54 protein-coding genes (2 of these 54 cut by a window edge) are annotated in these 57671 nt (G+C 53.3%); 39 read left to right on the forward strand and 15 right to left on the reverse strand.

From position 1 onward, the window contains the following. The 24 genes from EL633_RS35755 to EL633_RS35855 form a co-directional block, all read left to right on the forward strand. On the forward strand, positions 1-327 hold the 3' portion of the coding sequence (locus EL633_RS35755) for a hypothetical protein (RefSeq protein WP_126632101.1). Its footprint begins 21 nt before the window's first position; 327 of the gene's 348 nt are visible here — the last part of the coding sequence; the start codon falls outside the window, past its left edge; it ends in the stop codon at positions 325-327. Further along, entirely contained in the window at positions 312-446 is a 135-nt protein-coding gene (locus tag EL633_RS38010) for a hypothetical protein (RefSeq protein WP_281275989.1), read from the forward strand. Before EL633_RS35755 ends, EL633_RS38010 begins: the two co-directional genes overlap by 16 nt. A 47-nt stretch (positions 447-493) precedes the next feature. After that, positions 494-730 (forward strand): hypothetical protein, encoded by a 237-nt coding sequence (locus EL633_RS35760; protein ID WP_126632102.1) that lies wholly within the window; start codon positions 494-496, stop codon positions 728-730. Between the two features lie 185 nt (positions 731-915). Continuing rightward, positions 916-1806 (forward strand): DUF5131 family protein, encoded by an 891-nt coding sequence (locus tag EL633_RS35765; protein WP_126632103.1) that lies wholly within the window; start codon positions 916-918, stop codon positions 1804-1806. Then, positions 1803-2687 (forward strand): DUF488 family protein, N3 subclade, encoded by an 885-nt coding sequence (locus tag EL633_RS36890; protein WP_161982722.1) that lies wholly within the window; start codon positions 1803-1805, stop codon positions 2685-2687. The genes EL633_RS35765 and EL633_RS36890 overlap by 4 nt, the downstream gene beginning before the upstream one ends. Beyond that, positions 2653-3183: a DUF1643 domain-containing protein gene (locus tag EL633_RS35770; RefSeq protein WP_161982723.1), complete on the forward strand. Its 531-nt coding sequence runs from the start codon at positions 2653-2655 to the stop codon at positions 3181-3183. Before EL633_RS36890 ends, EL633_RS35770 begins: the two co-directional genes overlap by 35 nt. 89 nt (positions 3184-3272) lie before the next feature. Further along, a complete protein-coding gene (dnaN, locus tag EL633_RS35775) occupies positions 3273-4445 on the forward strand; it encodes a DNA polymerase III subunit beta (protein ID WP_161982724.1) in 1173 nt (390 codons plus the stop codon). A gap of 53 nt (positions 4446-4498) precedes the next feature. After that, the gene (locus tag EL633_RS35780; protein WP_126632106.1) at positions 4499-5176 is read left to right on the forward strand and encodes a hypothetical protein; all 678 of its coding nucleotides are present in this window, start codon (positions 4499-4501) and stop codon (positions 5174-5176) included. Between the two features lie 156 nt (positions 5177-5332). Next, the gene (locus tag EL633_RS35785) at positions 5333-5767 is read left to right on the forward strand and encodes a hypothetical protein (RefSeq protein WP_126632107.1); all 435 of its coding nucleotides are present in this window, start codon (positions 5333-5335) and stop codon (positions 5765-5767) included. Positions 5768-5815: 48 nt separating this feature from the next. Further along, positions 5816-6625 (forward strand): hypothetical protein, encoded by an 810-nt coding sequence (locus EL633_RS35790; RefSeq protein WP_126632108.1) that lies wholly within the window; start codon positions 5816-5818, stop codon positions 6623-6625. After that, positions 6601-7344, forward strand: coding sequence for a hypothetical protein (locus tag EL633_RS35795; protein ID WP_126632109.1), 744 nt, complete (start codon positions 6601-6603; stop codon positions 7342-7344). The genes EL633_RS35790 and EL633_RS35795 overlap by 25 nt, the downstream gene beginning before the upstream one ends. A gap of 13 nt (positions 7345-7357) precedes the next feature. Next, complete coding sequence (locus EL633_RS35800) at positions 7358-8041, forward strand: Mov34/MPN/PAD-1 family protein (protein ID WP_126632110.1); 684 nt, start codon at positions 7358-7360, stop codon at positions 8039-8041. Then, entirely contained in the window at positions 8038-8943 is a 906-nt protein-coding gene (locus EL633_RS35805) for a ThiF family adenylyltransferase (RefSeq protein ID WP_126632111.1), read from the forward strand. The genes EL633_RS35800 and EL633_RS35805 overlap by 4 nt, the downstream gene beginning before the upstream one ends. Before the next feature lie 164 nt (positions 8944-9107). Next, complete coding sequence (locus EL633_RS35810; protein ID WP_126632112.1) at positions 9108-10394, forward strand: hypothetical protein; 1287 nt, start codon at positions 9108-9110, stop codon at positions 10392-10394. Positions 10395-11495: 1101 nt separating this feature from the next. Beyond that, positions 11496-13361, forward strand: a complete 1866-nt coding sequence (locus EL633_RS35815) for a hypothetical protein (RefSeq protein ID WP_126632113.1) — start codon at positions 11496-11498, stop codon at positions 13359-13361. Positions 13362-13722: 361 nt separating this feature from the next. Then, entirely contained in the window at positions 13723-14430 is a 708-nt protein-coding gene (locus EL633_RS36895; protein WP_218027669.1) for an ATP-binding protein, read from the forward strand. Position 14431: 1 nt separating this feature from the next. Next, positions 14432-14956 (forward strand): hypothetical protein, encoded by a 525-nt coding sequence (locus EL633_RS35825; RefSeq protein ID WP_126632115.1) that lies wholly within the window; start codon positions 14432-14434, stop codon positions 14954-14956. Between the two features lie 255 nt (positions 14957-15211). Next, positions 15212-15511 carry a hypothetical protein gene (locus tag EL633_RS35830; RefSeq protein ID WP_126632116.1) on the forward strand — a complete coding sequence of 100 codons (300 nt, stop codon included), beginning with the start codon at positions 15212-15214 and terminating at the stop codon, positions 15509-15511. Beyond that, entirely contained in the window at positions 15508-15840 is a 333-nt protein-coding gene (locus EL633_RS35835) for a hypothetical protein (RefSeq protein ID WP_126632117.1), read from the forward strand. Before EL633_RS35830 ends, EL633_RS35835 begins: the two co-directional genes overlap by 4 nt. 167 nt (positions 15841-16007) lie before the next feature. Then, entirely contained in the window at positions 16008-16313 is a 306-nt protein-coding gene (locus EL633_RS35840; protein ID WP_126632118.1) for a helix-turn-helix domain-containing protein, read from the forward strand. A 143-nt stretch (positions 16314-16456) separates the two neighbouring features. Next, the gene (locus EL633_RS36900; RefSeq protein ID WP_161982725.1) at positions 16457-16606 is read left to right on the forward strand and encodes a hypothetical protein; all 150 of its coding nucleotides are present in this window, start codon (positions 16457-16459) and stop codon (positions 16604-16606) included. A gap of 130 nt (positions 16607-16736) precedes the next feature. Then, positions 16737-18530: an asparagine synthase-related protein gene (locus EL633_RS35845; protein ID WP_126632119.1), complete on the forward strand. Its 1794-nt coding sequence runs from the start codon at positions 16737-16739 to the stop codon at positions 18528-18530. Beyond that, positions 18521-19291 carry a lasso peptide biosynthesis protein gene (locus EL633_RS35850; protein ID WP_126632120.1) on the forward strand — a complete coding sequence of 257 codons (771 nt, stop codon included), beginning with the start codon at positions 18521-18523 and terminating at the stop codon, positions 19289-19291. The genes EL633_RS35845 and EL633_RS35850 overlap by 10 nt, the downstream gene beginning before the upstream one ends. A 299-nt stretch (positions 19292-19590) precedes the next feature. Beyond that, positions 19591-21363 carry an ABC transporter ATP-binding protein gene (locus EL633_RS35855; protein WP_161982726.1) on the forward strand — a complete coding sequence of 591 codons (1773 nt, stop codon included), beginning with the start codon at positions 19591-19593 and terminating at the stop codon, positions 21361-21363. A gap of 119 nt (positions 21364-21482) precedes the next feature. On the opposite strand, the gene EL633_RS35860 is transcribed toward EL633_RS35855, so the two are convergent. Together EL633_RS35860 and EL633_RS35865 are read right to left on the reverse strand one after the other, a co-directional pair. Continuing rightward, a complete protein-coding gene (locus tag EL633_RS35860; protein WP_161982727.1) occupies positions 21483-22259 on the reverse strand; it encodes a GAF domain-containing protein in 777 nt (258 codons plus the stop codon). A 165-nt stretch (positions 22260-22424) separates the two neighbouring features. Further along, the gene (locus EL633_RS35865; protein ID WP_126632123.1) at positions 22425-23267 is read right to left on the reverse strand and encodes a class I SAM-dependent methyltransferase; all 843 of its coding nucleotides are present in this window, start codon (positions 23265-23267) and stop codon (positions 22425-22427) included. A 331-nt stretch (positions 23268-23598) separates the two neighbouring features. On the opposite strand from EL633_RS35865, the gene EL633_RS35870 reads away from it, so the two are divergent. After that, entirely contained in the window at positions 23599-24249 is a 651-nt protein-coding gene (locus tag EL633_RS35870; protein ID WP_126632124.1) for a hypothetical protein, read from the forward strand. Here the strand turns inward: EL633_RS35870 and EL633_RS35875 are convergent. Together EL633_RS35875 and EL633_RS35880 are read right to left on the reverse strand one after the other, a co-directional pair. Next, complete coding sequence (locus EL633_RS35875; protein ID WP_161982728.1) at positions 24246-26966, reverse strand: helix-turn-helix domain-containing protein; 2721 nt, start codon at positions 26964-26966, stop codon at positions 24246-24248. The two genes, EL633_RS35870 and EL633_RS35875, sit on opposite strands and share 4 nt — an antisense overlap. Before the next feature lie 169 nt (positions 26967-27135). Beyond that, complete coding sequence (locus tag EL633_RS35880) at positions 27136-28200, reverse strand: helix-turn-helix domain-containing protein (protein ID WP_161982729.1); 1065 nt, start codon at positions 28198-28200, stop codon at positions 27136-27138. A 403-nt stretch (positions 28201-28603) separates the two neighbouring features. Here EL633_RS35880 and EL633_RS35885 point away from each other — a divergent pair, with 403 nt between their 5' ends. The 10 genes from EL633_RS35885 (at position 28604) to EL633_RS35930 (ending at position 42377) form a co-directional block, all read left to right on the forward strand. After that, entirely contained in the window at positions 28604-29713 is a 1110-nt protein-coding gene (locus tag EL633_RS35885; RefSeq protein ID WP_126632127.1) for a hypothetical protein, read from the forward strand. A 126-nt stretch (positions 29714-29839) separates the two neighbouring features. Continuing rightward, entirely contained in the window at positions 29840-30043 is a 204-nt protein-coding gene (locus EL633_RS35890) for a hypothetical protein (protein ID WP_126632128.1), read from the forward strand. Continuing rightward, positions 30033-30935, forward strand: coding sequence for an AEC family transporter (locus EL633_RS35895; protein WP_126632129.1), 903 nt, complete (start codon positions 30033-30035; stop codon positions 30933-30935). Before EL633_RS35890 ends, EL633_RS35895 begins: the two co-directional genes overlap by 11 nt. Positions 30936-30963: 28 nt before the next feature. Beyond that, a complete protein-coding gene (locus EL633_RS35900) occupies positions 30964-35028 on the forward strand; it encodes an MMPL family transporter (RefSeq protein WP_126632130.1) in 4065 nt (1354 codons plus the stop codon). Between the two features lie 41 nt (positions 35029-35069). Further along, positions 35070-35951 carry a CHRD domain-containing protein gene (locus tag EL633_RS35905; protein WP_126632131.1) on the forward strand — a complete coding sequence of 294 codons (882 nt, stop codon included), beginning with the start codon at positions 35070-35072 and terminating at the stop codon, positions 35949-35951. 367 nt (positions 35952-36318) lie between these two features. Further along, entirely contained in the window at positions 36319-38199 is a 1881-nt protein-coding gene (locus tag EL633_RS35910; RefSeq protein ID WP_126632132.1) for a cytochrome P450, read from the forward strand. Continuing rightward, positions 38196-39098, forward strand: a complete 903-nt coding sequence (locus tag EL633_RS35915) for a thioesterase II family protein (RefSeq protein WP_126632133.1) — start codon at positions 38196-38198, stop codon at positions 39096-39098. The genes EL633_RS35910 and EL633_RS35915 overlap by 4 nt, the downstream gene beginning before the upstream one ends. After that, the gene (locus EL633_RS35920) at positions 39095-40891 is read left to right on the forward strand and encodes a hypothetical protein (RefSeq protein WP_126632134.1); all 1797 of its coding nucleotides are present in this window, start codon (positions 39095-39097) and stop codon (positions 40889-40891) included. The genes EL633_RS35915 and EL633_RS35920 overlap by 4 nt, the downstream gene beginning before the upstream one ends. A 163-nt stretch (positions 40892-41054) precedes the next feature. Further along, positions 41055-41777, forward strand: a complete 723-nt coding sequence (locus tag EL633_RS35925) for a queuosine precursor transporter (protein WP_126632135.1) — start codon at positions 41055-41057, stop codon at positions 41775-41777. A gap of 69 nt (positions 41778-41846) precedes the next feature. Then, positions 41847-42377, forward strand: coding sequence for a hypothetical protein (locus tag EL633_RS35930; protein WP_174845202.1), 531 nt, complete (start codon positions 41847-41849; stop codon positions 42375-42377). 74 nt (positions 42378-42451) lie between these two features. Here the strand turns inward: EL633_RS35930 and EL633_RS35935 are convergent, their stop codons facing one another. The 5 genes from EL633_RS35935 to EL633_RS35955 all read right to left on the reverse strand — a co-directional run bounded on the left by EL633_RS35935 (position 42452) and on the right by EL633_RS35955 (position 50695). Continuing rightward, entirely contained in the window at positions 42452-45325 is a 2874-nt protein-coding gene (locus EL633_RS35935) for an L-lactate permease (RefSeq protein ID WP_161982730.1), read from the reverse strand. Positions 45326-45482: 157 nt separating this feature from the next. Further along, positions 45483-46898: a WD40 repeat domain-containing protein gene (locus EL633_RS35940; RefSeq protein WP_126632137.1), complete on the reverse strand. Its 1416-nt coding sequence runs from the start codon at positions 46896-46898 to the stop codon at positions 45483-45485. 330 nt (positions 46899-47228) lie between these two features. After that, on the reverse strand, positions 47229-47807 hold the full coding sequence (locus tag EL633_RS35945; protein ID WP_126632138.1) for a DUF6245 family protein: 579 nt from the start codon (positions 47805-47807) through the stop codon (positions 47229-47231). A gap of 192 nt (positions 47808-47999) precedes the next feature. Next, complete coding sequence (locus EL633_RS35950; protein WP_126632139.1) at positions 48000-49205, reverse strand: coiled-coil domain-containing protein; 1206 nt, start codon at positions 49203-49205, stop codon at positions 48000-48002. A 1262-nt stretch (positions 49206-50467) separates the two neighbouring features. Beyond that, positions 50468-50695 carry a hypothetical protein gene (locus EL633_RS35955; protein ID WP_126632140.1) on the reverse strand — a complete coding sequence of 76 codons (228 nt, stop codon included), beginning with the start codon at positions 50693-50695 and terminating at the stop codon, positions 50468-50470. 564 nt (positions 50696-51259) lie between these two features. Here EL633_RS35955 and EL633_RS35960 point away from each other — a divergent pair. Beyond that, on the forward strand, positions 51260-52153 hold the full coding sequence (locus EL633_RS35960; RefSeq protein ID WP_126632141.1) for a hypothetical protein: 894 nt from the start codon (positions 51260-51262) through the stop codon (positions 52151-52153). Between the two features lie 62 nt (positions 52154-52215). Here EL633_RS35960 and EL633_RS35965 read toward each other — a convergent pair whose 3' ends face one another. After that, complete coding sequence (locus tag EL633_RS35965) at positions 52216-52476, reverse strand: hypothetical protein (RefSeq protein ID WP_126632142.1); 261 nt, start codon at positions 52474-52476, stop codon at positions 52216-52218. Between the two features lie 184 nt (positions 52477-52660). On the opposite strand from EL633_RS35965, the gene EL633_RS35970 reads away from it, so the two are divergent. Further along, on the forward strand, positions 52661-52933 hold the full coding sequence (locus EL633_RS35970) for a hypothetical protein (RefSeq protein ID WP_126632143.1): 273 nt from the start codon (positions 52661-52663) through the stop codon (positions 52931-52933). Between the two features lie 357 nt (positions 52934-53290). Beyond that, positions 53291-53515 (forward strand): hypothetical protein, encoded by a 225-nt coding sequence (locus EL633_RS35975; RefSeq protein ID WP_126632144.1) that lies wholly within the window; start codon positions 53291-53293, stop codon positions 53513-53515. 303 nt (positions 53516-53818) lie between these two features. On the opposite strand, the gene EL633_RS36905 is transcribed toward EL633_RS35975, so the two are convergent. Then, the gene (locus tag EL633_RS36905; RefSeq protein ID WP_161982731.1) at positions 53819-53977 is read right to left on the reverse strand and encodes a hypothetical protein; all 159 of its coding nucleotides are present in this window, start codon (positions 53975-53977) and stop codon (positions 53819-53821) included. Positions 53978-54086: 109 nt separating this feature from the next. Here EL633_RS36905 and EL633_RS35980 point away from each other — a divergent pair, with 109 nt between their 5' ends. Further along, entirely contained in the window at positions 54087-54377 is a 291-nt protein-coding gene (locus EL633_RS35980; protein WP_126632145.1) for a hypothetical protein, read from the forward strand. Positions 54378-54517: 140 nt separating this feature from the next. Here EL633_RS35980 and EL633_RS36910 read toward each other — a convergent pair whose 3' ends face one another. The 4 genes from EL633_RS36910 to EL633_RS35995 all read right to left on the reverse strand — a co-directional run. Further along, positions 54518-54661, reverse strand: a complete 144-nt coding sequence (locus EL633_RS36910) for a 3'-5' exonuclease (protein WP_161982732.1) — start codon at positions 54659-54661, stop codon at positions 54518-54520. Between the two features lie 174 nt (positions 54662-54835). Continuing rightward, entirely contained in the window at positions 54836-56203 is a 1368-nt protein-coding gene (locus EL633_RS35985) for a hypothetical protein (protein WP_126632146.1), read from the reverse strand. Between the two features lie 136 nt (positions 56204-56339). Beyond that, a complete protein-coding gene (locus EL633_RS35990; protein WP_126632147.1) occupies positions 56340-57590 on the reverse strand; it encodes a hypothetical protein in 1251 nt (416 codons plus the stop codon). Between the two features lie 24 nt (positions 57591-57614). Then, on the reverse strand, positions 57615-57671 hold the 3' end of the coding sequence (locus tag EL633_RS35995; RefSeq protein WP_126632148.1) for a hypothetical protein. It continues 612 nt past the right edge of the window; 57 of the gene's 669 nt are visible here — the last part of the coding sequence; the start codon falls outside the window, past its right edge; it ends in the stop codon at positions 57615-57617.

Consider the following 57671-nt stretch of genomic DNA (forward strand, 5'->3'; position numbering starts at 1 on the left):
TTGCCCACACCCTGGACCGCAGATACTGCGGTCCTTCATTTATATGGAGCCTGGAGCAATCGAGGGCTGGTCAGACTTCATGAGATGGAGCTTCCTAATCCGAGCATGGTTCAGGCCCTCCTGTCCTTGTGGGAGCATGAGCGCCAGCAGAGAGGGGACCCGGCACACGAAAAGGTGGTCAGTGGGGTAGTGACTGGTCTTGGTACCTGGCACCTTCATCAGAGGACGGATGGCACAGGGACGATTGTGATTGAACCTGAAACGAAAAATAAAAGAAGCGATCCCCTCGACCAAACAAAGGAGAAATGGCTATGGCAGGAGAAATGAGCCGTGAGGAGTTCCTGCACGTTGTCCTCCTCATTCCTAGGGTGTTGGCCGACCATCCGTCTTCCCTCGTCGGCCAGATTCATGCCTGTCCCTCGCCAACTGGTGAGAGCCAGGCATGAGTCTTTTGAAGACTCACCCATTTTCAACGAAAGGAGGAATTCCGCACATGCTAGGAGCTGGTGAGCAGCGAAGCGAGGTTGCTCGTCTTCTGAATCAGATCACTCAGGAATACGAGGCAGCACAGCGAGGACTCTCTGGCCTCAACCAAGGAACGGCCCAGCACGAGTTTATCACGGCTCGTATGGAGCATATGAGTGAGTTGCACTCGCAGTTAGGCGAAATCGTTGGGGCTGATGCAGCAACGGCAATGGTCGCACAGACACTTGATCAGTCTCCGCTGTAGCGGGGGTGCCAGGGAGGATGCGCGATGCCAGATGTTTGCCACACGGGGCAGCGCTGTCATCCTCTTACGGCAGAATATCGCCCCATTATAACACAAGGGAGGTAATATTCAACACTTGATTTTTGCATAGCAGTAGTACAAGATACCATAGCATGTGCGTGATACGCACACAGTGAGGACATCGAATGAGCGATGGTACAAATATTGAATGGTGCGATGTGACCTGGCCGCTTGTAGCTGGTTGTCGCAAACGCTCACCTGGTTGTGCGCATTGCTGGGCCATTCCTATGACCTGGAGATTGCAGCATAATCCCCTTACTCCGCAATACCATGATGCTGTTGAAAAAGTTATCCGTGACGCTCAAGGGAAGCGTGTACAGGTTCGCGCTGGTCAACCTGGCACACTCCAGTGGACAGGAGCCATCGTCCCCCTTGAGAGCTACCTCGAATGGCCCAGAACAAAGAAGTGGAAAACAGGCTCGAAGGTCTTCGTCTCCAACATGGCCGATCTCTTCGATCAGGATGTCCCCGATTCGTTCTTAGAACGGGCCTTCCGCGTCATGCTCGAAGAGAGCCAGTATACGTATCAGATTTTAACGAAAGAACCAGGGCGGCTCGTTGACTTTGCTCCCCGCCTCTCTGCACTCGTTGAAGAGTATGGCGGCTCAGGCACACAGTGGCCAGCACACCTCTGGTTCGGAGTATCCATCGAGAACCCGGCGATGTACTGGCGTATTCTCGAACTGATCAAGGTCCCAGCTGCGATCCACTTTATCAGCGGTGAACCTCTGTTAAAGCTGCTGGCAAACATCCCGCTTGAACATATTGAATGGGTGATTGCTGGCTGTGAGTCAGGACCAGGGGCACGTCCGATGGACGAAGCATGGGTGGAACAACTCCTGCAAGACACCAAGAGGGCAGAGGCCGCGTTCTTTTATAAGCAAAAGCTCAACGAGTATGGCCACAAGGTTTCGCTTCCGTTACTCCAGGGGCGCTCTTGGGCGGAATTCCCCCAACCGACCACCGTGTCTGCTGCCCACGTAACGCTCGTGCAGGCGAATGGTCAAACCCTATGAGTATACCTTCTCCTATCATTTACCCGGTTGGGTATTCAGCTCGCTACGCGCTCCAGCGGGTCGATACCCTGATGCAACAACCGCACGTGAGACTCGTTGACCTTCGCTGCAACCCGACCTCCCAGTTTTCCCAGTGGCGCAGGAAAACCTTAGAGCGAGTCTACGGAGCGGCCTATTACTGGGCGGGGGCGTCGCTGGGCAACCGGAACTATGACAATGATCTGCCCATCGAACTGCTCGATCCAGAACCGGGAATCGCGCGCCTATGTGAGTTCTTGCAGCAGGGGGATCGCCTCATCCTACTGTGCCAGTGTCCTGAATATCGAGTGTGCCATCGAGCTGTCGTCGTCAGATTGCTGCAGCAGGCAATGCCTTCTCTCCAGGTCGTTCAGCCCGAAACACTTCCAGAAGTCCAGGGGTACTGGGGGCTCTCAATACGCCCTCCCTATTCCTATTGGCTTGCCAACCCAACTCGCCTGATGGAGCTGGGCCTGCCGCCGAAAACACTGGAGAACCGGGGCTGGACAACGCGCTTTCGGGGAGAGATTCTGCTCCACTCTGGCACCACCGTTGAACCAGGTGCATTTGCTTACTGGAAGCGCATCATCCCTGGACTGGAGTGCTTGACACCTACGCAGGGATATCCAAGAGGAGCCTTCATAGGACGGGCGCGACTCGCCGATGTTGTCACCAGCAGTAGGGATGTCTGGTTCTGTGGGCCATACGGATTTGTCTTAGAGGATGCACAGCCCATCGAACCCATCCCATACCCAGGGGCACTCAAGATCTTCGAGGTGCCCCGATCTATTATTGATCAGTCGCACTCAACACAACGCAGAGAAGCACATGAAGCCAACACAGTTGTCGCTCATCCCTCCTGAAAGAGACGGTGACGCGCTTATCACTGGCCAGTATCGCTACTGGTTGCGGCGCTGGTGGGGATCAGGGCAGGAAACCTTGCTCTGGGTGCTGCTCAATCCCTCCTGGGCCAATGCGCAGGAAAACGATGCCACGCTGAATAGACTCATCGGGTATTCGGTGCGGGAAGGATATACACACTTAGAAGTCGTGAACCTGTTCGCGTTGCGCAATAGCGACCCAAGAGCCTTGCTGGTGGCCGAAGACCCAAAAGGCATGGACAACGATCTCCACATCGTCGAGGCGAGCCGCCGGGCACATAGGATCATTGTGGCCTGGGGCAATGCGCCATTTCGACCACGAGATCGCTTCAGCACACGGGACCGCGAGGTGCTCAACTTGCTGTATCCGCGCCCTTTATGGTGCTTTGGCACCACCCAGAAAGGGGGTCCACTACACCCGTTGTACCTGAGCCGCGACCGGCCACTCGTGCCCTTCCCTTATCCCCCACATCCGTAATACAAGCCGTTCTCATGAACTGTGCCGAATGCAGGCAACACGTTTGCGTTGCCTGCCATCTTTTCTTGTGTCTCGAAAGGAGCCATGACGTGAAAGTCTGTTGTAAAAAGGCAGATATCGCCAGCGGCCTGGCTATGGTTGGACGTGCGACCTCCAACCGAGCGCTGCCCATTCTCTCAACCATCAAGATCACTACAGAACAGAACCGTATCCTCTTGGAAGCGACCAATTTGGAGCTGGGAGTCCAATGCCGGGTCGATGCAACCGTCGAACAGCCCGGATGCTGTGCTCTTCCAGCCCGCCTTCTCACCGATTTTATTGCGGTGTTGCCACACGAAACCATTACTATCGAGGTATCAGAAACGCACGCTGGTACGATTACCAGTGAATTGAGTGAAGCGGAGATCATTGGTATGGATCCCAACGAATTCCCCCGCTGGCCTCAAGCTGACGAGAACGAGCTATCGCTCCACCTTGCGGCACAAACCATCAAAGAGATGGTAACAGATGTCGCCTTTTCGGCCTCAACTGATGACGACCGCCCTGCTTTTACCGGTATCTGCATCCAGGTTGGGCGCAACGGCGAGGGAAAGATCACCTGCGCCGCAGCAGATGCATACCGCCTGGCCGTCCGCAGCGAAGTCCTGGAAGGCGACGTGCCAGAGCCAGTAGAACTGGTCGTACCAGCCAAAACGCTCAAAGAAATCGCCACCCTGTTGCCCACTCAAGGCATGGTCTCTCTCACCGTCACAGCCGGAAAAAAACAGATTCTGTTCCAAACCGATGGTGTGAGTCTTACATCCAGGCTGATGGACGCAGCATATCCCAACTTCTGGCAGATGGTGCCAGACAATTACAGCACGCGATCCGTGGTAGAAACACGATTGTTCGCGCCCGTGATCAAAGCTGCGGCGCTCTTTGCCCAGGACGCGTCACACACACTGACACTCAAACTTCGACCTGCCACTGGCAAGATTACCGTTTCCGCCTCGGCAGAGGGGATCGGAGCAAACACAAGTACTCTTACCGCAACCTATTCGGATCCTGTTGAAGACTTCACCATGCTCTTTAATGTCCGCTACATCGCTGATGCGCTTGCAGCAATGAGTAGCGTGCCAGAAATTGCCCTGGAGCTGCACAACGCAAACCGGCCAGGCATTCTCCGACCAGTTGGAAAGAAAGATGTCCTCTACCTGGTCATGCCGATGCAGGTCAAGCGGGAAACAAAGTCGCGCCCAGCCACCACTACTGCCACATCCTGAGCATCCATACGCATTTCTCCACCTCTCATCTGTAATGTGAAAGGAACAGGTCTATGACTTTACCCGAAGAACCAGAAGAGCGCGACGCTTCAGATGACGCTGAACTGGAAGAGGAGGATACCGAGCAATCGACAGCACAAGATCCTACAAAAGAGGAAGCCGCTGAAACGCCGACATCTTCCGACGTACAGGAGTCTGCGCCAGCACCGCTCCCGCCAGTACAGGTCCCGGATCGCTACGAGATCCACCGCTGTAAACTGAGCTTCTCAATCACGATGCTCGAAGATGATGGTCATCCTGATGGTCGCCAGGTGCTCATCGGCGTGCGCAACGACGAGGATGTTCCGCTGACTGAACTGGTCCGCGCTTCTGGCCTACCGACGCTTCTGCCAGCACTTGTCACGTTGCAAGCGCGATTAGAAAGCGACCTGCCGCAGCGGCAAGAGACAATGCGTCTCACGTTAGAAGATGCGCGACGCAAGCAAGCAGCAAAGACTACACCCAAACGCGAAGCAAAGCCGCGCCAGACGACCACTCCCCCTGTAGCCACGATGCCAGCCGCGCCACAGCATGAGGAGGTTGTGGTAGCTGAACCGCCACAACCCGCTGTAGCCGAGGAGAAGGCGGCGGCGCAGGCAGCTCAAACGACAGCAAAAGCAACAAAAACGAAACATTCGACACGGCAACAAGAAGATGAGAGTCCATTTGAACAAATGACACTCTTTGGATAGTTTGTTTCAATCCCCAGCAGGTTTCCTACCAACCTGCTGCTCAGCCCTTTCTAAGGAACGAGCCAGAATGAGGATCACACAGAGTGTTGGAGGCAAGCGAGATCTGGCTCTTCCCTGAAATAGTCGTACCATGCTGCATGAGAAAGGATTTCCAGAATGGCAACCGTAAAATTTGAAGGTCGCGCGATCCCGATGGATGATGCTATCGCGGGTAACGACGAACTGCTGAAGCAGGCGTTGCTTCCCCACCTCGGCCCCGAGATCGCCAACGCGACGGTCAGCCGAGAGCAGAAAGAAGGCCAAGCGATGGTCGTTACGCTCGTGAAGAAAGCTGGCCCCAAGGGGTCCAAAGTGCTTGACGCTTTGATCAAAGCGCCCGAACAGGTTAACCCTGTCTTCGGGCTGGCCTGGATGATCCAGTGGAACGAAGCTCGTGGCACTATACACTTTCTTGATGTCATGGACCTTCAGCCAGCCATCGAAGCTGCACTTCAGGTTGGTGAACATGAAGAGAAACACACATCCAGAGCCGTCAACCGGCTTAAAAAGGCCGATCCCGCCATTTCGCATCAGATCATCGTAGGTTTCTGAACCAGGAAAGGGGAAGCATGGAGACCTCGTTGCCTCCATGCGTAGGCCATGATTGAACTTTCACCACAGACGACCGCGCGCCAGGCACTCCAACGCTACCAGCTCCCTCGCACCTTCGCCGAAGCGCATGACTACCTGTACCGAAAACTCCACTCGATCCAGTTGCTCAGTCTCTATAAACACTACTTCCCCGAAGAGTACAATCGCTCGGAGAAGCGTTCCCTCCCGACGGCTGAAGAAGCATATAGCCCGATGGAGACAGAATTCGTCGAGCTGGTAGACGAGCGGCTGTTTCCCCTCTATACCGAATTCATGCTGTACGGATCTGGCGCCGATGAGCGGAGCACCGTGATCCCAGTTCGCTCACTCGGAGAGGACTGGTACAACACCGAGTACGAGAACCTCTCACCAGGATGGCAGCTCGCGCTCTTCCTGATCGGAGAAGTGACATTTCACGAGATCACCGAGCATCAACCAGACATTACCATAGGCGAAAATTCTCCGCTACGAGAGATTGTTTGGGCAAACGTGCAGTGGGATGCGTTCAAGGAACGTTGGAAACACGTGGCAGAGGCACTCCACCCAGCCGTTGCTCACATTCCTCTCGTAATTTCACTGGCCTATCATGATACAGGAAATGCTTTTCTTGACAGCACCGACGAAGCACCCATCGAGGACTGTTCTTGGAACCGAGAAGATATGGATCTCCTCATCAAAGAGTACCAGGAAGCAGCCGCCATGATTACCCACATCAACGAGCTTCTCGAATGGGTCGGATCAGATCCAGGCCATCTGCAAACCGTTCTTACGCTACTGAAAGAGGATAAAAAGACGTGGACTACTGCGAAGAAGGATTAATACGAGCAGCGCTCCTCAAAGACTTACAGAGCCCAGCCCCACGTGTCCTAGGGAACATCGAGGCAGAACTTCTTATCGTGAGCGGACAATACATTCTGCACTACCGCGACGACCACCAACAGGATCAAATCAAGTTCCTTTCACAAGAGAGCGTTCGTCAAGCATTTGACGAGCAAGAGGTCATCAGCGGCTGGCTCCCGGCTGGCATCAGGCAATGGGGCATCAACACAAAAGGCACCTGGATGATCCAGTGGCTTCCGCCGGCGAAACATACACTGACGCTCCTTGGGAAAGGGATGCCCGAAGAAGCGATCTCGGTCGCACTCCCTGCACTCATCTTTGCAGGTATCGGGACGATGTACTACGTGTGGGCCTCAAAGGAGAGAGAGTTCTCGCCCAACCTGCCGCTCTATCAGGCACCACTACCCAATGTGTATGCGGATGGGAAAGTCTGCTTTGGGAATAATACGCCTGCACCAGTTTCTGCCGAGACATTTCAAAACGTCTGGCAGCTTTTCATAAACAGCCCCTTCAACGCAGATCTGGCCGGGGGCAAATCGACGCGTCATAAAACTGATGTCCGCCATCAGCTGTGCGCTTCACGAAAAAAGGCCACCTATCCTGTAGGCGACCTCGTACCTTTCAAACGATACAGTTATGAAAATCCGTTGACCCTTTCGGATGCCGTGGATCACTACTTCTTGCAGAAGAATTTTTAAGAAGGAGAGAAGCATGCCAGCTCTGGTAGAATATCACCTCATCACCCCACAATCAGGGATTCCGCCTTTCCAGGCTCACCTCTACGATTACCTGTTCGCCGGCAACGGCGTCTTGATTCGCAGCAAACGCCCTGGACTAGAGGTCATCTTACCTGTCACCACGCAAGAGATACGGGGACTGGCCCCCATTGAGCCACTCGTGCGCTTCACGTACCCACCGGTCCCACAACACCTAGTCGAGCAAATACTTTGGTGCGCCCAGGGTGCCATAGGTGAGGAAGGTAATCCAGTCGAGATCTTGTTTCACCTGGAATGGCGCGATGAGGAGTGGCAGCTCACCATCCCCGAACAAAAGCAGACAGCGACCAGCGTTGTGCCGACCGACGACAGTGCAGGCTCCTCGTATGCGACGGCATTGATCGACCTGCACTCGCACCATGGGATGCAGGCATTTTTCTCGGCGACCGATAACCGGGACGAGCAGGGATTCCGCATCTACGCCGTTCTTGGAAACATCTTTAAGCGACCAGAACTCCTCGTTCGTGTGGGCTGTGAGGGTGTCCACTGGATTATTCCGGCAACAACGGTGTTTGAACTACCAGAAGGTCTCATCGACGCGAGCATCCCTCTGTCCGAACAGGATGAGGATGGCGATCTAAATCCGGAGCATGACGACGAGGAGGCATCAGAGCTATGAACGAAGCGGAAATAGACCTGTCATTCATGCGGGCGAGGCCGGTCTTCACCTTCCAGTCGCAACACATCGCGCTCATCCTCGTTGGCACGGGCGGAACAGGGAGTTACCTGTCTCGCCACGTCGCACGATTGGCCTGGATCTTACAAGCGCAGTATGGGAAGAGAGTCTCTCTCATCTTCGTGGACCACGACGTAGTTGAACCAGCGAATGTAGCACGCCAGGATTTCTGCCAGCAGGAAATCGGCTTGCCGAAGGCCAGAGTGCTGGCGCTACGCTACACAGCAGCCTTCGGTGTCGAAATCACCACCTTCGTTGAGCCGTTCCAACCTGATATGATCAAACGCATCCACTCTCACTGGGGCGCACTGACCGTGGTGGTTGGTGCAGTAGACAACGCCAGGGCGCGCCAATCCATTTCTGAGGTGCTGCGCGAGAACACCCAGGAAGTGCCGAAAGTCTGGTGGTTAGACTGTGGCAATTCGTTGGATGCCGGCCAGATCCTGATGGGCAGCACGAATAACCGCGAGGACCTGGCTGACGCCTTCAAGCTCCCAGGGTACTGCCGCAAGTTGCCCTCGCCGAGCATTCAGCACCCCGAACTACTGGTTCCCCTCCCAGAGGAGATAAATACCCACCCGCTCTCGTGTGCCCAGCTCCTGGCAGCGAATGCCCAGAGTCTGATGGTCAACCAGCAGGTAGCGGGCTATGCCGCGCAAATGCTCTACGAGCTACTCATCACACAAAAATTGAAGCGAACTGCGACCTACTTCGATCAGCCATCGGGCACTGCCACCTCGAAATATACCACACCTGAAACAGTAGGCGCGATCATTGGCAAAAGAGCGGATTTCTTTTGCACTCCGCCCACCGAGAAAGCGCAACGAGTGCCGACAGCGAGTTAAAAGAAGGTGCGATTCCACAAGGCGACCAGGGCGGCCATTCCGGGGAGAAACGCTCCCTGGCCGCCTTCTATTTACCAACATGCCCTTTCCATCCGAAGGCAATCATGATAGAGTATACGTTAAGAGAGAACACATGTAGATCAAGACAGGGAGATCTGATATCGATGGATGAGCGTATATCCGCCGAGGATCTCGTTGAGGAGTCGAGAGAACAACTCCTTGATGGAAGGATTCATGACCAGCTCCTTGACGGGATTCTGCAAGGAGACGTGTCGGCAGAGGTTGAAACGGCTGTGATCGAAGCAACGCAAAACAGGCTCGTAGAGGCAGTACAGATGCCACTTCCAGGCCTGGCTGTGCAACAACCCGTAACCATTCTCGACCATCCGAGCGGACGGGCTGTGCGTCAGGCCTCCCTGGCTCCAAAGAATTCCTGGAGAACGGGGCAAAAGCCTGGGAGCCAGACCCAGCGACTGTACTACATCGCCGATAATGGCATTGAAATCAGCCTGGGAACGCTTGAGAATCCCCTGGACCTCGAAGAGGCCAGAAAACAAATCAAGAAGGCTGGCGAACTCACCGTCCTGGTGGATCGTCTGCTCCTATGGTTCTGGTTATCACGCAGCCGTCCAAGGCCGGGGGACGGCAAGACATTCATTGGGAGAAACGGGAGTGTGCCAGTTTCCATCGAGGAGATGCTTGACATGCTTGGATACACGAAGCATGTCAAGCGGGAATATCCCGGTGGAGAACAGAAATATACCGACGGATATCGGACCGAGGACAAGGATCGCTTGACCTGGAATATCGCACTCCTATCAGCGTTTCAGGTGTCAAGCGACAGCGAGAGCGGCTTCGGCATCCGGGGTGCCTATATGCGCTACTCCCTTGGTTTCTGGGGAGGTGTTCACGCTGGTTATCTTATTTCTCCAGGCGACTGGATTCACGCTGTTGATATGCTTGAGATGCCGATGCTCTTGCACATCGATGAACAGATCCTCCGGTTTGACCGTCAGGCCGAGCAACACGAGATACGGTTGAGCCTCTATCTTGCTGAGGCGTTCCGCGATCAGCTCAAACGGGGAATGCTCGGCCTGCCGCTGATGGTGACAGACCAATCGGGGCGAGAGCGTTACATTACGATGGAGGAACTGCTGGGCGAAGCGCGTATCAAAATCGATAAGAATAATCTCACACAGCGTTTCGCGCCACGCATAGAAGCGGCGCTGCACAATCTTGTCGAACGCAACATCCTGGCGAAAGCCGAACCGGTGAGTCCTCTGGACAAACAGAAGGGCTATTGGGGCAAGGCCTGGTGTAGCCAACCAATGATCATTGCCGCCCCGCCGCAGCTCATTGAGCAATACCGCCTCTTCCAGCCCCTTGCGCAACCAGCACGCATCAGTGGGCCAGCGAAAGGGCGGAAACGCACCAATAAGCCAAAGGCGTAATAGCACCCGATGCAGATGGAAGATACGTTTTGCAGTAAAGACCCTCGAAACGACCTGTTTTTGAGGGTCTTTACTGCAAAATTCTTCCATTTACACCCGATGGCATAGGTGCTTATGTATCAATACCCCCACCGGTTGCGGGTGACATTTCTTTCTCCGTCGAGGCCTTGACAGCATTTTCTGTTCATCAGGCAGGGGGAGGTGAAGGCAACAGGCCGCTTCAAACGCCCGTATTTCCCTACCATTTAAGCTCATTAGTACTTTTTTCTCCCCCACCGGTTGCGGGTGACTTCCCCCACCGGTTGCGGGTGAGATTTTAGCCCTGACCCCCACCGGTTGCGGGTGACATTTGTGCTCACAGACCTGCAAAAAGTACCCGATCCCTTTTTTTAGACGACCACTCATTGCTCATCCCCTGTAGTAATTGCCAATACCTTCCACTACAATAATCATAGATACAGGTAGAGGTTAGGGTTGTCCGTGTTTGACCGTGTTTTGCCGTCTCATTCCCATCTTCCTCCTGTATTCATCAGATATAGTAGGTACGCCAGGGAGATCGGCGAGGTCTGGTGTGGCACGTACTGGCACACACCCTCAAAGGTGGATGAGGAAGAAGGCCCCTATACAGGGATGTCTTTGGCAGGAATAGAACGCAAAGAAACGCCAAAACGTCCCGAAAGGAACGCTTGTATGCTATACTGTAGCTATGATTTTGCGGACAAAAAGAAAGGAACCCCTGCGCCACAGTGCGGTTCCTTCTCTTCTTGCTTGTCCGAGTCGGAGGATTTATGACGTAAAACGCACCTACTTTTTCAACTCAGGCTTATGGAGTAGCACTGTTGAATCACTCAAGGTGATTCAATGAGGAGGAGTTTTTACGCTTTCCGACAGGTCTCGTAACCTGTCGTTAGTATAGCACGCCCGAAAAACGGCGTCAATTTTGCCTCGGGTTTTTCTCCTTCTCTCCTACTGAAACCCATCACGTGGTTGCGCTACTCATGTCTACCAGGAGCGGATCTCCGTCTATAAGCTCTTCCATAGAGAGAGTTTGGTATTTCTTTGCCTTTTTTGATATGAACATATGTAGGAATGGAGCGACTTATGCAGGCAGTTTTTCCGGCTTCCCAGCTCAAGGACATCTCAAGCGCTCATCTCCCTAAAGGGTTTTGCCCAGAAGGGGTGGCCCAGACCTGTTTCGACAGCGACTTGCTGTACCTTATCGAGCACGCGATCCCGCCTTCTATCAACGGACTGAAGATTTTCGCTCATCTTCTTTACCACGCAACACTCGATCCGCGTACCTCTATGCAGCATAGTCTCTTCCAGGCAACAGGAGAGTGTGGCGACGAAGCCATTGTGCTCATTCACAGTATCGAGGCACTGGCCAGAACAGAGACGTCTCCCTGCGCCCCGGAAACCTACCATAAAGTTTTGCTCGCTTTCGAGGCAATGCAGATCATTCGCCGCAAGTTCCACCGGACATACACAGAAATCCGCATTCCGGTGGGAAAGCGTACCATTCATGTTCCCTCACTGCTTACAGGCTTGCAGAAAATGTACAAGAAACATGGCAACGAGAAGGGCACGAATAAGTTTCAAAAATTCGCCCTCCGGGTGGCTACACGCCTCCAATCGGGCGAGTTCTCCAGATATGCATCTTCAGGCGATGTCCCCCACGCTCATCAAGCAATTGCCCAGGTGCTTCTTAGCTTCCTGAAGGAACACCATGTGAAGGAAGTTCGCGTGCCCAGTTTGAACGAGGCCTGCGAGCTGATCGTCCAGGCAATACAAACTGGGCGAGTTGGCTCACAATCGGGCGAATCCGTCAGGCTGACAATCCAGGGGAGCAAAGCAAAAGTGGGCGAATCCTTCGCGCCCGTGGGCGAGTTCGTCGTGGAAACATCCGGAGGCCAGATGTCAACCACCCAAGAGGCGGGCGAGTTTGTGGGCATGGATTCGCCCACTTTGCCCACTTTCCGCATCGAGAAAGGGAAAAAAAGGAGAGAAACTCGCCGACTTTGCCTGAAAAAGGGCGAGCCAGAGGCCATTTTCGTGGCGAACTCGCCCGAATTTGCCAATTTGGAGAGTATTTCTGCTGATTTGGGCGAGTTCGCCGCCGCCGTATCGTTCAGCGATCATATCTCTTCAGAGATAATTACTTGTAATAAAGAAATTACGATAAACGATGATACTCCCACTAACTCGCCTGTCTACAAAGATCCTCGCCCCATCGAAGCAATTCGCCATGAGGCGGCAGACCTCGCTCAACGACTAGATGGGTCACGAGACAGTCGTTGGTTTGCCAGGTTCGTCAAAACTGTGCAGATCTATCCTCCTCGGGTACGGCGCCTGGCCGAGATTGATGTCTTGTATCACAGTGCGTTTCCCGACTATCGAGGGAAGCCTGACAGGCCCGGCGCGGTGTTTTTCAAACGGTGCGAGGAGTATGCCAACCCCCAGTGCAAGGTGATTGACCAGATCCGTCAATGGGACGAATCCGGCATGAGTTTCAAGGATATCCGCCAGGAGCTGCAACGGGGGCGTCCCGTTCCATCTGCAGCTATGTTGCCCTTTCTTGATGAACAACCCATTTTTCTACAGTCAGAGGGTCTTGAAGATGGGCCAGAGAGGCAGGATGATGGCGATGATAGGCAGCATCTTCAACCGAGCTGGCAGGAAAACCGTGAAATGGTACAGTCGTCTCTGCTCAATACGCGGATGAATCAGAAACAGGCCAATGTCCTCTGTCAGCAGATTCGCCAGGAGGTGCAGGTTTTCTGTGACCAGGCTCGCCAGCAAGGACAGGCGTTTGACATCCAAGCCGAGGTCTATCCAGGAGAACGTGACGGCGAGTTCGTGGTCGTCACGTTCTGGAAAGAAAATGGGGAAGAAACGGAAGAGGAGTGGGTAAACCCGGCGAGCTGGAGCCGCTATTTTGAGCAGGTAAAAAAGTGTTACCTGAAGTGAGAGGGAGATCTCTATGAGCGATTTTGAGAGCTTAGGCGACGTAATAAAAGATGGCACTGGCAGAAAGAGGCATGAGACGAGAAGAAGGTATGGCCACATTGTCGAGGGGAGTGTCTCCTCTGCCGCATCGCACGCGTATCAGCCTGATGTCTTAGGTGAGGGGCAGCTGGAGATACTGGGAAAAGCGGTACTCCCTTTTCAGCGACGTTCCCGTGTTCAGGCAGATGTACAAACAGACCTGCACCCTGCATCTTTGTCTCAGAATCATTCTGCAAATACGTGCCCGATCTGCAAAGGAGCCGGATGTCTCCGAAGAAATGTCCCTTATGGGCACCCTGACTTTGGTAAGGCTGTTGCCTGTGTGTGCAAGGAGCGAGAACTCCGTGAGAAACGGCAACGAAAGATGACTGCCCTCTCGGAGCAATTCGGCTTTCAGCGGGAACTGGTCCTCTCAAGTTTCCGACGGCAGGTGCGGGGGGTGCAGGAAGCCTATCAAGAGGCTGAGGCGATGATCAACCGACTTGTCGCGTGGGCGAAGCAGAGAGAGAGCGCGAAACAAACGAAAGATGCGCTTGTGCTTCCCCAGGAGTGGCTGCTGCTCCGAGGGCCGGTGGGAACTGGTAAGACGCACCTGGCGATGTCCATCGCCAATGCGTGTATTGATGTTGGCCTTGTCGCGCTTTTCGCGACTGTACCCGATCTCCTCGACTATCTGAGAGCGACATATGGGCCGGAATCGGATGTGACCTATGATGCGCTCTTCATGCAATTGAGGGATGCTGAGGTGCTGGTGCTCGATGACCTGGGAACTCAGCGCAGCTCTCCCTGGGCTGACGAAAAAGTCTTCCAGTTGATCAACTATCGGTATAACTTTGGCTGGCCGACGGTCATTACTATCAATAAGAAGGCGTGGACCTATCTTGATGAGCGTATCCGTTCTCGCCTCCAGGATGCAGGCCTCGTCCTTGCAGTAGATATGGATGATGCTCAAGATTATCGCCCGCGTCAGGGAAAAAATGTCAGGCGTCGTTCCTCCAGCGCGGAAAGCGCAGTGAGCAGCGAGCAGTAATATGGCAAAAGCATCTCTTGCTGCCGCCGAACAACAAGATCTTCCCTTGTGGGACGAGCAACTAACGACACCTGAAAACAAACAGGGAGCAGCAGATCAGGTTGATTTAGGCGACGACCGCATATTCTTTGACGGGCAGCGCTATCACTATCATGGCCTCACTTTTACCGTGGAGGAAGCAGGGGTCTTTCCTGATTGTCCGCTGGAGCGCATCAAAGTTATGGTGGATGCGACCTATGATGATCCCGCTCGCCAGCGCGAGATCGCGCGCTTTGGAAGGCGTGTGTGGCATTCCCGTGTCCGTCCAGAGCGTGCCGCGAGCCAGGCCCTTGATTATGCCCTGGGTCACAATGTGAGTCTGGTGGCGCGCTACCTCCCCTATGTGCTGCATGTATTCGATGAAGATCCTGCCAGAGCCGATGCCTGGACAGTTGATCTCCAGCGTGCCTACGGTCAGCATAAATCGGACCGCGAACCAGCTCGACGGCTTCTTGAGGAGGTCGGAGTTTCCTCTAAATTCTTATAGCCAAGAAATTACAGGCGTGACAAAACGACACCTATAATCCTTTCCCTTGGTGCGCTTTTTACCCCCTTCAAGCAAAGTACGTGGCCTCGTCACAACTTCTTTTTCCTTTATAGTTTCCTGCGCCAACGTAACGAGTGGGCAGTGCGGGACACCGCGATGAATACAAGGGCAACGGATCTCCCCCCTTTGTGTGATATGTGGTGTGAGTGCTGAGAATCTTTGGCTATACGAATGATTTTCTATGGAAAGGAAACAATGATGGTTACTGATAGAATGACGGGCGAGGGGATTTTACTTCCATCAGGTGCCCTGGCGGCGGCAATCACATACTGGGGTGGTGATGGCACCAACTACCAGGTCTATCCATTGGAGAGGTCTGATATGCGCGTTGTGGCTCTTGCACAACTTGTCTCAGAGGAGATGGCATTGGATGACGTATCGCGTTCCTGGATCGTTCGTATAGGAGACAGAAGTTGTACGGTAGTAGAGCGGATTGAATACGGTCGGCGCTTTACTCCCACCAAGCTATATGATATATGGGAAGAGTACGAATGAACAAGAAAGAGCCAAAAGTGAGGCATGCCAACGCGTACGCTGCTGAGGTTCTCGCGAAGATTGCTGCATACCAGAGTTACCACGTTCCCCTCCTCGATGAAATGACCGCAGAAGACTACACGCAGTTCCTGGCTTGGCTTAACCAAGCGAAACCACGCACGATAAAATACCTGACTCGTCGTGCGCACACTCAGATAAGTAACGAACTGGATGTAGAAATGGCCGAGGATATCCGGTGGTTCCGTTTTTTAGAAGTCAATTTTGCTCATCTCCAAAACATGCTTTGGCAGCAACAAGAGAAATCACAAGATCTAGACGTACAGGAATAAGTTCGTTTGCTTGGACGACCATCTCCTACCGTTTTCAAAACCACTTTCATCATCGCCCTGGGCAGACTCTGATACCATTTTTTTCAAAGCTGCCCAGGGCGAGTTGTGTCTTCTGTCCTCTGGAGTATACGTGTGCAGTTTTAGAATCGCAAGAAAAGGATGGCAGAATGGGTAATCATATCGATGGCGTGTATCTGAAAAAACAAATTAAGCAAGCAGGATACACGCTTGATGAGTTTTACAAGGAATTGGGCATCGCCAAGACGACGTTCTACTACTATAGAATTGGCGCGCGCCCTATCCCACATAAACTCCGGCAGCGTATTGAAGAATTGCTACAGTGTCCTTTTCAGAAATTTTTGAAACCCGAGCAGGAAAGTACCCTTATGCTGCTCCCCCTAGAACAACCGCAACCTGCTCATCAGTGCTTCATTCCAATGCCGGCTCCTGCTGAGCGCTCACACCTTCTTTGAAGAAATCCCCTCTCTTTGAGAACTCGTCTCAGACGTGACCCTTTTGTGAACGTTTTATGACCCTTCTGTGAACATATTTTCTCCTTTCGAGCAAGGTCAAAAGGTATACTTTGAGAGATAACAACCAGGAAGGAGGTGAGCCTATGATTTGGCGTTCTCTACAAGCACTTCTCTCGCTTGTCTTCGCAGCCCCGACACGTCTTGCCAGCCAGAGCATTGTATGTGGGACTGGCGAAGGCGGATGGGATGAAGAGGATGCAGATCATTTGCGAAAAGCAATACCCAAAAAATAGTCGTCATCATAGAAGCAAAAGCCATGGGAATCCAGCTGTTCTCATGGCTTTTGTCGTTCCATATGCTTTCCCCATGCTCAATAGTCCGGTAGTTGGAACCGTTTCACTACTATGAAAGGAGCACTTTATTTTGAAGCCAGAGTTTCTCTCCACCTATACGGGATTTTGTGGTCAGTTGCGAGAGGCATCTACTCAGCTTACTACAGCTTGTTGGAAGGTAGGTAGTCCTGGTCCCCCATTGTTGGGGAAGAATGGCGCCATCCAATGGGTTTCTTCACTGCAAGGTGAGGAGGACTATCTCCTCCCCAGCAATGGGGGACAGGTGTATCTTGCGGGATTGATTTGGAATGAGAAAGGATCAAAAAGTGCTTTCGCACAAACACTGTGTCAGATCCTACAAGGTTCTCACTTCCAGCAGCTCGCGACACTCGTCGAAACGTCTGCAGGGTGCTATATCGATACCACCAATACCGTCTATCTGTGGGTTGGTTTCGCAGCATCAAACGAGTCGGTCTTCTATCGGATTGATAACACCCAACTCCGTTGGTCCACCGATCCGCTTGATTTAGTCTATGAGGAGTCGGAGATCGATCTTTGGGCGCTCCGCCGGTGCTGTCATGGCGATGATGTCTTCATCTACCCTCAGCTCCGGCGAGTTGAGCAGGGCCACCTGGTAAAAATAACGCCTGACCGGCGCGTTACCACCTATCAATTCGACCGCTTTCTCCCCGATCCCCACCTCACGGCCAGGCGCGCAACGATAGAGCTGTTCGTCCAAGCAACACAGGTTGCACTCCAAAGGGCAATGCAACCGCTCGCTCGCACCACTCTTCCAATAGGCATCATGCTCAGTGGGGGAGTGGGATCTGCAGCGTTGCTTAGCGTCCTCAAACAAGAACAGGTTCCTGTCATCGCTTACCATCTAGAGTCCCCAGACCCAGCTGGATCTGAATATGCTTTTGCGAAAATGACGTGCGAGGCCCTCAAAGTTCCACTGCAGCGCATCGAAATGGATACTGGCCCACAGTATCTTTCCTCTCATGGGGAAGAACGCTGGATACATCCATATGGTCATCCCTGGGCACGCTGGTATCAGCAACTTGCTCAACAGGCACATCGAGATGGTGTGCGATTGCTTGTGACTGGAGGAGGAGACGATTCCAGCTTTGGACCAGAACTGGAGTATAGTGTGTATGCAGTCCTCTCAGCACCCATGTCCTGGCGCGAAAAAGCCACGATGATACTGGGGATGCTGTCAACCGACTGGAACGTGTTTGACCTTGTGAGGAGCGCCTGGCCATTGCCGCCTCGACAGTTAATCGGGCCTTCCTCCGCCGCTGGTCATACAAGCAGAGATCGTACCATGAGGAAGGCCGATTTTCTGGTCCCTCTTCCACCTCGCCCACGGGCCTTGGATGATGCCGCAGTCATTCACGCTCCACGTTTCGCAGCACAGAGCTTGGCGATAGGGCAAGTCCTAGAGCAGCAAGGCATTCACCTGTATTATCCCTATCATGATAGGTGTGTCCAGGCTATTTCCTTGGCTCTTCCCCCACCCTACCGGCTCATTCCTCGGCTCGGCCCCCTGCTCCACCGCAGCGATATACCAGACCAACTGATGAATAAACCAGTGCTTCGCCTGGCGTGCGAAAAGATGCTTCCCGAAGCTGTGACCTGGCGTACCTGGTCAGTCTATACACAGGCTCCGATCCAACAGTTCTGTCTCAACCATCCCCAACGTCTCAATGCCCTGTTAGGTGTGGACTCTTCTCTTGCCCGTCTTGGGATCGCAGATCCTTCGCGTTTGGCTCTGATTCTTTCCCAAAGGGCACTCATCCGTGAGAACTATCAAACGCTTGTGGCAAGCGGCATGGTCGAGATCTTCTTGCAGCAGTGGAAAAGAGGAGGTCCAGTATGGGAATAAGTGTTCGGAATATTGAGCTCTGCCCCCTCGTGTATTACGATGACTACGATGGAAGAGGCTTGCTGCTCGCTATTGAACAGGGGCTACTGCTAGAGTTGAACGAGCAGGAAACGCAGATCCTGAGCAGGTTACTACGAGAGTGGAGAAACGTCCCTCTTCAGGAGCGCAAAGGATATGAGAAAGAGGAAATGGCATTGCTTGAACGCCTCCGTGGCCACCAATTGATCACCCAACCATTTAAACATCTCCCAGCCCATCCATCTGCCACGCCGGGTCACCAAGCCCTGGTAAAGCGCCCACGCGCAAAAAACCGTCTGCAAGAGCGTTTGCTGGGCGCTGGAGAGATTCTGGCGGTACTCAATAGGTTGCGTACCGACTTCTCCAGCGCCTATCACTATCTGCATGTCTTACAACAGACGAGAAATACCGCGGCTATTCATACTGAACACGAAGCATTCCAACGGGCGAACCAAGAGTATTGGGTCTACCGACTCGTCACAGGTTGTTTTGAACGGAAGGTCGCCCGTTTACTTGGGCAAACTGCTGATGAAGAGGGATTATGCCTGGTTAAAGGCTTCGCGCTGTGTGCGTACCTTTTAACGCTCGGTATTGAAGCCCAGGTTGTTATTGCTCGTCCGATCTATGGATCGCGAAGCTCCTTCAAGCTCCATGCCTGGGTAGAGATCCAGGGAAAACCATTTAACGAGCATCCAAATATTCATGATGGTTTTCGAGTGATATGTGCTTTCCCCCCCTTTTAACACTATCATTACAGCAAAAGACAAAGCAAAGAGCGTCAACAGGTTGTTTTCTGTTGACGCTCTTTGCTTCTGCGTATCCTGCTCACAAGGAGCAGGCCTCGTCTATTGTGTTTCTGAATATGCGCGTATTTATATATATTATCTTGAGAAACTTCATTAAAATGATATACTTGGGCCACGGCACCTCTGATAGAGGCGAGTCAATAGAGCAAACAGACTGTATAGTTCTTAAAACGGGTCAAGGCCGTCCTGTTGTCGCAGAGCTCATGGTCGTAGTGAGGAGGGGGAGCATCACATATATGATGAAAGACATTAGGCTCATTTTTCGTTATCTTTTTCCGGCCTTACGTCCCTACGTCTGGCCGATACTTGGGAGTTTAGGGCTTACAGGGATGGTGGTGAGCATCGATCTTTTACAGCCGTACTGCTTTAAGTGGCTCGTAGATGCTGCAACCGTGTCTCTGAGTTACCAGGTCGTGATTCTTGTTCTTCTTATCCTCTTCGGGCTCACGATAGCTCGCTCACTGTTGAGCTACTGGGAAGTGTATGCACGCTCCAAAGTGGGCGAGGGTATCTCTGCTCAGTATCGAAAACGTCTCTTTGAGCATATTCTTCACTTGCCTTTCTCGACGCTTCACAACCTTCCGAGTGGTATATTAGAGAACCGGGTGATGACTGATAGCGGAATGGTCGGAAGAGTGTATGTGTCAACAGGATTGCTTCCCCTGATCGCCCATCTTGTCCAAGCGGCGGCACTCGTGGTTCTGATTATGTGGTTAAATTGGCAAGTTGGTATGGCATCGCTGCTCATCTTCCCCCTAGGTTGGCTTCTTACTCAGGGAATGACCCGCCGCAATCATGCACGATTGGTTCAATTACGGTCAGTGGCTGAACAAGGTCACACCTTTCTTGAAGAGAGCTATTCCTGCTTGAGAGAGATCCGTGCCGCTGGCAATGAAGCTGGCGAAATGCAGCGCTGGCAGCAATGGCTGCATACATACGGGCAGCTCACGACACTCTCAACCACCAAAAATCGCTTTGTACGTGAGGCTCTCAATCATTTAATCGAATGGATTGGCCTCTGTATCGTCTACGGCTATGGCGGCTGGCAACTGCTGCAACACTCCATGACGATTGGAAGCTTGCTGGCCATCGCCTTGTATGTGCAGCAATTCTATACCATGCTCACATCCATCTTGAGTGCTCGTATTGAGACGGGTGAGGCGGCCAATGCAGTACAAGCCATCAACGAGATCCTGGCGATGCCGCGTGAATGGCCGGAACAAGGTCACGTCCTGGGAGAGGTCACAGGGGCGCTTGAGTTCGATAACGTAGCTTTTTCCTATACTGGGAGCGAGGAACATTTACAGCATATCTCGTTTGCCAGTACTCCTGGTCAGGCCACTGGCATTGTAGGGCCAAGTGGAAGTGGAAAAAGCACACTCATGAATCTTTGCATGCGCTTTTACGAACCAACCCGGGGAAGAATTCTGTTGGATGGGCAGGATATCAAAAAGATCGCACCTCATGCCCTGCGTCAGCAGATCGGAGTGGTTTCCCAGGATATACAGCTTTGGAATACGACGATCCGAGAAAATCTCTTGTATGGATTGCGTCAGGACGTACCCTGGGAACATGTTCTGGACGTGTGTCAAAAGACGTGCGTGCATCAATTTGTGCAAAAATTGCCCGATGGATATGACACGGTTGTAGGTCCCCGAGGGGCAAAACTCTCTGGAGGGGAAAAGCAGCGTATTGCTCTTGCTCGGCTCCTCCTGCGTGATACGAAGATCTTGCTTCTCGATGAGGCGACTTCGGCCCTCGACTCGCTGACTGAGGCAGCAATCACACAAACACTTCTTCAAATTGGCGGCATGAAGAATCGCATTCTGGTTGCACATCGCCTGGCAACAGTCCAAAACGCTGACCGTATCCTTGTCATCAAGGATGGTGAGATCGTCGAGGAGGGTTCGCCGCAGGAACTCTATCAGCAGAATGGACTTTACACAGCGCTCTATCATAGCCAGAGGTTAGGCACAGAAGAGCTGAGCACGACCGCAGAACGACCTTGAGAAGCTTTGGGAGTATTCAGCTTACTCCTCTGATTGCAAAGAAAGCCCCTGCCATCTCACCAGATGAGATGGCAGGGGCTTTCTTTTTGTTCCCTCCAATGACTGCGAGGCAGCGGACGTTACTTCTCTTGCAACGTTCGCAACTTTTGCTCTATCTCCTGTAACACCTGACGCTCAGCCAGCAACACGTTCATCTCCTGTTGTCGCGCCTTCGCACTACGCAGAGCTGTATGAACTTGTTGCTGAAACGAGGCTAGGTAAGGCCGTTGCACGTCGGTGGGCGGCATCAGGTACAAGGCTATCGCCTGCGGGTCATAGAACTCGTGGGAGTGGAAAGCCAGAGCCAGGAGATCTGCATAACGACGAAGCATGTCGAGCCGGTCGGGGGAAAAATAATTGGGAAGTCGGCTCAGTATCTGAAAGCAACCAGCTACGCGGCACTCCTGCAAGAGGGGATAAGCGGCGGTGCTCCTGGCATGTTCTTCCTGGCGGAGCGGGAAATGGTCTGGGTTCCGTTGTATATCCTGGCTCACCATCGGATGGACCATCTTTGCCGCATAACCGGCGAGCGATTCGGCACCATGAAGGGGAAACGAAGAATGAGCTTGCATACGCCAGGGAGCCGTGCCTATGGCCAGACGTACATAGAGGCTTGTAATGATGGTCTTCGTGGAATCATCAACAAGAGATGGGAGGCACTGGAACACGAGTAACTGTATGCCTGCATCAGTAGTAGCAAGATATCTGACAGCGTGTTCCAGGACCAGATCGGCAACTGCCTGGAAACGCCGATCCACTGAGGTAGTGGCAACAACGGAAAGCACCCTGTCATAGAATTGAGCCGTGATCTCTCTAGGATCATCTTGCTGCGATTGTCGTTCTAACACTGGAGCCATGCTATCGTTCTCACCACACATCATTCCATAGTCAGCTGAGCATAGTGCATAGACCATCCCCCTTTGGGCTGGCAGATAAAACACGATTATCTCATAGGATAGGTGGACGTGCCTGAACCCCGTCTGGGGTGCAGCTGCCTGGTGAAAACCCCGGCGTGGTGCTTTTTATTTTCTCCCCCATACTGTCAACATAGGGAGGATTCCATGAAAAGTCCGTAAGCTCATTTCTCTCTGTTGTTGCTGTTGAAGCTGACTCAGGCGCTCTTGTGTGCTCACCCCTGCCTTGATCATGAACGACTGTATTCCTTTCATGAAAAGGTGCAGGTCTCTTTTCCACTCCTCATGGAAGGGCGTGCCACTGCTGTAATTGATCATATGGCCGATGCAACGGGTGTCGCGGAACCCTGCTGAAAAAAGGAGGGGTTCCATCTCACAGAGTATCCCCAGGTGACGATCACTCTGCGAGAGGCTGTGTCCTGAACGGCGCATGGCCTGAATAAAAAGACTCCACAGTTCCTCGTGAGCGGGAGCATTCGACTCGCCCACCTCGAACTCGGTCAGGCGCAACCATCCGCCGGGGCGCAGTATTCGCCTGCACTCGCGCACCAGAGCAGCCCAAGACCCTTTATCGAGAGTCTTACTCAAGAATTGAGCCGAGATGAGATCGAAGGAATTGTCAGCACATGCGAAGGGGCCAGCTAGATTCTCAACATACAGGTGACGAATATTGTCGAGATGTCGATCCTGTACTTCCGCATTGGCATACGTAATCATCATGCGACTCGTGTCAACGCCAATGACCTGCATCTTCTGGTGGTAATAGGTCTGGGCCATGTCTAAGGACCAGGAGCCAGGCCCACACCCAACCTCTAGCACGTCACGAATCTGCGCAATCTCGGCATCGGTGAGTCCTGGTAAGAGGCCACCAATAGCATGTTTAACGAGCAGGAACCTGTTCGAGAGACGCTCCAGCTCAACAAGGTTTTCTGAATCGATTTGAACCGGCATAACGGTATCCTATAGGATCTCTAAACCACAATGCGTTTCCTACCTCTGTCGTAGCCCTACAGTTCCAATTTTCTCTCTCAAGTATGCGGTAATCTCTGCTCTCAGGGAAGTGACAGCACCGTGACACTAGCGTTACAGTCCCGTACCGGTCTCTGCGACGCGGCTCTCTGGGTGATTTTCCAGCAGCCCAGTTCCCCATATGGGTTTCACGTCTTGAGCGAGTTTGCAGAAGTGTGCTACTATGAGCAATCGAAGGGTGCAAATGCACTTTCTCCCTGAAAAAATACGCCTGAAAAATGATATGCGAAACCTGAAGAAAGGATTCAAACTGATGGCAGAAACCACAGAAGATATTCAAATTGAGAAAGGGTTTGCCGCTACCGCCGAAACTCCAGGGGAAAAGGTTGCTCACCGGATCTCTGTTGTGGCAAATCCCCTGTTCGTTGCCCTCCCACTTTTCCTCGTCGTTGCCCTCCATACCGCGCCTGATCTGCTTCATGCGTTAGGATGGTGGCTGATCATTGCTGTTGGGATTACCGGCGCACCTTTTTTCTTTATTCGGATGGGAGTAAAAAGAGGTAAATATACGGATGATCACGTCAGTAACCGAGCACAGCGGTTCGTTCCGCTCTCATTTGGCTTGATATGCATGTTGCTCGTCTTTGTTTTGCTGTTCTTCCTGGCTGTTCCACGGCTGTTGCTTGCAACTGTTGTGGCTGCACTCGCTACCCTGGCATTTGCTATTGTCATCACTCAATTCGGGAAATTCAAGATAAGCCTGCACATGGCAGGGAGTGCAGGGGCGGTCACGATCTGCATCTTGCTCTTTGGACCCTGGCTTTTTGTGCTCGCTCCACTCGTTATCCTCATTGGCTGGGCGCGCTGGAAGGTCCGTGCTCATACGGTGCTTCAGGCGTGCGCAGGAACAGTACTCGCAGCCCTGGTCACCATCGCCGTTTTGTGGCTTTTTGGAGTGCTTTAGTGTTCCTTTGGTGAAGACGCACGTTCTGTGTCTTCACCATGCAGCGAGGCAAAGTAATCTAACAAAATCCGGTGTGCAAACATATACCCCCCACCAACTTTCCTCAAGAGAATGCGGGATGCTGCATAATCGAGAAATGCCCTATAATTTATAGGGATCATGCCTGCACGCCAGAGATACCAGCGCAGCAAGTAGTGTTTGACCCACGCGATGGTTCCGTGAATCAGGAAAAACTGGATGCCGATCAGCAATCCGAAGACCAGCCCAAACCCCGCTCCCAGGATCGGCCACCCCTGTAGGCCACCAACCAAGCCGAAGGCCAGCGCACAACATGCTGCACTCATCAAGCCCCCAATGGGAGCAAACAACACACCCGCGAACGCCGCATTCCTGACAGACCTCCGAATCCCCGCATTGGGGCGGTCCAACTGATGCTCGTTGAGCAGCCTGCTCGACCACCCGCTATTCAAGAGGCTGGCCAGCACCCCTGCAATGCCGATAATGAGTCCAATAATCAATCCATAGATCAGACCGTATCTAACTCCGTAGTCAACTCCATAAAATGCCCCGCTGATCAAAGCAAGCACTGCTCCCACGCAGAGCGCAATAAATAACGAACTGATCAAGCCTTTTCTCAGCGTCTCAGGAAGGTGCTGCGCAACACTCTCCCATTCCCAGGAGACGGATTCGGCTGGTTTGATGGCACCTAGTAGACCTGGAATTAATCGACTCCCCCCAGCGAAGCCAAAGGCAACGAAACAAAAGAACCCTGCAATAGTCCCGTATACAATGACGCTTGACAGTACGATGTGCAGCGCGACATCGACGAGAGCAAAGCTGAGTCCCGCCGCACTGCCCACAATTGCCCCATCCAAGAGGCGTACGCGGAATGGCCGCTTCGGCTCCAGATCCTGCGATCTTGGAACCGTCTCATAGCGCAATCCAGCCAACAATCCGCTCAAGAGTCCAATGAGCACCCCGCCAAATACTCCTGCTCCGATGCCGTAGACGAGGCCATGAACAATCCCACCTCCCAGGATGATGAAGATCGGCACACAGAATAGGCTGATGATCCCGCCAGTAATGAGGGCGCTCTTCACACCCTGGAAGAAACCATGCCATCCGGCTTTCCATGAAATAGTTGGAAAGCCGGATGCGCTGATGAGTAAGATCTGTAGGCAAAAAATCAATGCAAAGACGATCCCTGTGCTCCCACCCGCTTCTACTCCCCCGCCAATCCCTGGTGCCATCCATCCCCAGATAGTGTTTCCTGATCCCGCCCCAAGCTGGCCCAACAATCCTGCTCCCACGCCGAAGGTGGCCGTATTTCCAATCTTTCCTCCGCGTACCCAGGCAAAGAGGCTTATGATCACAATCGACTCGATTGCGTAAATAAAGCGCAACAGAACAGTATTGTAGCGATGACGCGGAGGACCACCCCCGAGCCAATCGGGCTGCATTCTTTCCAGGTAAAACTCCGTCAAGCTTTGCTTTTGCATCTGGCTTGCCAGCCAGCCCAACCAATGTGTTGTTTGCTGCTCAGTGTAGCGTGACTCGGCCCGCCTTCCCAGCATACGCTGAGTGTAGCGGTCGAGCACCTGCTGTCGGCGAGCCTCACGAGATCCTGTGAGCGCAAAGCCCTCGCTCGCCTTGCCATCTCCTAGATAGGTCAGGGTCAATATAGACAGCATTAATGGCAACCTCGCCATTTCTTGAAGATCGACGTCTTCCTCCAACGCTTTTCGGATGCTCTCAAGCGGCTTTCCCGCACTGGAGAGGTACTGATCTATTTGTTCTACGGTAAGCGGCTGTACCGCAACCGCTTGTTGAAGTTCGACGCGTGTTTCAACCGCGAAGTACTCAGCTAAACGGCAGCAGACGACAATGTGCACGATAGGATGGAGGCTCTTGTAGTGATTAATGGCTTTGACGCAGGCTGCGCGGCTGGCGTCTGCGACTTCATCGAGGCCATCGAGCAAAATGATCAGCTCATCGTCTTGAAGCCACTGTTGAGCGACCTGGCGAGGAACGTGGTATTTGAGAAACAGTTCTTCGACAAGCCACTCGGCCAAGGGCAACTGTTTTACGGCCCAGGTAGACAAATTGAAAACAACCGGAATGAGTTCTGTCTCGTCTTGATCGGCCCGTCTCAACAGTGTGCGAGCAAGCTCCAGGAGCAAGGTCGTCTTTCCCCCTCCTGGTTCTCCGAGAATGAGCAGTTCCCCGTCCGCGTCATCATACACCTCGACGATGGAAGTGCCTGGTGGCAAGGGCCTCGGAGGGAGGTTGGTTTCCTGCACGGTCAGCCGCCAGGGATTTTCTAATGCCTCAGGGAGTTCCTGCAATCCGAGAGCAATTAATGCTGCCTTATGAAGGGATTCTTTGAGCACTCCATCAATCCAGGTTGCGCGAACACGCCTGATCATTCTGCGTCTGTTGATTCTTGCATGACGCAACGCCGAACTATCTTTAGGGAAGACAACCTCAGTTTCCTCTGTCGCTTCAAATCCCAGTTCTTCCGTAGTCATTTGAAAGAAGGTACAGAGTTTCTCCAGTTGTTCGGGATAGGGGTGGCGGCGCCTACCACTTTCCCAGCTGCGCACTGTGTCAAGGCTGACACTCAGCTGTTCAGCGAGTTGGATTTGGGTTAGATGTTTCTTCCGGCGCACCTGGCGCAGTAATACATTCGGTTTGGGCTTGGATGGTTGTTCGTCCATAAAAATAATCATCCTTCGAGTAGGGTGGAGACTCTGTAGACACGATCAGGGTATGTTCGTCTTGCCTCTGAGGAATGCATACAGCGAGTGAGCGTCATTGGTCGTTCACGCAAAGATATCTCAGCCGTTCACTGCCCCTTACCAGGTGAGACCGTCGCACAGACCCAACTCAAATCGCGAGACTTTCCTCTGATCCCTCAATTTTCAGCAGTTCGTCTTCTAGCTGACCCCGGACGCGTTCTTCCACCCTCATCAACTCTCGCATTGAGGATGACTCCTCGGTACTCGCCCGCCTATATTCATCCTCCACACGCCTCCGAAACGATTCAAGATGCTCACGTTGTATCGCCCAAGACGGCATCAAGCCCAAATCGATAGTTTCTTGAGGATAAAATTCATCCTCAGAATCATAAAAGGCGAGTCGGATCAAGTCAGCAAATAACTCGATCAGTTCCAGCCTTTCAGGAGTGAAATAATTGTTCTGCGCGGAAAATACGAGTAATGCGCCTGCAATAGCATTTTCTCGCATGATGGGAAAGGCCGCAGCGCTCTGTTCCCGTCCCCTCACGTGGGCAGACACGTGGGCATTGCTCATCGCGGGGATCATCTCACCGTGCCTTCTGGCAACTGCATAACCCGCGAGAGACTCCAGGCCAAGGAAACCATCGATATAGTGTAGGTCTCCGCGCCAGGGTGGAGTCCCCATGCCCACTGTGGCACGCAGGCTCCGCACCTTTCCATCCCTCGGCGGCATACATTTGGCTATGATAATCTCAAGGCCCGTTGGGGTCGGGTGCGTTTCTAACTGCTTCAGCGCTTCTCGTAAAACAGCTCCAGCGATTTGCCAGAACCTATCTGGAGTGTCTCTTTGGAGCCGAAGCACTCTGAGACAGAAGTGATCAAGAAGCCCTAACTGGAAGTGGGAGGTGTGTCCATCCGGCTCGCCCTGCTGAAAATCGAGAGGGTATGTATTCTGAATGTCGGCTGGCAGCAGTGACCACACTTTCGGGTCTCTCCTCAGCAGAGCAAGAAATTGTTGCTTCTGGCTCTCTGAGAACACCGCGAGCATCCGTTCGAGATTGACCGCCTTTGGGCTATCCTTGCCCCTTCGCCAACGATTGATAGTTGTCTTGCTTACTCCCAACTGAGCAGCAAACGCCTGTTTTTCGTCCGCCTTCATGCGGCGGCAGTGATCGTCCAAAAACGTTTGCCACGTCATCGTCTGTATCATCATAGGCTTATCCTCATCCTGAATAGTACCTTCCCCTATTCCATCAACAAGCATGCAGTATTTCTCTAGCATAATCATTGTGTACGATGGTCGTCAACTTTCCCACATAGTACTCTCCCAAATATTACTCTATTTTTCTGCAATTCGCATAGGTTTTGTGAGGGAAATATCAGTAACGCGCTCTCAATTTTCAACGATGTCGTTTGATAAGCTCATCATCTCCGTTTTTTGCCGTCTTTGTCCGTGTTTCTCCCGTGTTCGACCCGTCCGTCTCCTGTCTCACCCTGCTAGACTCATTTTTGAACGTGTGACCGCCGAAGAGGCCTTCCTCTGATCTGGCGCGCACTGGTCGCCCCGACAGGGGATCAAGAAGAGGCACATCACTGAGAAAATAGAAAGGAGTTGCATGAATACACAACTCGTACCAGATCAGGATGAGGGGAAAGATCCCCCGAACCTTCAGCCCGACGATATCACACTCGTGGTCCCATCTGCGACGGAATCCAAGCAAGCACCGCCGATGCCAGCGCAGGATTACTACATTCAGGAGGATGATCACGAAGAAGACGTTGATGATGGAATCAGCTCGCAGTTCGCCAGGCCGTTCCAACTCTCTACGGGGATGCCCGTACTGCAAACAGAACAGCAGTACGGGGGTAAGCAGGCAACACCGATGGGCGCAGCGAAAAAGACATCAGGTGGGCGTCCTCGTTTCTTGAGAATTGCCCTGATCGTCGCCCTCGTTGTAGGGGCGATGGGGTTCTTGTGGATGACTGTGTTCGCACAACCCGCACAGCCGCTCTCAACGACTGGCCAGTCAGCACCACTCCCTCAGCCAACGGTTGCAATGCAACAGACTCCCGTGACAAAGCCAACCCCAAAGCCTGCGCCGACAACCGCAACAGGAACAACGCCTACCAACACGCAAGCGGGAAATTGGATTCCTCAGCAACTTCCAGCAGGGTGGACCGCAGCCGGACTTACCAATAGTGATGCTCTGTTCGCCGAACGAACAGCCTGGACGTTCACTGACCGAGAAGAAGCCCTGGATTTCAGAAATGTTGGGACACGAGCACAACATGCGGGTACATTCACCGCCGCGACGTTCATCTTGTCACCTGGTGGGCGCACGCGATTTCTCCAAAATGACTTTCGCGTGATCAATAACACGTTGTTCGATCATGTCCAAAATGTCCAACTCATTCAAGCGGCTGTCAACGCAACGCCGACATTGATTCAGTTGAAGACGCAGGGGCAAAACCAGTTCGCCCTGGTCGATGTCTCTTACCAACTCTACCAGTCGCAAATTGCCCCCACGACCCAGCAGCGATCAGAAGGGGTGGAGATGGACCCCGCGACCAACCAACCACGCATCCATCATATGAGCGTCTTGCTCGTCCGCGTGGTGCCCGGCACCCAGGGAACAGGTGCTCCAATGGGCGGAAGCGGATGGCTCGTCTCGAATTACGGATTAGATGTGCAGGGAGGCACATTGGATATTCTCCAACCCATTTAAGATGCCTGGATGCGGGAGCAATTCCTGCATCCGAGACATCACTATGCCATTCGGTGGGTATGTCTCCCGCCAATTTGATAAAGCACATGTACCGTTTGGCTTTCTTTGAAGAAAAAGGAGTAGAGCGTGAAACAGCGATTCACCTGCCCTGTCCCAGGAGCCTGGATACTTGATGCCACTGGCATTGCTCCATGCATCAATGCGCCTCTTATTGAGGTACTGGTATCCTGCCTGATGGAGGGCTCAACGCTCATGGTGTATTCAGACCATTCGTGTATAGAGCGCCGTCACCACACAGCAGAAAAAGAGGATAACCGTCATGGCGCTTGAAAAAACGCTCCCCCTTCTCTTCATATTTTTCGTTGGCCTGGGCCTCAAACGGATGAACGTGCTGAAAAAGGAACACGCCCCTATGATCAGCCAACTCATCCTCAAGATAGCCTTGCCCTCCGCGATCATCAGCTCACTCTCTAGCATGGAGATCTCGCCGAAGCTGCTCCTGTTACCAGTTTCCGGCATCGCCATAGTCACGATCCTGCTTGGCATTGGTTTTATTCTGGCCCCTTTAATGGGACTCCAGGGTAAAACGCGAGGAGCCTTTCTTATGGCATTTCCCACGCTGGAGCTGGGAAGCGTGGGAAATGCCTTCATGCTGGCGGTTTATGGCCCTGATGGCCTGGCACAAATAGCGCTGCTGGATCTGGGCAATAGCTTCTTCTTTTTTACAGTCGTTGCGTTCCTGGCCCGCGCCTTTGGTCGATCCACAGAGCGCTTTCGGCTGAGTTCCGCCCTCCTGAGCTTTGCTATGACTCCAGTTATCTGGGCCTATGCCATTGGGATCGGCTTCAATCTGCTCCATATCCATATTGCCATGCTCTCGAACCTATTCGCATCTCTTGCACAGGCACTTTTGTTGCTCATTATGCTGCTCATTGCAGTGGAGTTTGAATTGAAGCCCTCTCCGATGATGCGCTCCATTCTCGCGATGTATTTCAAATTAGCCCTTGGCGTCATCGTTGGCCTGGGAGTGTGCCTCATCTTCGGCTTCACCGGCATGACCAGGGTCGCTGTTGTGCTTGGTGCGTCGCTCCCATCTTCTCTGATGACCGTGGTGTACGCGAGGAAAAATGCCCTGGACGCTCAGTTTCTCGCATCGCAGCTTTCTCTCGCGCTGCCTGTGGCCATTGGATTCAGTTCTGTCTTGCTTTCTCTTACGCACTAACACACGTTTTCGGGAAGGGGCCTGAATCATGCAACATGATCGAGATACGCAAAACATTCTGCAAGGTCAGCCAAGAAGTGGAGGCCAGGTTGCCCTCCTTGAAGGGACAATGCAACAGGAGAACGCCTCCACCAGCTCGGCCATACCTCAAGGAACATCGGCAGCGAGACACGACACATACACAGATCAAGAAACGACGGCCCAACCCGCGCCATCCTCTCTCTCTTTCGGACGGGTGCTCGCGCTCGTGATCGTGCTGGTCGTGGTGACGCTCGGTATGATGGGGTGTCTGTTGTATCTCGCCTCAACGCGCTCTTCTGCTCATGCGGAATCGATGGAAACACTGCTCGCCCCTATCTTACGCCTTCCCCTCCTCCCTATACTGCTCATCAGTGGAGTGGTGATGAGCGCCTGTTTCGTGCTTTTCTTTGTGGGACTCGCTCTTTATATCGTGGACCAGCTTATGCGACCAAAAAAAAGCGATGCCTTTATTCCGATCACCCCCTTTGTTCTTGACCTTCCGGCTGAAGAGATCCAGTTCCCACCTGTATCTGGCGATCACCAGGTCAACGGACTGTTCATTCCGAGGAGAGGTGCCACGACCACAATCATTATCTGTCCAGGTTACAGACGTACCTATAGAGATGTGCTTGGCATGTGCAAGCACCTTTGGCTGGCCGGGCACAATGTGTTGGCCTTTGAGTATTATGGCCACGGCTCTGTCGTTGGCGTCTCAGTCACCCTGGGATACCGGGAAATCAACGATTTTCTGGGTGCGGTTGCCTATGCCAAAATGCGCGCACCAGCGACGAAACTGGGTGCTCTTGGATACTCGATGGGCGGAGCGGTCTCCATCATGGGGAGCGTGCGTGCGCCTGAGATAGAAGCGATTGTCACGGATAGCGCCTTTGCGACGCATTGGAGCGCTGTTCTTGTCGCCATCCACCGGACCCTCGGCTTTTCGCGCACCTGGCCGCCATCCGCCATCCGCCTTCTCCACTGGATGACTGACCAGGTGCTCTGGCTGCGCGCTGGCTACCGGTTTCATCAGGTGGAACCGGTGCGGGAGATCAGGCAGATTTCCCCCCGACCGATCTTGCTGATCCACGGTCTCTCTGATACCATCATCAGCCCTTACGACGCACAGCTTCTCTATCAGGCGGCAGGGAAACCAAAGGCGCTCTGGCTCCTCCCGAATACCGAACACATCCGGGGGTACTTCACTGATAGCTCAGCGTATGTCGCGCGCATTCTAGAGTTCTTTGATCACCGGTTGAAAGGAAGGGAACCCCAGAAAAACATCCAGGCGGAAACTCCGAGCGTTGAGGCTCCTGCCGTGACGGTGAGTGCCAGACGAAGTGAGCCGGAACAGGTGAACATCGCCAGACGCAACGTGGTGACCGCCCCTCCTCCGGTGCTCGCAGGTGTCCAACCCGAAAAAACAACGGCAGGTCTCGCTTCTCTTGGCAGCATTTACGGGCATTTCATCTACCGTTTCCGCTGGCCTGTGCTGGCTTGCTGGTTCCTCATCATCCTGGTCAGCCTCCCGTTGGCGCAGCGTGTCCCAACCGTCTTGCACAACAGCGGTTACTCGATCAGCAACTCTGAATCTACTCGCGTGGATAGCCTGCTGGTTTCCAAGCTCCATCGTCCGGCGACCCAGGTAATTGCTGTCTTCCAGTCGAGCGGGACACCTGTCAGCGCCCCGGCTTATCAGAGCGAGTTGAACAGCTTTATAAGTCGAGCCAAAGCCTTTCCTCATGTCACCAGTGTGGTCCAGGGTGGAACAGGAAAGGATGGGCGCTCTACCTTCGTTGCCATCGGCTTCGACCAGGATAAAGACACGGTAGCAGAGCATATTCCTGATTTTCGCAAGTTCCTTCCACAAACTGGCCCGGCTCACGTTGAACTCACCGGCGACTCGGCCATCGCCAATGAGATCCAGTTGGCGACCCAGGCAGATACCGAACGAGCCGAGGTCATCGCGATGCCGCTGACCCTCCTGGTCCTGCTTCTTGTGTTTGGAACGGTGATTGCTGGCGCGATCCCACTGCTGCTCGCCGGTGTGGCTGTGCCAACGGCATTGGCTGCCATCTACCTGGTCGCACTGCACATGCAGACCAACATTTTTGTACAAAGCATCGCCAGCGTCATCGGTCTTGGCCTCTCCATCGACTACAGTCTCTTTGTCATCCGTCGTTTCAGGGAGGAGCTGGCTCGTGGCATATCGGTGCAGGAAGCCATCGCGACAACGATCACCACGGCAGGTGAGGCCATACTCTTCAGCGGGCTGACGGTCGTGATCGGCTTCGCCGGGCTGCTGTTCATCGGAATCAATGTCATGACGAGCTTTGGCATTGGGGGCATTGCAGTCGCCAGTGCTTCCGTCCTGGCCGCGCTCACCCTCCTGCCAGCGCTTCTCTCCGTCGTAGGAGAGCGCATCAATGCCTGGCGCATCCCCCTGCTCGCAGGGCACATAGCACAATGGAAACAACGCCTCGCGGCAAGAGGTCACGTGGGATTTTGGCGGCGTTGGGCGCTGATCGTGATGCGCAAACCCATCCTCATCGTCATGCTCGTCAGCGTCGTCCTCGTTGTCTTAGGCTGGCCGGCGCTCAGCTTGAACCCGGGCGATCCAGGGGCGGAAGCGTTGCCTTCCGGCGCGTCGGCCAGACTTGGCCTGGATATTCTGCGCGCCCAGTTCCCAGAGGTCAACGATGACCCCATCTACATCCTCGTGCGCACAGCGGACGGCTCCAGTATCCTCTCCGCGCAGAACGTGCGCCGCGTGGACCGCCTCACCCAGCAGATAGGAGCGCAAGCGCACGTCGTCGATGTGCAGAGTCTCACACGCCTTCCAAAGATGCCTGGCGCGCCCCAGCTTCATCAAGAGCTGCTCGTCCAGCTCTATAGCACGGGCAGCTATCAGCAAAATCCCGCGCTCCAGATGTTTGTCGCCCAGACAGCGGCGGGAGATACCACGTTGATTACGATCCAGGCCAATACCCAGGCGGGGACGCGGGAGGATCAGGCGCTCATCGACCGCCTCCGCGCCATCGATCCGCAGGCCAAACAAGGTCTGGTCACGCTCGTCGGGGGAGCCCGCGTGGTCAACCTGGATTTTGATCGAGAACTCTATAGCAACTTCATTCGAGCGCTCGTCTTCATCTTGCTAGCAACCTATTTGCTGTTGCTCATGATGTTCCGCTCGATTGTGCTCCCACTCAAAGCGATTGTGATGAACGTCATGTCAATTAGCGCTTCATATGGCGTATTGGTCTTCGTCTTCCAGCAGGGGCATTTTCAGCAGTTCCTCGGCTTCACATCGAGCGGCTTTATTGATCGCTTCATTCCGATTCTGTTGTTCTGTATCCTGTTCGGCCTCTCGATGGACTATGAGGTGTTTCTATTGACGCGTGTGCGCGAAGAGTGGTTGCGCACAGGAGACAACCAGGCCTCGGTAGCGCTTGGCTTGGAGAAGACCGGGGGCGTCATCACGAATGCGGCTTTGTTGTTCGTGATCGTCTCCAGTTCGTTCATCTTGACTTCGCTGATCGTCACGAAGGAGTTGGGCCTGGGCATCACCGTCTCGATTCTGGTAGATGCCTCGATTATCCGTTGCGCGCTTGTACCTGCCAGTATGCAGATCATGGGCCGTTGGAACTGGTGGTTTCCGGGGAAAACTCGTAAGTTTCCCGAGGCTATCGCGCCATCCACGCAAGCTGCTACCACCTCTTCTTCCCCTGGTGATATAGCGACTCCGATGCTGGTGATCACCGTACCCGGCAATGATCCAGGCCGCCTGAAAAATCGGCCTGTGATACAGCAGGATGTGGCCGAACAGATGCTCGTGCAGATCTTCGCCCTGGCCCTGGATCTCCCCCCTGAGCAAGTGCAGGTAACTTCTGACTTCTTCCAGCTCGGCGGGGATTCCGACTCTCTCAACTCGCTGCTCTTTGCCACTGAGCAGGCTTTTCAAGTGCATCTCGTCCCGGCTGACATCTTCAATAACCCGGTCGTTTTTCGCCTCGCTGCTACTGTTGTGCGCAAACAGCAGCAGGCCATTCGTTCCCGAGAGATGGCTCACGTGTAAGGGCCATCCTCAATTTGGTAAAAAGGAGAAAACTCTTGAACATGCAAATACGAACCAAGAAGACGCTGATCGCTCTGTGGGCCGCCCTGGCGTTCATGTTGGCCCTCACAGCATGCGGGTCGCCTTTTAGTACCACGAGCGCGGTGCAGAACGTGAAAACCGCAACCAGCGGAAAGACCGCTACAGCGGTTCTGCTCCACTCCCCGGTCGGCACAGCAGATGTGGTCTGGGACCCGCAACAGCAAACACTTACGGTTACCATGCAGGTGAGTGGTTTGGCTCCCAATAGCCCCCACCCATTGCATATCCATCTTGGCGTGTGTGATGATCCTGGCACCATGTTATATATGTTGCCGAATCTCCAGGCAAACGCGTCGGGGCAAGCAAGCATAAACGCCATCATCAAAGGCGTGGCCCATCTTCCCAAGTCTGGCTGGCTCATCAATGTGCATAACGGGCCAACGATGGCTGCGCAGGATAACCAGAACATCGCTATCGCCTGTGCGACACTCACCATGAAAGAGGCCACGACAAAGGCTCCGCTCAAAGAGCACGTCGAGTTGGGAGGAACGACGGCTGCGAACGAATCTGTAAGTGGAACGGCCAATTTTTCCGTTGATACAACCAGCACACTGAGTGTTTCCGTGAAAGTTCACGGCCTGGAGCCTGGCAGTCACCATGCTGTTCATGTTCACGCGGGTAACTGTAATCGGCAGGGGAAAATGCTCTACCCCCTCATCGATCTGGTCGCCGATGCTAATGGCGATGCCAACTCATCGGCGACATTCTCCGGCGTTGACGCTATTCCCGCTTCCGGGTGGTACGTCAACGTTCATTTCGCGAAGCTCATTACTGACCAAAAAGGACAAATTATTTCACAGGTGTTTAACCCGATTGCCTGTGGGAATGTGGTGTTGAGTTAGGGATAGAGAGGAGGGAGGTATCATCCATCTCTTCTCCTGCCGCCATCGAGGGAAGAGGGATGATACCCAATAAAGTTTCAAATGGAACTCTAGAGCGTCTCTTTACGTTCAAAAGTCATTGACAAACGTTCAAACCTTGTGCTACATTGAAAATCGTTTCTGTCTTCTTCATAGAAGATGAAGCAAGAAGGTGAATGCGTTCGCTCAGTCGAGCTGCTGGGGACATTTCAGCCATGATGGAGGGACGTGGTACGGGTTTCGATGCGTTGGAGGAAACATTCCCACCGCAGCCTGGCGGCAACGATACAATTGATCACTCGTAGAAGATTACTCTCTTCACGTCGCGTTTCAGTAGGGAGTCTCTGGTATGCCAGCGAAATTGCCAGCAACACATGACGAAATACCGAGTATCCGCCAGATCGTTGAGCCTTCGGTCATCGCTAATCCATACGCGTTATACGCAAGTTTGAGCGAACAGGGACCGTTGTACTGGGACCAGGAAGCAAAGGTATGGGTTTGTACAGGATATGAAGAAGCAGAGACGATTTTGCGCGATCCCCAGGTTCGTTTTGGCATGCGTCGTCTCCGTTCCAATGAACAGCTTCGGGAGCGCGGGCTAGAGAAGCTCATCCCCCTCTACACGCTCCTGCGGCCACAGATGGCCTTTCTGGATGATCCGCAGCACCGACAACTCCGGGCAGCAATCCAGTGGCGGTTTACAGCCGCCGCTCTAGATCGACTACACGAGGCAATCCAAGCGCTCGTCAACGAGCGCTTATCCCCATTCGTGGGGAAACCCCATCGCGGGCAAATGGATTTGATCGATGACTTTGCCGGGCCACTGCCGACACAAGTTGCGGCGCTCTTCCTCGGCCTGCCTCAGTCTGACGTTGCGTATTTCATGCGTTGGAGCGCGGCCTACGAACGTGCCACAGCCAGATACACCGGACCCGTGCAGTTACGCTTCCCACGAGAGCAAGAGGGAGATCTGGAGACGCTGGAAGAAGCCCCTGCGTACTTCCGGCAGGTTGCTCGCGCCCGCCTCGGCAAGCCTCAAGACGATCCTATAAGCGATATGCTCCGTAGCCTCATCGATGGCGCCTTCAGCGCTGATGAACGAGAGGAGTACCTCAGCGTGGTCGTGGCAAATTGTTTACTGCTGCTCGCCAGTGGTTATGCAACCACCACGAACCTGATCGTTCAGTCCTTGCTCTGGCTGTGGAAAGAACCAGATCAGCGACGCTTGCTAGAAGAAGACCCATCCTTGTTAGAAGCGCTGATCAATGAAACGACGCGCCTCAGCTCGTCCAGCCAATATGTGGTCCGCCAGGCGCTCCATGACACAGTAATCGGGACCAAACGCATTCGTCGCGGACAGACCATCGTGATCCTTCTGGCCCTGGCAAATCGCGATGAACGAGCGTTCCCTCACGCTCAGAGATTTCTCCTCAAGCGAGATGGGAAACGCAAGCAGCTCGGATTTGGATTGGGACGTCATTTTTGTATCGGCGCACCCTACGCCGAGTTGCTCGCACGCCTTGCGATCTTGACATTTCTCCAGCGCTTTCCTGGTTTTCAGCCGAATGCCCCAGAGGACGAGTTCGAGTGGAAAGGCCCCCCCAACTCGCGGTGCCCCCGGCATGTGCCAATACTGCTCGGCGCGTCGCTCACAGAGCATGCACTGGCAGTCCCTGGGCGTAACGTGGTGGTGCCAACAGCAACCTGCCCATATGTCAAGGCAAGAGAGATTGGCGGGCAGGAAGGGGCCGAGCACTGGAAGAATGCAGTGCTCTCGGTCATGGCAAGTGACGATGGAACGACCACCATTCACTTCGACCCAAACAGCGTCAAAGTTTCACTCGACTTGCAGCACGGCATTATCCGCTTTCTATCGCAAGCGGATAGGGTGGCCGAACCACCGGCTACGAGCGGGAGCACCGTTCACACCGATGCTCTGGCGAGTGAGGCGCTACAGCCAAGAGAGATAAAAGATCGCTTATCCCATTTATTTGCGACGGTTTTAGCTCTTCCAGCCGAGGTGGACGACGAGTGTGACTTCTTCGAGGCTGGAGGAGATTCGCTAGCACTTGCATCCTTGCTTCTGGCTATTGAGCAGCACCTTCAGGTGGAGATCGACCCGGAAACTATCTACGATCACCCAGTACTCTCTGACCTGGCGGCGGTGATTGTTAAACAGCAGAAGCAGGTCCGCACGGGAGTGTCAAAGCGAGAGGAGGTGTATTCATGACGGTTTCGCTCTCACCATCCGCCTGGGTGCGTAGTCCACATCCGTTGCCACAGGCACAGCTTCGGCTGTTTTGTTTCCCCTATGGTGGTGGGGATGCCTCGCTCTTCCACGCGTGGCCGCAAGCTTTACCACCCGATGTCGCAGATCACATAGAGATCTGCCCAATTCAACTTCCTGGCCGCGCCCATCGCATTCACGAGCCATTATTCACCAGGCTATCGTCACTCATCGATGTGCTCGTCCCCCAGGATCTAGTTGCCTCCCCGCTCTATCCCTATTTAGACAAACCCTTCGCGTTTTTTGGCGCCAGCCTGGGAGGATTACTGGCATTTGAGATCGCACACGCGCTGGATACACGACACCAGCGCAGTGCTGTGGCTCTTTGCGTGGCGGCAACCCGCGCTCCCCAATTTCCCGGAGCCTACGGGATCGAAGGGGCGGAACACTTGAATGATGCGGAGCTGGTCGAACAAATACGTGTCCTGGGGGGAACCCCGGAAGCCATTCTCTCAAATGAGAAGCATCTACGGCTGATCCTTCCGAAAATCAGGGCAGACGCGATGATGGCGGCTACCTATGTCTATACCCCCGGTTTGTCTCTTGACTGCCCAATTACCGTTTGCGCAGGGGTAAACGATGGGTTCATCAGTTTCGCGGAACTGGCGGCTTGGCAAGCACACACGTGGCAAACTTTTCGCATGTATACATTTGCCGGAGATCATTTCTTTGTCCGTGACGCGACACCAGCAACGCGGGCACAACTCCTAGAATATCTTGCGCGCACGGTACGCTACGCGCTCACGCCAGGAACAGCGCTGGCACTTACTATACACGGGCGCGAGCAAGTGACAATGAACGGTGACGTTCAGAAAAGTAGAGGAAATCGAGGGAGCATATGAAAATAGACGACGCAAGTTACTTATCTACCTCGAATGAGCAAGCGAACGGAACACTGGTCCTGCCGTCTATCGAACGCGGGCAGCTCAGTATCGTGCAAGTTGAGCCGGAGGATACCCTCGAAGCAGTGCTGGCAGTACTTGAGCAACATGGACGACCAGCCATCATCGTTTTACCAGAACGAGGGCCGATTTTTTCTCAAGCCGAAGACTTTATACGCTTAAAACAGAGCAGCACACCCGCCATTATCAGCTTCGTGATTCCCCGAGAGCGTATGTCGTCGGTTGCAAAGTTCGCCTACAATGAGGGGTTCGCCTTCACTTCGTCGCTCGCGAAAGCGAAAGCGCTGTTCCTGCAACCACGACCCGACCAGCACAGCGGATTTTTAGCCCCGCCGACAGAAGATCTCATACCACAACAAACCAACGCCTCCTCTCACCGGAGGGAGAACACGCAGCGGCAGACCCCACTCACGAATGGAACGGGCCAAGATACCGGTGAGTACGAGCCACTGCAGATGCCGCGAGCCGGCTACGATCCAGTCACCCCTCTTCCAACAACGCAGATTCCATCTTCACCGCGAAAGCAGCATTCCAGGAAAGGGCGGCAACTTATCCCGCTCGTGGGGGCTGTCTCACTGCTTGTCATCGCAAGCGCAGTGCTTTTGCCCATGCTTTTCACGCAGTCGGGTCCCTCTCCGCTGATCGTTCGATCTCATCAGGATACACACAGCACCGCGTCCATAGGTCAGGTCAGCTTTACGAATAGCGGCCAACTGGACCCCAATTCAAACACTGGCCTCAACGATATCGTTTCGCTCAATCTTGCGGGCTTGAAGGAGCCTCCAGCAGGTATGAGCCTGTACGCCTGGCTTCTCTCCGACAAAACGCAAGACACGATAGCGCCGATACCGCTCGGCAAGCTGCAGGTTGTGGGCGGAAAGGCACAGCTCTCTTACCAGCATCCGCAACACGCCGATCTCCTGGTAAACTACAGCCGCTTTCTGATTACCGAACAGCCATCCAGCGTCACCCCATCATCCCCCCCACTCGACGAAAAAACATGGAGATACCAGGGAAGCTTCCCCGACGCTCCCGCGCCAGGAGACGAGCAGGGATATAGCCTCCTGTCTCATGTGAGGCACCTGCTCGCAAAAGATCCTACTCTGACCAGACTCGGCCTCTCTGGGGGCCTGGATGTCTGGCTCTACCGCAATACGTCGAAAATCTTTGAGTGGTCAAACGCCGCCCGCGACGATTGGGCTGGGGACAACACCGATCTCCTGCGTCGCCAAGTTGACCGCGTGGTCCAGTATCTGGATGGGCAAGTCTATGCCTGGCGCGACCTCCCGGCGAACACGCCCTGGCTTGTTGACCCGAAAGCAGGACGCCCTGGACTCATCGATTTCGCAACGGGGCCACAACAGGGGCCGGGAAGCTACCTTTCCCACGTGAGACTTCACCTGACCGGAATGGTGAACGCGCCGGGGCATACCGACGCGCAAAAACAGCTCGCAAGCAAAATCGATACCGCTCTCACTCAGGTTGAGACAGTTCTGAAGCAGGTACGTAAGGATGCCATTCAACTTGCGAAAATGAGCGATACACAATTCAAGAGTCAGGAGGCCCTCACATTGCTCAATGACATGCAGGTAAATGCCAGTAAAGCATATATAGGGCAAAACGGCGGCACGACCGGATCGGTTCTGGGGGTTGTCTGGATTCACGACACCATTCAGCAGCTCGCTCAGATGACGATCACCATCGCCACTCCAGGTGATGCGGGGAAGCCGTAAGTGCAATGGCGAATCCTCATCGTGAACAGCATCTTTCAATACCGACGAGCGCCATGCTGGTCCAACGAATAGAGAGGAGGAAACATGTCGCACTACGACGGACCCTTAGCGGAGTAGTTTTCTGTCGATAACAGTATCCTTTGAGCACAGAGAAGGAGATAATATGAAATTCTCTGCCTGGTTTCTATTGATCGCAAGCCTCTTTACGACCTGCTTGATCACGGCCAACATCATTGCCGTCAAACTCGCCCTGCTGGGGGGCGTCATGTTCCCAGCCGGCGTTGTCATTTTTCCTCTAAGTTATCTGTTTGGGGATGTGCTCACAGAGGTTTATGGCTACAGCGCCAGCCGTGTCGTCATCTGGCTCGGGTTCCTCGGCAACCTGCTGGCAGTTGCCGCCTTTTCTCTCGCCAGTATCCTGCCGGCGGCACCAATCTGGCACGACCAGACTGCGTACAATGCTATTTTAGGCTTTACGCCTCGACTGCTGTTGGCGTCATTCATCTCGTATCTGATCGGCGAGTTTGTGAACTCGTTTGTACTCGCCAAGCTCAAAATTGCCACGCAAGGGCGCTATCTCTGGATGCGCACCATCGGTTCAACGCTCTTAGGAGAAGGAATCGACACCACAATCTTTATCTCCATCGCGTTCTGGGGCTCGCTGCCCTTTTCTGTGATCATCACGCTCATTCTCACCCAGTGGATCATCAAGGTGCTTTACGAAGTAGTCGCGACGCCCCTCACATATCTCATTGTCGGTTTTCTCAAGGCCCGCGAGCAACTTGACATCTATGATCGTCAGACCAACTTTAATCCGTTCCTTCTGTTTCAAGCTGCCAAGCCACGAGCCGACGTATCCTCTCCCTCCAAGACATTGGCCTCGTAGCACCTGTACCTCAACGAGAGAGGTCTACCAGGATGTCATCACAACCCATCTCTAGAAAGGAACAGAGCTATGACGTATGACCGCAAAAAAAAGAAAGTACCCGTAGATCAACGCAATCAGCAGGAGGAGATCCTCCATTTTTCACTCTCAGGGCTTCTTGAAACTGACCACGTGTTGACGCTCAATCCCAACCTGGGCACTCTCTCCCATCTTATGTGCAAAGATGGCCAGCCCAGGCTTTTAATGGGGGAGCAATTTAGAGCCAGCGAGATTCGCGTGCTACTCCCGCTTCTGGAAGCCTTTCCTTACTACTGCCCATACGAAATGGTGTTAGCCAGTTTTGGAACGGGGAGTGTAACGGAGGAAGCAACGCTCTACTACCAGCGGCGCCTTCTTCAAGCGCGGCAAGAGCCTGCGCAATGGGAGGAAATACTGATGCCCATACGCGGCGTTCTGTCGCGCACTCGGATTAAACTGCGCCAATTTGGGCTAGAGATCTCATCGATTAGCGAGACAGGCTATTTGCTTAGGAGCCTGCCTCGCCTCCCAAAGAGCCAGACGCCAGGGCACACTACAGCCTCTCTGGGCATACCCGTCTAGGGAAAGGGGAGCATTGCCAACGTTCTCGCGTCTGGCTTGTGCTGGCCTCTTTTCCAGGATCGCCGCCTCACCCATCAGCCACACCAGAGCAAGGCGACTGACGGACGGTACTCTGGATGCAAAGTATAGCGGTGATGCGCTGTCATTACCACGTATCCTCGCCTGTGCAGAGCATACAGCAGGTGCTGAAGTTGAGCATTGGAAAACCCGGTCGCGTTTCGCAGAGCACGCAGATCAAGCCCATGCGGCGCCTCCGCCAGGTACGCGAGGATGGCCCGGGAGCTCCTGCCAATACCATCGCTGCGCAAGGGCGCGGAAAAGGGGGTCTCTTCGAGAGGCTCCTTATCCCGTTCTCTTCTATCGCTGTTCCGCCCCACATCCTCCCGTGAATGGAGGGTACTCTCGCTCTCTTTGCTTGCTGTTGCCTCTGAGGCTCCTCTGGACCCCAGGACGGCCTGGAGCATCACACTGGCGAGCACGAGACCAAAACCCGCATACCCTAGCCAGCCGAGGCGTTCACCTCCGAGAAAGGCAAGGCCAGCGCTCAAGAGTGGATCAAGAACCGCAAAGAAGGCGATGGAGATGGCGCTCACATACCGCTGGAGAAACGTCAAGAGGATCATCGGAAGGAGCGTCGCTATCAAACTCGTATATCCCATCGACGCCAGGTCTGGGAGCTGGAGCGTCGAAACACCCTGCCAGTCTCCACTGCACAACGCAAACAGAGCCGCTACCCCCGCCATCACTACGATCTGAACGCCAAGAATGGGCCAGTATACAGACGTTTTCCTGCGCAGATCGTCTGCGAGGAGATACTCGACCAGGAACGCGTACACTACGAGCAGCGATCCACCAACAAAGGCCGTAAAATTCCCTTGCCAGCGCAGGGAAGAGGTCAACGCCACAAGGATAGCGCCCGCAATAGCCAATAAGCACGCGATCCAGGTAGAGAGACGTATGCGCTGCCGGAGAATGAACCAGGCTACCAGCGCGGCGGTTACGCCATTGACACAAGAAAAAACGGTCGTTTCACTGATGCCTGTGCTCTTCAATGCCAGCGTGAGGCATAAAAATGCCACGGACAGGCATATGCCGAAGAGTCCACCGCGCACCAGGACGGACCGGTCTAACAGCGTCCTCCACCGCGCAACGAGCACGAGGCCAAACGGCACCAGGAAAACCATCTGCAGGCAGAAAAAAACAACCGGATCGAGGTGCGCAAGGACCGGTTTCGCCACCGGCGCAAACGTTCCATACAGAGCATAGGTCAGGACGAGGCCGCCATACATGCGCAGCCGCCCAGAGAGACGAAACATTCCTCCCAGGTGCAATCGCTGGCCCGAAGCGGAGGGAGCGGTCTGGCTCATGCCCAAACTACGGCCTTGTTCTCTCAAGCGCAAAGCGGTGAAAACAAGCGGCAGATTGACCAGCGCGAGCAGCAACCCCAGCACGAGCAACCCCTGGGAGAGAAACCAGACAAGCAGTACCATGATAAGTGCGACAGACCAGAGGATGAGTGGCCCTACCTTACACAGCAAAGCGCCTTCCTGCCCCGCTGCTCCTGCCGCCGTAACCGTAAGGATGATGTGCGCTGGCGAAACAATGGAGGCAATGGCTGTTGAGGTATTCTGGGCGGCGATGATCCAGGGGAGCGGAAGGCCAACACGCGCGCTGGCCGCCATTTGCATCGGCACGCTCAAGGCGTTACCGCTCATGATAGAGCCGGTCAGCCACCCACTCGTTGCGCCGATCACGGGCGCGATCCACATATATTCTCTTCCCAGCGTTGCAGCGGCAGCCCCAAGCGAACTAGTCATTCCACTCTCCTGCATCAGTGCCGCGACAATGAGGAATCCTACAACGGCTATCAAGCTCGAAAAAGATTGACGTACGGTACATACGACAGCTCGGAACAACGCTTCTGTCTGGAGCGGGAACAAGGCAAACGGAGCGATAGCAGCAAAAAGGAGGCAGATCCCAGGGCTGTAAAGGACCGCGAAATGGAAATGGATCGGCTCAAAAAGTAAAACGCCACGCGTCTGTAAGCGCTCGCTCACTGCCGGAAATAAGCGGGTCATAGCCAGGCTGGTTCCTAGCAAAAGATACGGCACCAGGGCCCGAGCCAGAGGTGATACCCCCGAACTAGCTCTGTGATGTGTGATGAACGTCTGCCAGATGACAGACCACTGATTACATCCCAGAAAGAGCAGGAACCCTACAACGAGTATACCGCTCACAATTCCAGCCAGCTCGACACCAAGGAACAAACTGCCCAGAAACATGCCACCTATTTGCAGGCAGGAAGCACCAAGAGCACAAGGCCAATGTCGTGCGAGTGCCTCTCGTCCACCACCGATGGCAAGTGTGAAGAGGGAGAAACAAATAGAGACTGGGGCCAGCAATAAGGCAGACTGCATACTCAGAAGATCGAGACGGACGCCGCTGGCGGCGGCTGCAAACGACGTGCCAATGCCCAGTGCGCCCCACGGACCGATAACCTGGCAAAGCAGGCTCAGTTGCGCCACCCGTAATCTATCGGACTCCAGCGCGGCGAGTAGAGGAATGATAAACACAGTGCCAACGCCAAAACCGCACATCGCTTCGACAGCTGGACCCACTCCAAGCACCAGCAGGAGGATCTGCACGTCTCGATCTGGGATCATCTTTGCCATCCCCCGCTCCAAAACCGGTATGGCTCCGGTCGCCTGTTGCACTTGGTAGAAGAGCAATGCTGGGACAAGAATCGCTGCAACGGTGAGCGCGGTAGCTCCACCTTCGCCCGCAGCGAGTCCGATCCTGGCCGGGGAGAGATGGAAGGTAGGAAAGAAAATGACAACCAGGGCGGTGACAAACAGCGTTATCAGGCTTGCATCTCGGCTTGTGCGCCGCAAGACGACCAACGCCAGGGCAGCTACGAAAAGCGGCAGCAGTGCAACTGCGAGAGTCATATATCCCTCCTCATCCAGTTCGTCGCGGATCGTCGGGCCACCCCATCGTTTTGAGGCGACTGAAAATATGCGTGGACAGTTCAGACCACGATAGAAGGCGTTTTTCTTCTCCAACATTTCAAAAAGGCGGGCCAACCAGCTTGCTCAAGCTGGTTGCTCATGTGAGCAACCAAAGGATGACCGAGTTGCCCGACGCCGTAGCAAGCTGGTTCCCATCAGTTGCCCATGCGATGCTATGCACAGCGACCCCCGGCTGTACTGTAATGGAAAACAATGGGTGTTGTTGGGCAAGAGTCCAGATAGAAAATGACCCATCATCACTCCCACTCGCAAGGTACCGTCCATCAGGTGACCAGGCAACCGACCTGATTGCCTTATCGGAGATGTGCAGACGTGCCGGAACGTCCCGACACATGAGTCCCCCATTTCCCATCGTTTGCTGCTGGCATATAAATCCATTCCAGATGCGAATCACTCCATCGTTCCCACCAACTGCCAGCATCGAACCTGTGGAGGTAAAGGCACATGCCCTCATCGGTGATGGCGCATCCTGATAAAAGCCGTGAACCTCGCGAGTCGTCTCAGCGTTCCAGATCCGCACTACTCCTCCCTGGGAAGCCGAGGCTACCGTCTGACCATCCGATCCCCACGATACCGCCAGTATAGGCGCGTCGTGGCCTGTAAACACGGCTTGGGGTTGATACTGTGTCGTTTCCCAAACAACAGCTCGCTTATCCTCTGCTCCAGAGACCACCTGCATCTGATTGTTCGCTGTCCACTGCACACTCGTTATTGCGGCAGTGTGACGCGCCGAGCGAGCCAGGATCTCTCCGTTGAGCGCCGAGAGGAACGTCACCTGATTGGCCGAGCCACTGACCAACCTCTGGCTCTCAGGCGACCAGGCCAGTGATTGGACTGGGGCAGGATGGGGGATGCGTTGTTGAAGCGTCCCATCTGGCGACCAGACCAGGAGCTGCGCATCGTCAGCGCCAGATGCGAGCATGGTTCCAGTGGATGACCAACTTACCGTGCGAACCGTCTGCTGGTGGGCCGAAAACGTCAGCCGCGCCGTCGCGCCTCGCAACGTTTTTGGGGAATCAGGAGGGGTGCCAGATGGAACGGGGCGAGCACCATCAGATGCGTGCTTGAACAGGGAACGTTGAGCAAAAGCTGTACTGATACCGGACCCTAAGCCAAAAACGGCGATGCAGACACCTGCCGCAAGGAGTGACCGACGGCTCCATCGCCTTTTGCCAATGGCAAGCTCTGGCCGAGCCCATGAGCCGCCATGAGCCGCTGCCGGTATCGTCGCATCGTTCGCACCTTCCATCTCCAGCACCAAGCGTGTCCCCGAAGCAATTCGTATTTGGCCGAAACGTAACGTGTTGGGCAGCGTCTTTCCGCTCTCCGCCACGCGTAGCTGGTATGTGACTGGACGCCCCCCGGTATTGACCGTCGGGTACTCCAAACGCTCAACCAGTGAAGCAACACAGGTACCCACAAAAGCCGTCTCATCAACATTCACCAGTGCGCGCGGTCTCCTCCCTGCTGGTTCAATGATGAGTTGAAGCATCCACTTGTTCTCCTATTCAGGGCATCGATGGCCCCGAAAACGCCTGATCGGGAACCTCTCCAGAGAGAGATCACTGCTAGTATAACTAGGCAAGACAGGAGAGAGACGGGAACAAGACGGCAAAACACGGATAAAGACGGCAAAACACGGAAAGGATGAAGTTATAAGGAGGCAGAGAGGAGAGAAAGCGTGGAAAGAGTGATGGAACGGCTTCACGAAGAGGGGATCAGTACACTATCGCCCTGTCAAAGCAGGCGAGATGGCCCCTAGCATCATTCAAGGGGCCATCGATCTGACATGTATCCTTTCCCATCATCATACCTATGGACATCACAAAGAGAAGAGGTCCTCGGCTTGAGCGAGAAGGTTCAGCATCACGTCGATATTTGCAGCAGCATTGGTGAGGGCTTCCCGCGCACCCTTCAAATTCGTTGTCATCTCTGCTGGAGATGCGACCTCCAGGTTCTGGCCCGCTGCACAAATGCCCAGGAGCAGTTGGAGCCCTTCTGCCGCATGTGCGGCAGCCAGGGGAAGTGGGCCAGCTTCCGTATTCTGGGCAATTTCTCGGAGCGGACCCTCCACACGCAGCGTTCGCCAGCGAAGAAAATGTAAGAGTTTGCCTGGATCTTCCTCAGCCCCCGCTGCTTTCAGTGCCTGCCAGTGAGCAGCCTGCATCTGTTCGGCTGAAACGTCGGCGCTATCTGCAAACATGGCATCGGTCTCTACTATGCCCAGCAGCGCGTTTGCCAGGAGCAGGCGATACGCCTCCATGCCACCTAAACGCTTGGCTTCAGCGGTACGCTCAGCGTCGCTATTTTCTCCGGTATATTTTCCGAGAGCAATCATGGCTGCGGTCAGTTGTTTCACGGTAGATGGCTTGTCGTCACGCCGATTCATGTTTTTTTTCATACAGCTCCTCCAGTATTTGCACCATCATAACACAGCCACTCCGTATAATCCAACAACAGGACTGAGCATTGATCGTCATAATAGTAAAAGCTTGCCCCAGGTGATCCTGGCCGTGAAGGAGGCAATCTGGCTACGTCGTCATCAATGCTCATCGGATTGCCAGGGTTAGTACGTTGGCCTGCATTATCGCATTTATCTTTCCTTGGGACGATCTCGTTGCATATTCCGTCTTTCCTCCAGCAGGCTCTGGAGATCCGCCACCGATGCAACCAGCGGGAGGAGCTGCGCGTACTGATCAAGCAAGGCTTTTTGTTCAGCGAGCTGCCGCTCCAGTTCACCATAGCTGGTACGCTGTCGCTGCAACTCGGCTGCGGCCTGTTCCGCCTCCTTATTGGTACGCTGCTGCCAGGACGAGAGATCGTGTTGCACCTGTGTGACCTGCCCATGCATTGCTTCTACCTGGTCGCTGAACAAACGCACCTGGGCATCTCTTTGCACTCCCTCATCACTAATGCGCTTTTCGAGAGACTGAAAGCGCTCAAGTGCAGTCCGCTCTACACGCCCAATCGCGGTATCCATTGCCTCACGGTAGGTCTGGAGTGCTTGCTGCTGCTGCACAGAAAACCTCTCTAGGGCCTGATTCGTCTGCTCTCCCTGCCTTTCTATCGCTTGAGTCAATTCGGCCTGCCGGGCAAGAAGGCGTGCTTCTTGTTCTCGTGCGTCTTCTTGTACGTGGGTGAGGTCCTGGCGAAGCTCCTGCTGAACGTTGCTCAAACGCTGCTCTGCCTCACCGAGGTTCTGGCGCAGGTCTTGATGGGCTTCGGTAAACTGTTTCTCGATGTCAGCCAAAGCCTGGCGAAGTTGCTCTTGACCAGAAGCCTGGCGCGTTTCTACCTCCGCCAGTTGATGAAGCAACTCAGCTTGCACAGCACTCAGGCTGCCCTGAAAGTGTTGATCCAGCGCTCCTAGCTGTTGACGAACCTCAGATTGGTAGGTACTCAAGGAATGTTGCGCTTCAACGATCCTGGTCATGAGTTGTGCATACTCCTCTGAGATGCGCTTGTTCTGTTCCAGGATGAGTTGCTGCTGCCTGGGAATACTGAGAATGTCGGCCTTCCCTATTTCCTGGGTGATGGCCGCCGACTCGTCAACGATAGGGTATCCTGCCTTGGGTAAATCGCTAGCACGCACGAAGCGTGTCCTCTTGTTTTGCCCAGCTCGCTCGCGCCTGACCGGCAGAAGGCCTTTCGCGATTGCCCGTCGCAGGGTCACATCCTGCACCCTGCAAATCCGTGAGGCGTCTGTCACGCTGAGCCAATAATCCTCTTCTCCCACAAGAGCCTCAACATACTGCACCAATTCATCATTTTTCTCTTTTTGCACCGGTTGAGTATCCATACACAGCTCCTCTTTCGCTTCGTTGACCCACCAGCGTCAGGCGAGGCTGATTCCTTCTCCCGATTTTTAAGAACCTGCTGCTGGAAGATCGATGCACTTCTCAGGGCAACCACATCAAGCGTGATTGTTTGGCGCTGAAAGGTTTCGGCCCCACTATTGAGGGCATCGGAGGCATTTTCGCTACGACAGTTCCGAGCATAATCGACTCATAGTATTCATTCAGAGTTTCCTCAACCCCCTTTTTCCAGTTGATGAAGACGGCGTAGATAGTCATAGGAAACTTTTTGCCTTTCTGCGAGGAAAATGGCCCGTTGCGGCCTCTGCTGCGCTATTTTCCTGCTAATCACTACGATAAGTATACATTTGCCGGTACCAATAGTCAATACCTGAGCAATTTTGACTATGAATGGTACTGTTTATTGATACCGACAAGCAGATTAAAATGAAAAGCGCGTGAGGGAAGCTCACAGAAGCAGGTCAAAGTTTTAGGTGGAAGCGTTTGGGCCTTGGGGATCACGCTCTTTCTGATGGGTATTGGTGCCATTCTCAAAAGCAACGGCATTGGTTGAGGATATGGGTGAGTCGTTGCTTGTTCTATTGTTTACCACTCTTCGTGTTCTGGATTTATGGAGTTACAGTCTATCAGTGGAAAAATCATGACCGTGAAGAGGCTTCAATAGCAAATCAGGTACTAGCTCAAACAGAAATAGTGTCTGAATGTGGGCAATAGCGCCCATGTGAACCCCATCTGGGAAACAAGAACGGCTGATTTTCCAGATGGTGGAGACTTTGATCAACATCAACTTTCCAAATGCTGGTTCTCGCTACCGAGAGCCTATTGAAGAGTACCACCCCCTCCCTTTTGAACGCGCTCGTCTAGCTTCGATTGGATGAACACACGGTCACGCCACGCCCTAATTTCCGCACCTTCCGCCCACCGTATGCACCAGCAACCTGAGTCGGGTGGTAGCTTCTCGTCCAAGATGGACGAGATAGAGGAGTCTCACTGTCGAACGCGAATAGGACTGTGCCCCTCTGATATGGATCGCATAGGCTGCTCTACAACGTCTATTTAGGAAGTACTACCCCCTCCGTTTTCTGTCGCGCTCAATCGCTTCGGCAGGTCGTGGGGCCTCTTGGCTTCATGCCTCATCCCGTTCACGCCACTGCCTGAGTCGGGCAGTACATTTTCACTCTCTGTGGGAGTGAGCTAGCGTATAATCAGGAAACAACCTGAGCTGATTGTTGCTTCCTGGCCGATGTTACTTGTCGGCCTGTGAATGTTGCTCGTTTTCCGCTCGATCTGCTGCAGACTGAGCACGCTCATCAAAACCACTTTTCGCGGTGTCTGAGTCAGGATGACGGTCTGCCGCGCTCTGGATACGAGAAGCATCTTCCTTCGACATCGAGCTGCCGCCGGATTTTCCCGATCCACTCCCCTTCCCACCATTCGATCCCCCCTTACCCGATCCACCGCTGCCTTTTGCCATGATATAAGCTCCTTTCTTGAGAAGATGTATGTAGGCACTTTCGCCTGCATACGTAATAGAGTACGCTTATTTGAGAGAGAAAGTTACTCAGCCGTAAAAAACCTCTTTTTGCAGGATAAAGTGATTTTTAATAATAAAGTATTTATAACTCCTCTTGCATGTTTTTAGATGCTCATCTTTTTGCCAACATCATAGTAAGCTTGCCCTCAGTTCCGTCGCTTGACGTAAGTAAGAGTTCTTGCAAAATTTAGGCAACGCCGAAACGTGTAACGTCGAAGCACAAAGACCAGAGCAAGAGCCACTTTTGGGTTGTTCGCAAATAGTTCTTCCCGTCAGCTTGAGAAGCCAGGTGGATGTCAAAAAGCATCAAAGCGTATCATTGTAAATCGTGTATAATTTTTCTTGGATATTGAAGGAACAGCATTCCTGATCCTTCATCATCCACTCGACACAAGAATTGAAGTAGCATGCTCTTTTCAAAGATGCTGTCGAATAGATAGGGAACAACTATCTCGGCTTCAAAGGAAAGGGATGATACTTCGTCGTGCAAAGGAGTATTGGTGGATGAGTAATTCTCTTTGTCCTATCCCGTATTGCCCTCCTGAGTACAACGATTCATTTGAACATGACCTGTCTCTTTTCTGCGGTTTTACCCTGACAGGATACAAGCAGCCTGCTCCTGATGGAGAGGTCATTCGTCCTCGTTGGATCGTTACACCTACTGGCATCTCGTATACTGACCAAACCTTCCATACTCTCTTTAATGATGCGGCATTTCGTACGCTCTTGCGGTGCATTTTGTCTCAGCAGAGATGGAAGCGCGAAGATCTCTCACAGCATTTTGGGGCCAGACTGACCAAGAAACAACGCTCACTCTACCTGACGTACTGTCAGGAACAAGCATTTCTTGAGCAGCAAGGATCAGATTGGCGGCGGGGACCGCAATTACAACAGATCTCCAACCTTGGGCATACTTTTGAGTGGGTTGTTATGGAGTATCTACGCGTTCAGCATCACATGTTGGCGCGGTACTGCGTGCATCTTCAAGAAATGACGGTCCAAGGTGACCTTGATGTTGTTGCACTCCGTGACAATTTCAGCATAATGGTCGAGTGCAAATCAAGCTCGTCAACAATTACCAAGCAGAGTATCCATCTGTTTGTACAGCGCGCAACCGAATTTCGACCTGATATTGCATTGTTCCTCATTGATACATGCAGCGAAGAAGCATTACGCTGCCGTTTTCAGCAACTGGAGCAGGAAACGCTCTGTTCTGGGCACCCTGCTTCAGCATGCCGGCTTCAGTGTGGTAGTGTGTATTGGGTTACCAATAACCTCTTCCTGGCCAATACTGCTACCGGCATTCACTCCACGCTGGATGCAGCTATTCAGATTGGGTATGCCTTGAAAGATCTCACTCAGTTTATGGCTAGTAAGTCCTGTCGTCTTGTGCGGTAGATATCCGATCTTCTCAGAACGCGTTTAGACGGGGCCTTCTCCAGGTCCCGTTGCCTTATTCCCTAGATACTGGTGACATCTAAGGGGCGTATCACAGGGCTAATGGACTGTTCTGGGTAAAGAATTTTATGTAGCTTGGCAACATCACTCACCCGAACCTGGCGTGTGCGGGGAGGGGTACCAACCAGTTCCGGTTGCTGCGTCTCAGGGTCGCCCTTAATTGGGAACCGACCGCTGGTAATCCAGCGATTGGCCATGCTTTCAGATACTCCAGTGATCCTCGCAGCGTCAACTGGCGTGACCGCGGATGCTTTGCGAATCAAACAAGACTCTCTCTCTTGAAAAACATACAAAAAAGCGTGCATGTTCCTCTCAAAAACTAGCCATGTTCCTTCAAAAAAAGTTAGAAGCTTTAGCGGGTACAAATCAACGCGAATAGGGTAACATTGGTAATGAACAGTTGAAAACATTTTCGGTAAGCGTTATCTGAGAAGAAAAGAGGGTTTTATGGCTACTGTTGCCCATTTACCTAAAAAGAGGCTCACGATGCCTCATTTATTAACACTTTCTCGTAAAAAACGAGTCATTACATTCCTGTCCATCGCAATCATTATGGCGATAAGTTTAACAGCCATCATTAGTACGACCGCATCTTCTTACGCCTTTACGATAAGTCGTCCTTTACCAGCGGGACAAAATCGGTTCAGCTATGGCTCTCAGAGGATTGCAGGCCAGATTTTCTTCAACGGACAATCATCCCCGCTATTGGAAATGATATGAACTAACACAAGTATGAGGAGAAGTCTGGCCACGAACCGAACTCCTCTACTACTAGCATTTCCAGCAATATATGCCGGAACAAAGCTGGTCCAGCTAAACAAATCTTCATCTATAAAATTATATGAAATGCAGGAGGAGTAGTGTGTCTCATTATGATTAGTTTTCTTTACAGCGTCATTTCCCCTTCTCGTTCGGCTCGCATGGATTGCTTCCAGTCCAAGCTGTACAATCGGTGAAAAGATGCTCAATAGGTGTTGTGAGAATGCAACTCTTTATTAGCTCAAAATTGGTTTTAGGAGTGCTTAAAGAACAGTAGTTCTGCTATTCAACAATTCAACAAGATGAGAGGAGTACCGCTTGTTACTTACCTACCCACTTTCGACCAAATCTCTCCGCGTGCTGGTGATGACAACCATTCTCGTTGCCATCCTCATTGCGACTATCGTTTCCAGTTTCGTGTTTCCGTCTGAGACACTGGCTGCGACAAAATGGTTTTCGGGTCAGCATGTTGGGGCAGGGGTCGCTGGGCAGATTTTCTTTCAAGGAACTCATAAACTGGCTGCCCAGGGCTTTTTCAATTGAATTCGCTGAAGAATGCCTCAATCGTCGAGATCCATTGGTTCAAACGGATCTGTTCAATCGGAGGAGCGTGGAATGCGCCACATTCCCAAAAGAATGCAACAATGGTACACCATCGCTTTTGCGATGAGTACCCTTTCTCTTCTTACAGCAGCTGGCCGAACAATATTGGGCCAGTGTTTCTATAACTAACTAACGCGTACAGGCAGCATTTTGCAGCTATTACCTGTCTTTGAATGTCGTATCTTTGAAGTTTTAGGTATCTCAGACAGAAAGGAGACATCCCTGTCTTTCACCATCGCTCTTTTAAAAAACGTGAAGAGAACCATCCTTGTGGCCGTTGTCATTGCTGCATTCATCGTCATGATGAGTACACTGCTGGTCTCGCACACTTGAGTAACCAACCAGGGATGGTTCAGCTCCATTCACCGGGGGATCACCGGTCAAATTTTCTACAACAGTCATTCTCAACTGGCTACTCATCTTGAGAGAACCGCACAAAGTTGGTTTAGCTAAACGAGGTTCAAGTAAGAAAAAGCGTCTTACTATGTTGTTCAGTGAAAGGGGTTTACATATGTCTCTACACACCTTACGCACGAAACAAACGCTCGCTTTCATGGTCCTTCTCGCCCTCTTCCTCCTCATTGGGAGTTGGGCATTTCATCCAACCATTGGACTCTTTCAGCAAGCTGCCACTCATTGGTTCAGTAACTGGTCTGCTCCCATCACTCAAACCCATACCAGTGGACAGAATTTCTATGGTATGAGCGGGAATGGACAGATTTTCTATCAAGGCCATCACCAATTGGCCGCCGGCGTCTATTTACACGGTCACAGTAGACCCGCCGTGACAAATTGGTACTAAAGACTCCTTACTACGATTGAAGTAATTGTACCAGAATAGGAGGTCGAGAGGACGAAAAGCCCGTTGTTTCCTACTTGGCTTCCGGGCGATCATGCCGAGACGGGGATCGCTAGACGCATTTCTTTCACTGGCTTTCTTCCTTAGAGCGAGAGCTTCTGCTCATCAGCAAACGAACGCAGGCGGCCAAGCGTTTGCTGACCAATGCCGCGATTGGGAACATTGAAAATCCGCTCCCGGGCCACGTCGTCGGCTGGATTGGTCACCACTCGTATATAGGTTAGCACTCACGCTCCAGCTGAAGTGCTGTGACCAGCACAGTTGAACAGTTTCCTTTCCATAGGTCTCTATAACGCATTCCAATAGACGTTGCATTTCCTCGTGATAGGCGGCCCATTGATCTCGCAGAGCCGCCGGGCCATTATCCTGACATGTGAGCTGGGCATCCCGCCTGTTCTCAATCATACCGCGATCTTCTGCTGTTCTGGTATTTCAAGAACGGCATTCGCGAGCCTGACGCTCTGGCCGCCGCTGCTCAAAAGCTGCTGGGCCAGGCGTTGGATGGTCCAGGATTTGCGTACCTGAATACCGTACTGCTCTCCAAATGCCAGCAACTCGCTTTTGCTCTTTGTCTGGAGTTTGGGCAGTGCCAGTTCAATGGCGTGCTGGCGACAGTAGTCCAGATAGTGGTGAGCATGCTGTTCTTTGATATGTGTGATCCGCGTATGCTGCTCTTTAACATAGTCGTTGCTCCATCCGAGAATCGCCTGCGTTTCCTCTTCGCTATGGTAGAGCAGCAATGAGATAAGCCCCTGAGCGGGGTGAATCCAATAGTTCCTGTTTTCCCACAGGGAGCGATGCCAGCCATATCTCTCGACGGGCAAGCACTCCTCTTTCGCAAGGCTGCGTTTCGCCCATGTAACAAACCAGTCCACCAGGTGATACCGTTCTAAAAAAGTGGAGAGGGGGAAGCCGGTTGGCGGGGCCTTATATCCTTCTGTAAAACCAATATGAGGGTTGAAGCCCCACGCAAAGAAACGATCATCCAATGCCTCTGCTCGCGCCACCAGATAGATCTGATCATCGGGGGAAAACGCCACGTTGTATGTTTGGCTGGGCTGATAGAGTGCTCGCACATACTCATGTTGCATGAGCGCCTGTTGATAGGGCGCACCATACCACAATTTTCCTTGCGCATCACGCCAGTGAATGATCCCATCCTCAAAAACAGTGTCGAGAGTGAGATCGCGCACCATCTGTAACCGTTGGATCGAACGAGACAGCACGGCTCTGAGAATGCGGGAGTCGGCGGCCACAACAACGCGGGTCGTGCGGCTATTGTTCATGGATATGTAGGGGAGCGAGGCATGCTTTCGCTCTGGCTGGCCAGCACGTATCCAAGCCCGGAACAGCTCATCGCCCAGATACGTCTCCAGATCGAGCACGATCACCTGCTCCAGCCAGCCAGCCAGGATGAGCGCATTCGCCGGAATGCGAGGCAACACGGCTAAGAACCGTGCCACATGATCCTCATGCTCCTGTCGGTCCAGCTCTTGGAGCGCTCCTGCGGCCTGATCTTTGGCCATCGTCGTCGTATCAAGCACGTCCCAGTGCTCTGTCTCCGCATACTGGTTGGTGAGACAACGCACCTCACTCAGATAGTTCCGCCTGAAGAGCCAGGCCGAGAGTCTCGGATGCCAGTCGCGTCCTGGCTCAGGTACCGCGTTTTTGAAAGAGGTAATAAACAGTCGGTGTTTATAAGGAATGCGAACGAGATACGCGTATCCTGTCCCAGCTGCCTCGCTGATCACTGCTGTTTCAGGCATCATCTTCCTCCTCATTTTTGATCTGGTAGATTTCTCTCCATGCGGTCATGCTAGTCTCCTTTTTTATTCAGTAGACAACATACTGATTTTGCTTAACGATTTTGAAGCGCATCAGTCTCAACAATGAAAAGAAGAGATGTTAGCACTTTTCTGGTGATCCCTGCGAATGTTCCACTAAGCTATAGAGCTGCTGCCAGCGGGGATCGTTGCGAAACGATGTATGGAATGATCCTGGCTTAGGGGCAAGGATGGCCTCGCGGATATGTATGCCTGAGCGAAACTCAAGACGGAACATTTCCAGGTACCGCTTCGTCAACGCGTCCTCATCGTCAGTAAAAAGTTTGCCTACATGAGCTGGCTCGGCCATCGTGCTTCTTTTAAACGTTGCCAGGCACGATAACCCGATCTTATTGATTTGGGCCCATGCCTTGGGCGAAGGAAAGATGGTGCCAAGAGGGGCACGGGCAACATAGTCCAGGGCATCCGAAGCCCCACGACGCCAGATCGCTTTTTGGGCTTCCTCGCTGGTCCAGGGATATACGATGCTCTGCAACCGTTGTTCTTCCGCCTGATCTAGAACAAGGATGATCTGACCAGCGAGCCGATAGACTCCTTCTCTGTGTTCTTCTGAGCACGCGTAGAGATGAAGCACTGTTCTTCGTGTATTAAAAACACGCACCTTGATACCGCTGTGCCATTCATCGTGCCAGCCAGGAAGTTGCTCGACCAGCTCCATGAAGCGTGCTGGTTTTGGTTCCTCTTCATTGCCATCTACTCGGCCACCTATCCAGAGTGTTTTCACCTCGATTTTCTCCGGGCAACCAGGATAGGCACAGGGCTCTAGTCTGGTCAAGCTCGCAAGGTGCTCTTGATAGTGTCGTTCCTCTTCCCGCCAAGCGGCACTGGTCTGCTCTTTCAACGTCTGTCGCCATGCTTCAATTTGTGCGTGGCCTCCCTGGCTATTGCGAAAAGCTGCTTCGACTTCTGCCTGGGGTGCAAGTTCGGCTGAAACAATGCGATTGATGAGGCGTCGCTGCGCTTCAGTAAATTGCTCACGTCTGATGCCAAGAGCATCCCGGACCATCTTGCGACCTACCCGTGTGATCCGTATGCGAGGATGATCCGGTGCGAGCCCTTGATGTTGCTCACGTTCAATGAGACCTTCGCTCACGAGACCGCTGAGGATCTGCTCAACGTTCTCGCCCCCAGGAAACACCTCTTGCAATACCTCCTCATAGCTGATCTGCTGCCATTCATGGGCTGGACGGCCATCAGAAACGCGATACAAGCGGAAACGCTCATCGTGTTCCCGTTTTTTTGCTTGGTCGAGGCGAAAGATAGCTGTGAGATACGCTTGCTCACGTTCATTCAAATCCTCCCATGCACCCATCGAGTCTTTCTCTCCTTTTTTGCTTTATTGGTGTGCAAAAACCCTACGTTGCTCACGCTCCTGAAGAATGGCCTGAAGTGT

The sequence above is a fragment of the Dictyobacter alpinus genome (assembly GCF_003967575.1).
Taxonomy (GTDB): Bacteria; Chloroflexota; Ktedonobacteria; order Ktedonobacterales; family Ktedonobacteraceae; genus Dictyobacter; species Dictyobacter alpinus.

What these genes read in the sequence shown, in the direction of transcription:
- EL633_RS38010 (WP_281275989.1), top strand. Translation starts at nt 312, where the DNA reads ATGGCAGGAGAAATGAGCCGTGAGGAGTTCCTGCACGTTGTCCTCCTC.
- EL633_RS35760 (WP_126632102.1), top strand. Translation starts at nt 494, where the DNA reads ATGCTAGGAGCTGGTGAGCAGCGAAGCGAGGTTGCTCGTCTTCTGAAT.
- EL633_RS35765 (WP_126632103.1), top strand. Translation starts at nt 916, where the DNA reads ATGAGCGATGGTACAAATATTGAATGGTGCGATGTGACCTGGCCGCTT.
- EL633_RS36890 (WP_161982722.1), top strand. Translation starts at nt 1,803, where the DNA reads ATGAGTATACCTTCTCCTATCATTTACCCGGTTGGGTATTCAGCTCGC.
- EL633_RS35770 (WP_161982723.1), top strand. Translation starts at nt 2,653, where the DNA reads ATGAAGCCAACACAGTTGTCGCTCATCCCTCCTGAAAGAGACGGTGAC.
- EL633_RS35780 (WP_126632106.1), top strand. Translation starts at nt 4,499, where the DNA reads ATGACTTTACCCGAAGAACCAGAAGAGCGCGACGCTTCAGATGACGCT.
- EL633_RS35785 (WP_126632107.1), top strand. Translation starts at nt 5,333, where the DNA reads ATGGCAACCGTAAAATTTGAAGGTCGCGCGATCCCGATGGATGATGCT.
- EL633_RS35790 (WP_126632108.1), top strand. Translation starts at nt 5,816, where the DNA reads ATGATTGAACTTTCACCACAGACGACCGCGCGCCAGGCACTCCAACGC.
- EL633_RS35800 (WP_126632110.1), top strand. Translation starts at nt 7,358, where the DNA reads ATGCCAGCTCTGGTAGAATATCACCTCATCACCCCACAATCAGGGATT.
- EL633_RS35805 (WP_126632111.1), top strand. Translation starts at nt 8,038, where the DNA reads ATGAACGAAGCGGAAATAGACCTGTCATTCATGCGGGCGAGGCCGGTC.
- EL633_RS35810 (WP_126632112.1), top strand. Translation starts at nt 9,108, where the DNA reads ATGGATGAGCGTATATCCGCCGAGGATCTCGTTGAGGAGTCGAGAGAA.
- EL633_RS35815 (WP_126632113.1), top strand. Translation starts at nt 11,496, where the DNA reads ATGCAGGCAGTTTTTCCGGCTTCCCAGCTCAAGGACATCTCAAGCGCT.
- EL633_RS35825 (WP_126632115.1), top strand. Translation starts at nt 14,432, where the DNA reads ATGGCAAAAGCATCTCTTGCTGCCGCCGAACAACAAGATCTTCCCTTG.
- EL633_RS35830 (WP_126632116.1), top strand. Translation starts at nt 15,212, where the DNA reads ATGATGGTTACTGATAGAATGACGGGCGAGGGGATTTTACTTCCATCA.
- EL633_RS35835 (WP_126632117.1), top strand. Translation starts at nt 15,508, where the DNA reads ATGAACAAGAAAGAGCCAAAAGTGAGGCATGCCAACGCGTACGCTGCT.
- EL633_RS35840 (WP_126632118.1), top strand. Translation starts at nt 16,008, where the DNA reads ATGGGTAATCATATCGATGGCGTGTATCTGAAAAAACAAATTAAGCAA.
- EL633_RS36900 (WP_161982725.1), top strand. Translation starts at nt 16,457, where the DNA reads ATGATTTGGCGTTCTCTACAAGCACTTCTCTCGCTTGTCTTCGCAGCC.
- EL633_RS35850 (WP_126632120.1), top strand. Translation starts at nt 18,521, where the DNA reads ATGGGAATAAGTGTTCGGAATATTGAGCTCTGCCCCCTCGTGTATTAC.
- EL633_RS35855 (WP_161982726.1), top strand. Translation starts at nt 19,591, where the DNA reads ATGATGAAAGACATTAGGCTCATTTTTCGTTATCTTTTTCCGGCCTTA.
- EL633_RS35860 (WP_161982727.1), bottom strand. Translation starts at nt 22,259, where the DNA reads ATGGCTCCAGTGTTAGAACGACAATCGCAGCAAGATGATCCTAGAGAG.
- EL633_RS35865 (WP_126632123.1), bottom strand. Translation starts at nt 23,267, where the DNA reads ATGCCGGTTCAAATCGATTCAGAAAACCTTGTTGAGCTGGAGCGTCTC.
- EL633_RS35870 (WP_126632124.1), top strand. Translation starts at nt 23,599, where the DNA reads ATGGCAGAAACCACAGAAGATATTCAAATTGAGAAAGGGTTTGCCGCT.
- EL633_RS35875 (WP_161982728.1), bottom strand. Translation starts at nt 26,966, where the DNA reads ATGGACGAACAACCATCCAAGCCCAAACCGAATGTATTACTGCGCCAG.
- EL633_RS35880 (WP_161982729.1), bottom strand. Translation starts at nt 28,200, where the DNA reads ATGATGATACAGACGATGACGTGGCAAACGTTTTTGGACGATCACTGC.
- EL633_RS35885 (WP_126632127.1), top strand. Translation starts at nt 28,604, where the DNA reads ATGAATACACAACTCGTACCAGATCAGGATGAGGGGAAAGATCCCCCG.
- EL633_RS35895 (WP_126632129.1), top strand. Translation starts at nt 30,033, where the DNA reads ATGGCGCTTGAAAAAACGCTCCCCCTTCTCTTCATATTTTTCGTTGGC.
- EL633_RS35900 (WP_126632130.1), top strand. Translation starts at nt 30,964, where the DNA reads ATGCAACATGATCGAGATACGCAAAACATTCTGCAAGGTCAGCCAAGA.
- EL633_RS35905 (WP_126632131.1), top strand. Translation starts at nt 35,070, where the DNA reads ATGCAAATACGAACCAAGAAGACGCTGATCGCTCTGTGGGCCGCCCTG.
- EL633_RS35910 (WP_126632132.1), top strand. Translation starts at nt 36,319, where the DNA reads ATGCCAGCGAAATTGCCAGCAACACATGACGAAATACCGAGTATCCGC.
- EL633_RS35915 (WP_126632133.1), top strand. Translation starts at nt 38,196, where the DNA reads ATGACGGTTTCGCTCTCACCATCCGCCTGGGTGCGTAGTCCACATCCG.
- EL633_RS35920 (WP_126632134.1), top strand. Translation starts at nt 39,095, where the DNA reads ATGAAAATAGACGACGCAAGTTACTTATCTACCTCGAATGAGCAAGCG.
- EL633_RS35925 (WP_126632135.1), top strand. Translation starts at nt 41,055, where the DNA reads ATGAAATTCTCTGCCTGGTTTCTATTGATCGCAAGCCTCTTTACGACC.
- EL633_RS35930 (WP_174845202.1), top strand. Translation starts at nt 41,847, where the DNA reads ATGACGTATGACCGCAAAAAAAAGAAAGTACCCGTAGATCAACGCAAT.
- EL633_RS35935 (WP_161982730.1), bottom strand. Translation starts at nt 45,325, where the DNA reads ATGACTCTCGCAGTTGCACTGCTGCCGCTTTTCGTAGCTGCCCTGGCG.
- EL633_RS35940 (WP_126632137.1), bottom strand. Translation starts at nt 46,898, where the DNA reads ATGCTTCAACTCATCATTGAACCAGCAGGGAGGAGACCGCGCGCACTG.
- EL633_RS35945 (WP_126632138.1), bottom strand. Translation starts at nt 47,807, where the DNA reads ATGAAAAAAAACATGAATCGGCGTGACGACAAGCCATCTACCGTGAAA.
- EL633_RS35950 (WP_126632139.1), bottom strand. Translation starts at nt 49,205, where the DNA reads ATGGATACTCAACCGGTGCAAAAAGAGAAAAATGATGAATTGGTGCAG.
- EL633_RS35955 (WP_126632140.1), bottom strand. Translation starts at nt 50,695, where the DNA reads ATGGCAAAAGGCAGCGGTGGATCGGGTAAGGGGGGATCGAATGGTGGG.
- EL633_RS35960 (WP_126632141.1), top strand. Translation starts at nt 51,260, where the DNA reads ATGAGTAATTCTCTTTGTCCTATCCCGTATTGCCCTCCTGAGTACAAC.
- EL633_RS35970 (WP_126632143.1), top strand. Translation starts at nt 52,661, where the DNA reads ATGGCTACTGTTGCCCATTTACCTAAAAAGAGGCTCACGATGCCTCAT.
- EL633_RS36905 (WP_161982731.1), bottom strand. Translation starts at nt 53,977, where the DNA reads ATGACTGTTGTAGAAAATTTGACCGGTGATCCCCCGGTGAATGGAGCT.
- EL633_RS35980 (WP_126632145.1), top strand. Translation starts at nt 54,087, where the DNA reads ATGTCTCTACACACCTTACGCACGAAACAAACGCTCGCTTTCATGGTC.
- EL633_RS35985 (WP_126632146.1), bottom strand. Translation starts at nt 56,203, where the DNA reads ATGATGCCTGAAACAGCAGTGATCAGCGAGGCAGCTGGGACAGGATAC.
- EL633_RS35990 (WP_126632147.1), bottom strand. Translation starts at nt 57,590, where the DNA reads ATGGGTGCATGGGAGGATTTGAATGAACGTGAGCAAGCGTATCTCACA.